43 protein-coding genes (2 of these 43 cut by a window edge) are annotated in these 57,671 nt (G+C 55.9%); 22 read left to right on the top strand and 21 right to left on the bottom strand.

All coding sequences use genetic code 11. The features are described from left to right. The 4 genes from H6F57_RS02050 to H6F57_RS02035 form a co-directional block, all read right to left on the bottom strand. Positions 1-3,550, bottom strand: the 5' portion of a protein-coding gene (locus H6F57_RS02050; RefSeq protein WP_190626582.1) for a caspase family protein. The gene continues 182 nt to the left of window position 1, outside the view; 3,550 of the gene's 3,732 nt are visible here — the first part of the coding sequence; it begins with the start codon at positions 3,548-3,550; its stop codon lies beyond the left edge, outside the window. Positions 3,551-3,604: 54 nt separating this feature from the next. Continuing rightward, complete coding sequence (locus tag H6F57_RS02045; RefSeq protein WP_190794967.1) at positions 3,605-9,139, bottom strand: caspase family protein; 5,535 nt, start codon at positions 9,137-9,139, stop codon at positions 3,605-3,607. A 147-nt stretch (positions 9,140-9,286) separates the two neighbouring features. After that, positions 9,287-10,315: a hypothetical protein gene (locus H6F57_RS02040; RefSeq protein ID WP_190630614.1), complete on the bottom strand. Its 1,029-nt coding sequence runs from the start codon at positions 10,313-10,315 to the stop codon at positions 9,287-9,289. Between the two features lie 122 nt (positions 10,316-10,437). Continuing rightward, the gene (locus H6F57_RS02035; RefSeq protein WP_190630611.1) at positions 10,438-12,516 is read right to left on the bottom strand and encodes a peptidoglycan-binding protein; all 2,079 of its coding nucleotides are present in this window, start codon (positions 12,514-12,516) and stop codon (positions 10,438-10,440) included. Positions 12,517-13,221: 705 nt separating this feature from the next. Here H6F57_RS02035 and H6F57_RS28235 point away from each other — a divergent pair. Then, positions 13,222-13,374: a helix-turn-helix transcriptional regulator gene (locus H6F57_RS28235; RefSeq protein WP_242025006.1), complete on the top strand. Its 153-nt coding sequence runs from the start codon at positions 13,222-13,224 to the stop codon at positions 13,372-13,374. Between the two features lie 89 nt (positions 13,375-13,463). Next, positions 13,464-13,637, top strand: coding sequence for a zinc ribbon domain-containing protein (locus H6F57_RS28230; protein ID WP_242025011.1), 174 nt, complete (start codon positions 13,464-13,466; stop codon positions 13,635-13,637). 347 nt (positions 13,638-13,984) lie between these two features. Here the strand turns inward: H6F57_RS28230 and H6F57_RS02025 are convergent, their stop codons facing one another. Further along, on the bottom strand, positions 13,985-15,004 hold the full coding sequence (locus H6F57_RS02025) for an AI-2E family transporter (RefSeq protein ID WP_190630609.1): 1,020 nt from the start codon (positions 15,002-15,004) through the stop codon (positions 13,985-13,987). 444 nt (positions 15,005-15,448) lie between these two features. Here H6F57_RS02025 and H6F57_RS02020 point away from each other — a divergent pair, with 444 nt between their 5' ends. From H6F57_RS02020 to H6F57_RS02010, 3 genes are all read left to right on the top strand, one after another. Next, the gene (locus tag H6F57_RS02020) at positions 15,449-15,607 is read left to right on the top strand and encodes a YqaE/Pmp3 family membrane protein (protein ID WP_190630608.1); all 159 of its coding nucleotides are present in this window, start codon (positions 15,449-15,451) and stop codon (positions 15,605-15,607) included. A 485-nt stretch (positions 15,608-16,092) separates the two neighbouring features. After that, positions 16,093-16,917 (top strand): DUF1206 domain-containing protein, encoded by an 825-nt coding sequence (locus H6F57_RS02015; RefSeq protein WP_190630606.1) that lies wholly within the window; start codon positions 16,093-16,095, stop codon positions 16,915-16,917. Between the two features lie 88 nt (positions 16,918-17,005). Then, on the top strand, positions 17,006-17,728 hold the full coding sequence (locus H6F57_RS02010; RefSeq protein ID WP_199289935.1) for a phosphatase PAP2 family protein: 723 nt from the start codon (positions 17,006-17,008) through the stop codon (positions 17,726-17,728). A 21-nt stretch (positions 17,729-17,749) separates the two neighbouring features. On the opposite strand, the gene H6F57_RS27080 is transcribed toward H6F57_RS02010, so the two are convergent. From H6F57_RS27080 to H6F57_RS01990, 4 genes are all read right to left on the bottom strand, one after another. Further along, on the bottom strand, positions 17,750-23,956 hold the full coding sequence (locus H6F57_RS27080) for a PAS domain S-box protein (protein ID WP_199289934.1): 6,207 nt from the start codon (positions 23,954-23,956) through the stop codon (positions 17,750-17,752). Between the two features lie 668 nt (positions 23,957-24,624). Beyond that, on the bottom strand, positions 24,625-25,869 hold the full coding sequence (locus tag H6F57_RS02000) for a DUF445 family protein (RefSeq protein WP_190630604.1): 1,245 nt from the start codon (positions 25,867-25,869) through the stop codon (positions 24,625-24,627). Continuing rightward, positions 25,856-26,605 (bottom strand): bifunctional demethylmenaquinone methyltransferase/2-methoxy-6-polyprenyl-1,4-benzoquinol methylase UbiE, encoded by a 750-nt coding sequence (gene ubiE / locus H6F57_RS01995; protein ID WP_190630637.1) that lies wholly within the window; start codon positions 26,603-26,605, stop codon positions 25,856-25,858. The genes H6F57_RS02000 and ubiE overlap by 14 nt, the downstream gene beginning before the upstream one ends. A 240-nt stretch (positions 26,606-26,845) precedes the next feature. Beyond that, entirely contained in the window at positions 26,846-27,370 is a 525-nt protein-coding gene (locus H6F57_RS01990; protein WP_190630603.1) for a type IV pilin-like G/H family protein, read from the bottom strand. Positions 27,371-27,588: 218 nt separating this feature from the next. On the opposite strand from H6F57_RS01990, the gene H6F57_RS01985 reads away from it, so the two are divergent. Continuing rightward, positions 27,589-28,608, top strand: a complete 1,020-nt coding sequence (locus tag H6F57_RS01985; RefSeq protein ID WP_242025005.1) for an NAD(P)-dependent oxidoreductase — start codon at positions 27,589-27,591, stop codon at positions 28,606-28,608. 116 nt (positions 28,609-28,724) lie between these two features. Here H6F57_RS01985 and sppA read toward each other — a convergent pair whose 3' ends face one another. The 5 genes from sppA to H6F57_RS01960 all read right to left on the bottom strand — a co-directional run bounded on the left by sppA (position 28,725) and on the right by H6F57_RS01960 (position 33,826). Beyond that, positions 28,725-30,560, bottom strand: coding sequence for a signal peptide peptidase SppA (gene sppA / locus H6F57_RS01980; RefSeq protein WP_190630598.1), 1,836 nt, complete (start codon positions 30,558-30,560; stop codon positions 28,725-28,727). A gap of 31 nt (positions 30,561-30,591) precedes the next feature. Next, the gene (locus tag H6F57_RS01975; protein ID WP_190630595.1) at positions 30,592-30,789 is read right to left on the bottom strand and encodes a twin-arginine translocase TatA/TatE family subunit; all 198 of its coding nucleotides are present in this window, start codon (positions 30,787-30,789) and stop codon (positions 30,592-30,594) included. Positions 30,790-30,890: 101 nt separating this feature from the next. Further along, positions 30,891-32,093 (bottom strand): aspartate aminotransferase, encoded by a 1,203-nt coding sequence (locus tag H6F57_RS01970; protein WP_190630592.1) that lies wholly within the window; start codon positions 32,091-32,093, stop codon positions 30,891-30,893. Continuing rightward, a complete protein-coding gene (locus H6F57_RS01965; RefSeq protein WP_190630590.1) occupies positions 32,090-33,277 on the bottom strand; it encodes an iron-containing alcohol dehydrogenase family protein in 1,188 nt (395 codons plus the stop codon). Before H6F57_RS01965 ends, H6F57_RS01970 begins: the two co-directional genes overlap by 4 nt. A 36-nt stretch (positions 33,278-33,313) precedes the next feature. Beyond that, positions 33,314-33,826 carry a Ycf51 family protein gene (locus H6F57_RS01960; protein ID WP_190630588.1) on the bottom strand — a complete coding sequence of 171 codons (513 nt, stop codon included), beginning with the start codon at positions 33,824-33,826 and terminating at the stop codon, positions 33,314-33,316. Between the two features lie 193 nt (positions 33,827-34,019). On the opposite strand from H6F57_RS01960, the gene H6F57_RS01955 reads away from it, so the two are divergent. The 6 genes from H6F57_RS01955 to H6F57_RS01930 all read left to right on the top strand — a co-directional run bounded on the left by H6F57_RS01955 (position 34,020) and on the right by H6F57_RS01930 (position 41,454). Then, positions 34,020-34,184, top strand: a complete 165-nt coding sequence (locus H6F57_RS01955) for a hypothetical protein (RefSeq protein ID WP_190630586.1) — start codon at positions 34,020-34,022, stop codon at positions 34,182-34,184. A gap of 68 nt (positions 34,185-34,252) precedes the next feature. After that, positions 34,253-34,834 carry a hypothetical protein gene (locus H6F57_RS01950; protein WP_199289933.1) on the top strand — a complete coding sequence of 194 codons (582 nt, stop codon included), beginning with the start codon at positions 34,253-34,255 and terminating at the stop codon, positions 34,832-34,834. A gap of 630 nt (positions 34,835-35,464) precedes the next feature. Further along, a complete protein-coding gene (gene hetR / locus H6F57_RS01945; RefSeq protein ID WP_190630583.1) occupies positions 35,465-36,394 on the top strand; it encodes a heterocyst differentiation control protein in 930 nt (309 codons plus the stop codon). A 221-nt stretch (positions 36,395-36,615) separates the two neighbouring features. After that, entirely contained in the window at positions 36,616-38,160 is a 1,545-nt protein-coding gene (gene crtD / locus H6F57_RS01940) for a C-3',4' desaturase CrtD (protein WP_190630580.1), read from the top strand. Between the two features lie 260 nt (positions 38,161-38,420). Further along, a complete protein-coding gene (locus tag H6F57_RS01935; protein WP_199289932.1) occupies positions 38,421-39,683 on the top strand; it encodes a hypothetical protein in 1,263 nt (420 codons plus the stop codon). 184 nt (positions 39,684-39,867) lie between these two features. Next, positions 39,868-41,454: a glycosyltransferase family 39 protein gene (locus tag H6F57_RS01930; RefSeq protein ID WP_190630578.1), complete on the top strand. Its 1,587-nt coding sequence runs from the start codon at positions 39,868-39,870 to the stop codon at positions 41,452-41,454. A 4-nt stretch (positions 41,455-41,458) separates the two neighbouring features. Here the strand turns inward: H6F57_RS01930 and H6F57_RS01925 are convergent, their stop codons facing one another. Further along, entirely contained in the window at positions 41,459-42,499 is a 1,041-nt protein-coding gene (locus tag H6F57_RS01925) for an LD-carboxypeptidase (RefSeq protein ID WP_190630576.1), read from the bottom strand. A 56-nt stretch (positions 42,500-42,555) separates the two neighbouring features. On the opposite strand from H6F57_RS01925, the gene H6F57_RS01920 reads away from it, so the two are divergent. Both H6F57_RS01920 and H6F57_RS01915 read left to right on the top strand, forming a co-directional pair. Further along, positions 42,556-43,167 (top strand): methyltransferase domain-containing protein, encoded by a 612-nt coding sequence (locus H6F57_RS01920; protein WP_190630574.1) that lies wholly within the window; start codon positions 42,556-42,558, stop codon positions 43,165-43,167. A gap of 154 nt (positions 43,168-43,321) precedes the next feature. Next, on the top strand, positions 43,322-43,990 hold the full coding sequence (locus H6F57_RS01915; RefSeq protein WP_190630572.1) for a HEAT repeat domain-containing protein: 669 nt from the start codon (positions 43,322-43,324) through the stop codon (positions 43,988-43,990). Between the two features lie 291 nt (positions 43,991-44,281). Here the strand turns inward: H6F57_RS01915 and H6F57_RS01910 are convergent, their stop codons facing one another. After that, the gene (locus tag H6F57_RS01910; protein ID WP_190630570.1) at positions 44,282-44,587 is read right to left on the bottom strand and encodes a hypothetical protein; all 306 of its coding nucleotides are present in this window, start codon (positions 44,585-44,587) and stop codon (positions 44,282-44,284) included. 361 nt (positions 44,588-44,948) lie between these two features. On the opposite strand from H6F57_RS01910, the gene H6F57_RS01905 reads away from it, so the two are divergent. The 5 genes from H6F57_RS01905 to H6F57_RS01885 all read left to right on the top strand — a co-directional run bounded on the left by H6F57_RS01905 (position 44,949) and on the right by H6F57_RS01885 (position 50,535). Next, entirely contained in the window at positions 44,949-47,141 is a 2,193-nt protein-coding gene (locus tag H6F57_RS01905) for an argonaute PAZ domain-containing protein (RefSeq protein ID WP_190630568.1), read from the top strand. A gap of 114 nt (positions 47,142-47,255) precedes the next feature. Beyond that, positions 47,256-47,486: a DUF433 domain-containing protein gene (locus tag H6F57_RS01900; RefSeq protein WP_190630567.1), complete on the top strand. Its 231-nt coding sequence runs from the start codon at positions 47,256-47,258 to the stop codon at positions 47,484-47,486. A 219-nt stretch (positions 47,487-47,705) separates the two neighbouring features. Next, entirely contained in the window at positions 47,706-49,358 is a 1,653-nt protein-coding gene (locus H6F57_RS01895) for a SpoIID/LytB domain-containing protein (protein ID WP_190630564.1), read from the top strand. Positions 49,359-49,565: 207 nt separating this feature from the next. After that, positions 49,566-50,168: a hypothetical protein gene (locus H6F57_RS01890; protein WP_190630562.1), complete on the top strand. Its 603-nt coding sequence runs from the start codon at positions 49,566-49,568 to the stop codon at positions 50,166-50,168. A gap of 28 nt (positions 50,169-50,196) precedes the next feature. Beyond that, the gene (locus tag H6F57_RS01885) at positions 50,197-50,535 is read left to right on the top strand and encodes a hypothetical protein (protein WP_190630560.1); all 339 of its coding nucleotides are present in this window, start codon (positions 50,197-50,199) and stop codon (positions 50,533-50,535) included. Between the two features lie 19 nt (positions 50,536-50,554). On the opposite strand, the gene H6F57_RS01880 is transcribed toward H6F57_RS01885, so the two are convergent. From H6F57_RS01880 to H6F57_RS27880, 4 genes are all read right to left on the bottom strand, one after another. Further along, entirely contained in the window at positions 50,555-52,102 is a 1,548-nt protein-coding gene (locus H6F57_RS01880) for an NAD(P)/FAD-dependent oxidoreductase (RefSeq protein ID WP_190630558.1), read from the bottom strand. A 5-nt stretch (positions 52,103-52,107) separates the two neighbouring features. Further along, positions 52,108-52,611, bottom strand: coding sequence for a hypothetical protein (locus H6F57_RS01875; RefSeq protein WP_190630556.1), 504 nt, complete (start codon positions 52,609-52,611; stop codon positions 52,108-52,110). Positions 52,612-52,699: 88 nt separating this feature from the next. Further along, positions 52,700-53,251 carry a hypothetical protein gene (locus H6F57_RS01870; RefSeq protein WP_190630555.1) on the bottom strand — a complete coding sequence of 184 codons (552 nt, stop codon included), beginning with the start codon at positions 53,249-53,251 and terminating at the stop codon, positions 52,700-52,702. 85 nt (positions 53,252-53,336) lie between these two features. Beyond that, entirely contained in the window at positions 53,337-53,462 is a 126-nt protein-coding gene (locus H6F57_RS27880; RefSeq protein ID WP_277873715.1) for a hypothetical protein, read from the bottom strand. A gap of 195 nt (positions 53,463-53,657) precedes the next feature. Between H6F57_RS27880 and prfC the strand changes: the two genes are divergently transcribed. Continuing rightward, positions 53,658-55,304, top strand: coding sequence for a peptide chain release factor 3 (prfC, locus tag H6F57_RS01865; RefSeq protein ID WP_190630553.1), 1,647 nt, complete (start codon positions 53,658-53,660; stop codon positions 55,302-55,304). Positions 55,305-55,377: 73 nt separating this feature from the next. Here prfC and H6F57_RS01860 read toward each other — a convergent pair whose 3' ends face one another. Continuing rightward, positions 55,378-56,061: a Mo-dependent nitrogenase C-terminal domain-containing protein gene (locus tag H6F57_RS01860; protein ID WP_190630551.1), complete on the bottom strand. Its 684-nt coding sequence runs from the start codon at positions 56,059-56,061 to the stop codon at positions 55,378-55,380. Between the two features lie 340 nt (positions 56,062-56,401). Here H6F57_RS01860 and H6F57_RS01855 point away from each other — a divergent pair, with 340 nt between their 5' ends. Next, on the top strand, positions 56,402-56,881 hold the full coding sequence (locus H6F57_RS01855; protein ID WP_190630548.1) for a hypothetical protein: 480 nt from the start codon (positions 56,402-56,404) through the stop codon (positions 56,879-56,881). A 300-nt stretch (positions 56,882-57,181) separates the two neighbouring features. Beyond that, positions 57,182-57,671 carry the 5' portion of a hypothetical protein gene (locus tag H6F57_RS01850; protein ID WP_190630546.1) on the top strand. The gene runs 152 nt beyond the window's last position, so 490 of the gene's 642 nt are visible here — the first part of the coding sequence; it begins with the start codon at positions 57,182-57,184; its stop codon lies off the right edge, out of view.

The raw sequence follows: 57,671 nt of genomic DNA, 5'->3' as shown, positions 1-57,671 counted from the left end.
GCGGCAGTTCCAGGATCGTGGCCTCTGGCCCTGGCTCTGGGGTCAAGGCCGTTAACACTAGCTGAGAGGCAACCATGTTAGGCTTAGTGGCACCGGACAGGATGCCCTGAATACTGCTCCCCAGCGTCTTCACCCCAGCGGGGTCGGTAAAGTACACCAGGTGGTCGCAGTCTACCTCTACCATCACCGGGGCCGGATGGCGTCCGGCAGGAATGGCTTTAATGCTTTCCACTGTCACGGCCAGGTCGTTGGGCACGCCATAGAAGGGCAGCTTCATAAGGGACTTTAGCCGCGCCACCAGTTTGCCCTTAAGGGTGTCTGGAGAGCCGGTAATTAGCGAGGTATTGCCCGCAATCACCGTGTAGGGAATGCCGGGGTCATCGCTGGTCGCCAGCTCTTGCAGAAACTCTGAGCCCGGATTCATTTCGTCGAGGGTCACGTCAATGTCCTCGATCTTCTCCAGCAGTGCCCCCACTGCCCGCAAGGGGAAGGCCACCGTCGACAGCCCGTTGATGACAAAGGCGGTCATGGCTGTCAGGCCTGCCTGCACCTGGGGCCAGGGAGAACCGGCGCTGGGGGTGCCCAGCAAAATCAGGTGTTGCACCACCTCGTTGCCGCCCTCTTGCTCAATGAACCAGCGGGACACCAGGCCCCCCATAGAGTGGGCGATGATGTGCAGGGTCTTGCCGTGGCTCGGTCCCAGCCCCGCTTCCCGCAGGCGCTTTTTCAGCTCTCGTGCGTGGGTACCGATGGGGGTGTTGAGGCTTTCGTAGTCGAAGGCCAGCACCAGGTCGTAGCAGTCTTTGAGAGGTTTGGCTTCTTCTCTTAGAGCAGCAACGGCGGTTTCGATACTGGGCACCATGCTTTGGGTGTCGCCAATGATGCCGTGGATGTAGAGGGCGATGCGGTTAGCCTGGGCCACCCGCTGGGCGACGATCGCCGGATCGACAATATAGGTAACCTCGCCCTTGCTGACTTCTGCGATCGCCAGCAAGGGATAGTCAAAAGTCACCCCAAGTTTTTGGCTCAGCTCTGGCCCCAGCTTATTCGTCACCACCTTTTGGAAGAAAATGCGAATCGCCCCGCCCAAGCTGCGTTGGCCCTCGCTGATGGGTTCGGGCAGGTGGTCAATAGTGATCTCGGTCTGGTTACCCTGGGCTATACCTCGCCCCAGGGGCAGGTAGAATTCGCCATCGTAGGCCACGGGCAGCACGTAAGCCCCGGCTTCCAGCGGCACATCAGCCACTACCCTAAGAGGATTTTCGGGAGTGACGGCTTCGGGATTTTTTACGTCCCGCAGTTCCAACGCGCTTAGCCCTGGGTCGGTGGCGCGGCTGGCGGTGAACTGAAAGGGCTGGGTTTGGTCGCGCAGCAGCGGCGGCAGAATGTGGTTGCCCAGATCTCGGGTCGATTGGGTGACGGTGGTAAGCCGCGCCTGGGCCTGAAAATTCGCCGGATTTTGAATCGTAATCCCGACCATGAGCTGGGCCCGGGATGCAGTGGCAGAGAGAGTCACCGAATCTCTAGGGTGAACGGTGGTGAGGGTGATCTGGCTAGTCATCCAGTCTTCAGTGACTTCATCCTCAGGGGCAGCGCCCAGGTCACGGGTTTGAACCCGCTTCATTAGGCGGTTTAGCATGCCCTGGGGTGGCAGCGATCGCGTCACATCTTCCCGATAGGTATCCCTTAGCCCCCCCTGATACAGGGTCAGCTTGCCCTGCTCTAGCAGCCGCCCATCAAAGGCGGAGGTGCTGACAATTAGCTTCAATACGTCTTTAAATTCGGTAATGCCCTGTTCCCACAGCTCCTTGGGCACCGAGGCGTAGACCAGCTTGCCGCCTAGGGCGTAGGCTTCTTCGCCGGGGTTGAGCCACAGGCCGCCGGCTTCAAACAGGGCGGCGCTGATGGCAAACCGCTCGGTCAGGTCGAGCACAGTGCAGTAGAGCCGCTGGTCGCTGGTGTTTTTGAGCCTGAGCTGAAACCCAGGAGCCTTGTGGTCGGCACTGTAGGTCAGGCGCAGTTCGTTACCGCTGTGGGTCTGGTCGAGCTGCACCACATCCATTTGCACCGCATTGGGAGCAATCCGGCTGGTGGGCGAGCTTTGCAACTCTAGGGTAGTTGTCCAGCGAGCCAGGTGCTCTAGCAGGGCCACGGTTTCGAGGGCGCTGGTGGCGCTGTAGCCCAGGGTAGGCTCTAGCAAAATGCGATCGTCGGCGGGGCGCTTGATGGCGTATTGATTGTCTTTGACCAACACCTGAAAGACCGCTGCCGTTGGGTCGTCGACTGCACGAATGTAGAGGGAGGGTTGCTGGGTCTTGTCTCCAGCGCGGGCGATCGCATCGTGCAATAGCCTCACCCCTGCCTCATCACCCACTAAATGCACCCCCATGGGTGGCAGCGGCAGGGCTTTGATCACCGCTTTGAAGGTCATATTGTGCTGAAGGTCGGTCACACCCGTCACCTCTACCCGGCTGAGGGCGGGCATGACAACGGTGACGGTAGCGGTACCCACCAGGTTGCCCTGCTGGAGCACCTCAGCGGTACTGTCAAAAGGGAACAGGGCTAGGACGGTCGTTTCTCCAGCGGTGGGCTGGGCGATGCCGTGGATGGTGCCGCCATCGATCACCCAGCCGTGGTCGCGGTGGTAGCTGACGGTGAAGTGGGGCCGCCGGGGCTGAATGGCACCCCCCAGGAAAGGTTGATCGAGATCGTCGGGAATGCTGGCCTCTAGCTGTGGGGCCTGGGCGGTGACCCGGCTCTGCACCAGAGTTGAACAGTTCTTAAAGACGTCTCGATAGGTGAGCACTCCGCTGGCTTTGTGCAGGGTCTCTAGCAAAAAGTAAGAAAACGCTCCCCGGTGCTCGCCGTCGCTGGAATATTCCTTGGCTTCTTCAATGTCTTGGCAGGCGGCGAGCAGCACATGGCGACCCTGGGGAATTTGCCAGCCGCTGTTAGATAGGCTGAGGCTACGGGTGGTCGGTTGATCGGGCAACTCTGCAGGCGCGACAATGAAGCTGCTCAAGGGACGCAGGCGTTTGTCGATGGGGGCGCGGCGCACGGCTTCGGTGGCTTGCAGGTCGCCCCGAGTGCCAGAGCCAGAGTGGCAGCAGTCGAGAATGACGATGATGTGAGGGTTTTTGGCGGCAACTTCGGCGATCAATTTGGCGAGTTCTTTGTCGGCTAAGTCCCAACTGCCTTCGGTGCGGCTGTCGTAGCAGACGAGGGTTTCATCGAGGCGATCGGGTTCTAGGTGCCAAAATTCTTCGGGGGCGTTTTCTTGGGAACCGTGGCCTGCATAGAAGAAGAGGGCGACATCATTGGGGCCAGCTTGGCCGAGGTGGTCGTGGAAACCGTCGATCACGGCCTGGCGGGTGGCTTGCTCGTTGAGAAGGACTTTTAGGTGCAGTTGGCCCGCATCTTGGCCTACTCGCCCTTCGAGGTAGGTTTGCATGGCTTTGGCGTCGTTGGTGCAGCCTTGCAAGGGGGGGACGGAGGAGGTGCGATCGTATTGGTTAATGCCGACAAGGAGGGCGTAGGTTTGGTGATTCATAGTAGTTCTCGGGACTAAAAGGTTTAAAGGCAATTGCTTTTAATGGAGTGCAAATCAAGTTTGCTTTCTGATGTTGGGCAAGGAAAGTTTGGCTACGGCTTGTGATAACTGCTCTGGAACGCCTGAAAAGCTAGTGGTCATCTGTTTATTGTCAGATTCAGAGACAGCTGGTTCTGGACAAAGCTCTTCTTTTTCTTCGGGATGTGCGTTGATATAAAACTGCAACCAATCACAGCTTTTCTCCATTAGATAGCTGAATTCCAAAGGCCATAGCTTCACATCCCCGTCAGCTCCCCCTGATGCCAAATACTGGCCGTCGGGGCTGAACGTGAGCTGCCAAACTCCCCCTTCATGCTGGTTGTCGGGTAGAGCGACCGCTGTGCCATCAGTTCGCCACAGTTTTACGACCCCTTCATCGCCTCCTGATGCTAAATACTGGCTGTCGGGGCTGAACGTGAGCTGCCTAACTGCCCCCTCATGCTGGTTGTTGGGTAGAGTGACCACCGTGCCATCAGTTCGCCACAGTTTTACGACCCCTTCATCGCCTCCTGATGCTAAATACTGGCCGTCGGGGCTGAACGTGAGCTGCCTAACTCCCCCCTCGTGCTGGTTGTCGGGTAGAGCGACCGCTGTGCCATCAGTTCGCCACAGCTTCACATCCCCGTCAGCTCCCCCTGATGCCAAATACTGGCCGTCGGGGCTGAACGCGAGCTGCCTAACTGCCCCTTCATGCTGGTTGTCGGGTAGAGCGACCACTGTGCCATCAGTTCGCCACAGCTTCACGACCCCGTCAGAATCTCCCCCCGATGCCAAATACTGGCCGTCGGGGCTGAACATGAGTTGCCCAACTCCCCCATGCTGGTTGTCGGGTAGAGCGACCACTGTGCCATCAGTTCGCCACAGCTTCACATCCCCGTCAGCTCCCCCTGATGCCAAATACTGGCCGTCGGGGCTGAACGTGAGCTGCCAAACTTCCCCCTCGTGCTGGTTGTCGGGTAGAGCGACCGCTGTGCCATCAGTTCGCCACAGCTTCACATCCCCGTCAGCTCCCCCTGATGCCAAATACTGGCCGTCGGGGCTGAACGTGAGCTGCCAAACTCCCCCCTCATGCTGGTTGTCGGGTAGAGCGACCGCTGTGCCATCAGTTCGCCACAGCTTCACATCCCCGTCAGCTCCCCCTGATGCTAGATACTGGCCGTCGGGGCTGAACGTGAGCTGCCAAACTTCCCCCTCGTGCTGGTTGTTGGGTAGAGCGACCGCTGTGCCATCAGTTCGCCACAGCTTCACATCCCCGTCAGCTCCCCTTGATGCCAAATACTGGCCGTCGGGGCTGAACGTGAGCTGTCCAACTCCCGACTCATGCTGATTGTCGGGTAGAGCGACCGCTGTGCCATCAGTTCGCCACAGCTTCACATCCCCGTCAGATCCCCCTGATGCTAGATACTGGCCGTCGGGGCTGAACGTGAGCTGTCCAACTCCCGACTCATGCTGGTTGTCGGGTAGAGCGACCGCTGTGCCATCGGTTCGCCACAGCTTCACGACCCCGTCAGAATCTCCCCCTGATGCCAAATACTGGCCGTCGGGGCTGAACGTGAGCTGCCAAACTCCCCCCTCATGCTGGTTGTTGGGTAGAGCGACCGCTGTGCCATCGGTTCGCCACAGCTTCACGACCCCGTCAGAGTTCCCTGATGTCAAATACTGTCCGTCAGGGCTAAACGTGAGCTGCCCAACTCCCCCATGCTGGTTGTCGGGTAGGGCGACCGCTGTGCCATCGGTTCGCCACAGTTTCACGCCCCCGTCAGAGTATCCCCCTGATGCCAAATACTGGCCGTCGGGGCTGAACGTGAGCTGCCCAACTTCCTCCTCATGCTGGTTGTCGGGTAGAGCGACCACTGTGCTGTCGGTTCGCCACAGCTTCACATCTCCGTCAGCTCCCCCTGATGCTAGATACTGGCCGTCGGGGCTGAACGTGAGCTGCCAAACTCCCCCTTCATGCTGGTTGTCGGGTAGAGCGACCACTGTGCCATCAGTTCGCCACAGCTTCACATCCCCGTCAGCTCCCCCTGATGCTAAATACTGGCCGTCGGGGCTGAACGTGAGTTGCCTAACTTCCCCCTCGTGCTGGTTGTCGGGTAGAGCGACCACTGTGCTATCGGTTCGCCACAGCTTTACATCCCCGTCAGCTCCCCCTGATGCCAAATACTGGCCGTCGGGGCTAAACGTGAGCTGCCTAACTTCCCCCTCGTGCTGATTGTCGGGTAGAGCGACCGCTGTGCCATCAGTTCGCCACAGCTTCACATCCCCGTCAGCTCCCCCTGATGCCAAATACTGGCCGTCGGGGCTGAACGTGAGCTGCCAAACTCCCCCTTCATGCTGGTTGTCGGGTAGAGCAACCGCTGTGCCATCGGTTCGCCACAGCTTCACATCCCCGTCAGAATCTCCCCCTGATGCCAAATACTGGCCGTCGGGGCTGAACGTGAGTTGCCCAACTCCCCCTTCATCCTGGTTGTCGGGTAGAGCGACCACTGTGCCATCAGTTCGCCACAGCTTCACATCCCCGTCATATCCCCCTGATGCTAAATACTGGCCATTAGGGCTGAACTTAAAATCCCGAATGTTTTGGAAAATAGAAATTTCTTTGACTCGTGTCCCAGAAGCGTAAAGTTGAGCCCATATTTGAACAATCAACTCATGATCTTTTTCAAAATAAGAGTTTTGTTGTATTAAATTCCCTGCTTTAGTGGCTTCTAATAGAGCCTCAAAAGGTTTATCAGATGCCAAATACGTCGAAGCCGCTTGGTTTAAAGTCTGCACTGTTTGTCGTTGGGCCTTCCTAGACTCCTTAACAGCCTGAGCACCTTGATAAACTGCTATCCCCGCCACTGAAATGATCACAGCTAAAACACCAGTTGTTCCCAATACCCACCGCTGAAATAATTTATCCTTGCGGTCAATGCTTTTTTTGACAAAGCCATTCTCTTGCTGATTTAGCCAGTTGCTTTCGTGCCCCTGTTGTCTTTGCACCTGTCTTAACTGTGCCAAACGAGGATCCCTCGTCCAAAGATATTCATACTCTCTCCTCTGACCGCGATTAGATAACCATTGCTCTGAGGCTTCCGTTACATGACGCTGCAAGGTTGGATCAAACTTGAGCTGTTTGACTATTTCTGATTTCTTCCTGTTTTTACGAACCTGCTTCAGAAAAACGTCGCTTAAAAGACGTTCTCTAATGCTTGGTTCCCGTTGAACCTCAACCTCTTCCTTCAGCCACTCCGCAATCTTCTCCCATCCCCGCACCAAAACATCATGGGCTGGCTCCACATATTCCCCGTCTGCCGATCGCCCCGCCATCACCAGTCGCTGCTCAATCAGCAGATTCAAAATTGCCTCAACCCGCTCATTCTCCCTCGCTTCTGAGTAAACCAACTCCGTTCTCGGCACCCGCCGCCGCGCCAGTTCTCCACCCTCAAACACCACCATCCGCAGCATAATGTTGCGCAACGTGCGTTGCCCCACCTCATCCAGCGCATCAAATTCCGCATTGGCCCGGTGGCGCAAAGCCCCGCTCACCTTACCAAGCTGCTCATAGTCCTTTTGCTTCAGAGCACGGTCGGGCTTGTCTTCCCGCCACCGCTCCGCACATTTCAGATATAGCTCACTCAGCACAAACGACAGCAGCGGCAACGCCCCCGGCATCTGCACCACCTCGTTAATTAACTCATCCACCAAGCTGGCGGGGTCAAAGTGCAGCACCGCCTCATTGGCTGGCCCTTCAATCGCCTGCCGCAGGTCATCCTGCGTCATGGGCGGCACCACCAGGCGATACTTTTCAGTCCAACCTGTTTGCCACGGCTGGCTAAACAACTGCATCACCAACGGTTCAAAATCCATCCGCACCGTCAGCACCGCATGGAGTCGCTGCGGAAAAGCAGCCAGGGCACTTTCTAGATGGTGAACAAACCGCTGACGAACCTCCTCATCCCGCACTTGGGTAATCAGCTCTTCAGCCTGGTCGACCACCAGCAATAGGTGGCTCTGCGGGTTCTGGCCTAACCAATCGCTCAACAGCGTCTTGAGCAGTGTGTCATCCTGTTTCAGCTGTTGGGTCAGGTGTTGCACATAAGCTTGGGTTGCACTAATCAGGGCATTGAGCTTGGCCTGGTCAGCCTCTCCAACTCTGGTCGAGCCCTCGGATGAGTGTCGGGTCAGCCAGTTTTCCAGGGTTTTGGCCCACTCCAGTGCCAACGTCATCTGGGCTTTGGGTCGTTGCTCTAGAGAGTTCCAAGCTTTGAGAAACGACTTCGACAGGTCAGCCTGCCGCGCCTGGACCACCGTTTGAAACGCCGTCAACGCAGTTAACGCCTCTGCGTGGAGGGCTACCGTCTCTGCCAACTCCTGCGCAAAGGGCAACATCATCTGAGCCAGCGCCGATAGCGGGTCGTTGCCCGGTCGCAAAGTTGGTAGTGTCACCCACGACTCGGTTACCCAGACCTCAGTATCTTTAAACTCCCGCCGCCGCTCAAAAAAAGATGCCCGCTTGAGAAAAGGCACCAACCCCGCCTTCACTAGGCTCGATTTTCCGGTGCCCGAAGCCCCTACCACCACTGTCAGCGAATTCGTTTTGATGTGGTCGGTATATAGGCGCTTAATCAGCTTGTCTCGGCCAAAAAATAGGTTGCCGTGGCGTTCTTCGTAGGCTTGCAGACCACGATAGGGGTTGTTATCAGGGTTGAGGGTAGGTGCCGGCTCTAATTTTTCGGCGTCGAAATCGCTAGCGAGAAAGAAAAATTCGCCGCGATCGTGCTTTGGCAACGGCCATAGTCCCGGTGTCTGCCGTTCTTTAGATTTCGTCTCTACAGAATCTCGTAGATAAAGGTACAACTCCGTTGCGGTAATCACCTGGTCGCTAATTAGGTCGGCCTTACCCGCTAGGGCCTCAAACAATGCCATCGCAAAGGGGGAATGATCGCGATCGCCCTGAGTCGTTCCTCGGTTATCGCGCAAAATATCCAGAGCCTTTTGGTCGTAGGAAGCCGAGGTCAGTACCTGCCAAGCAGGCTCGCTTTGAAACCGCAGAAACCGTTCGCGATACATGCGCTCTGGCACCACCAAATCCCGCGTGCTAGCCCAGCGAAACGCCCCCGCAAAGCAACAGTCTAAAATCAGCAAAAAGTGTCGACAGGGCAATTTTTCTAGAGCTTTGTACATTTTCTGCATCGGCAAAAAAGTGCTCTCATCCTCCGGTCTCGCATCCTGAGGAATCAAATAGCCCATTGGCCCTTCCGTCTCTGGTGACCCTGTTTTAGACGCGTTAAGACTGGCCTGCTTGGCAATGCCGTGCCCCGCAAAATAGATCAGCAAACAGTCTTGGTCAGTAACGGTCTGAGGCAATTTTTCCTTAAACAGCTGCCTCAACCCCGTTAGGGTAGCCACCTCATCCAGGAGCTCAACCACCTGGTAGCCATGGTCGTTTTTCAACGTCGCTGCCAGCACCTGGGCATCTTGCACCGCCGTTTGCAGAGGGGCAATACCGTGATGGTATTGATTAATGCCAATGACAATGGCTAGTTTGCGATCAAAATTTTTCATATCACAGCCCTTTGTGCCCAGGCGCTAAATGGACCTTAGTTAGTCGATGCGTCTTGATGGAGCAGGTAGCTTACGATTAGCAATATTTTTGCCATCTGCGCAAATTGAATGGCTGCACCACAGCTCACTTCTGGTGTGCATACTGACTTACTTCAGCGCGTTGAGGATATCTCTTAACCGTTTGCTCAATTCAACGAACGTTTCCATCTGCTGGTTACTCAGTGGACTACCCAATTCCTTCATTTCCTTAAGATCAATGAAATTTCCCAAATCTTGAAACTTCAGAGCATCACCAACAATATCCTTCAAAACCTCTCTCTGCTCAACCCGGACACCTTGAGGATCCGTAATTTGCGCATGATTGAGAATAGCGGCCACCTGCTGATTCTTCCGCAGCTCTTGGCTATCTCCAGAGCTAATCAGTACTGGCACAACTTTGATGACTACATAGTCATCCTGTATGGGCAACTCTCTGTCAGCCACTGCGAAGTACTCTAGATGCAGCCCTCTTAGCCGATACTTCACTGCTTCAGTAGGTTGATTAAAAAGGATGTAGGCTCCACAGCGTAACTTCGCTTCTCCATCAGGAAAGAGCCCATAGAAATCTACCTGGCTATTGAATACAACCTGGTTTTGTTGTTGCAAGGCTGCAAGTTTAGCCAGTCCAAGCACGGCATTGCTGACAGGCCCAGCAAAGGGAATCAAGGTGGGAAAGACTGCTCCAAACTGCTTGTTCATTTGGCTAAGTTCGGCAAGAACCGCTGTCTCATCATTTAGGCCTTTATCAACCTCTATGATAGATACTTCAATCCAGACTCGGTTTTTGAGAGAATGATTCTCCTTACAAAACACATGCTCAAACTCTAAATTATCCTTCACTTTCCCTGCTGGCACATCCATTCCGAAAAAGTTAATAGCCTCTGTCGCAGGTTCATTGCCGTATCTAACCTGCGACTTAACTAAGAGATCATTTCCACTCTTTTCGCCGTCATAGTTCTTATTAACTAAGAACGTTTCTAACGTGATAGTAAAAGCCCCACCAGCTTCAACCAACTTATCTGTGGGTGCTAGCGGTGAAAATGCTCTTTGAAGTCTTGCCCCTTCAGCATTATCCAGCTCAGCAAGTGGAACAAACCAACAGGTGTCTTTACTAATGTCCCTTGATCGGCCTTCCATAGTGCTCTCTTTTTTAGTGTGGCAATGGACAATGAACTACATTGCGTTTGAAATAGAAAAAATGTAGAAAACTGTCTGTGAGCCCGGCTACCGAGTTTGCAGCCAGGCTCATGCTGCTAAATCTAGATTCCCAGCTTTTCTAAAGTTTTGGGGCCAACAACACCGTCAGCCACCAAACCATATTTTTGCTGAAACTCTTCAACCGCTCGTTTAGTGCCAGGGCCAAAGACAGCATCGACTGTCACGGCAATGCCATCGGCTTTCAGCGCTGCCTGCACTTTGCGCACCCATTCCCCTTGCATATTGGGAGTCGTGAGCTGGAGCGTCGGGCAAGTTGTAGCAACATTGCCTTTCAGCAGCGCTAGCCCAGTGGTGAAAGCTTGGGTGAAGGCGTCAAGGCCGTGATGACCTCCGTTAACAAATCGGCGTGCTTTTGCATAATCTTTACGGGCAAGCGCAACGCGAGTAGGGGATTCCTTGCTCTTCAAAAAGAGTGCCAAGAGGTCAGCTGCAATTTGAGGATCATTGGCTAGATCGGGTTCATTTAGGAGGCGATCGCCTAATCCTAGTTCAGCACTGAATTTCCCGTAATTGTGCTTGCCTGTAAGTTGTACAAAGCCTCGACCTTTGTACTTGTCTCCGTCGCCAACAGCGTTATTTCCCAAATCCTCGAGCCTGAAATCATACTTGCCAAAGGGACGACCACCATCCTCAGTATTCCATTTAGACTGATACTCACTAATAGGTACGAAACTGCCCGTTTCTGCCCGGATAGTGCCTAAGGCCATCAGCACCATATCGCGATCGCCCAAACCAACCTTTTCTAATGCCCGTAACACTGGTGGTAAATACGTCTCAATATTGGCTCGTGGAGTACCCTGAAAAATTTGAGCCACCAGGTCAACGGCGAACAGCCCCGTATCCACCGTTCTAGGAGAAGCCTTGTAGGCATAACCTAGAGCCGACAACGTTTGTGGCCCAGCTACCCCGTCAGCAGTCAACCCAGCCTGACGTTGAAAGGCCTCGACAGCAGCTTTAGTTTTGGGGCCAAAGTCACCATCGCACTCTCCGGCATAGCAACCTTTGCTGGCCAGTAACGTTTGCATTTCTGCTACTTCCAGGCCCACCTGGCCCTCTTTGAGCGTGGTACTGATCGCCTCTGCTTGCGCGGGTACTTCTGGTTTAGAGGCAAGGGGTGGGGTTATTTCAAGCACATCTGAGGTTACAGGCTTATTAGTCTCAGTCGCACCCTGTTGACCTAGAACCTGAGCCAGAGTTTGCGAACCAGCTACGCCATCGGGTGTAAGCCCAAGCTTTTCTTGTACTCGTTTTAGGGCAGCCTCAGTACCTGGCCCAAAGTCACCATCAGAGGTGATGTCTTCTCCGTGTTCAATCAGAGCCCGCTGCAATTTTTGAACATCAGAACCTTGCATAGAAGGTCGTGAGAGTTTTAGAGTCCTGGGATTAGCATCCCAAGGTGCGATCGCAAAGCCACGCACCGGAGATTTGTTAAGTCGGCTCTGAGTTTGGTCACCCCACTGGCCATCCTCTGAAATTTTGTCTCCAGGGTTATTCTTATTCCAAAGCTGTTGAAAGGCTTTGACAGCTGTAGTCCGAATATCCACGACTCTGCCACCCACATAATCAAAGTGCCAGGGATCACTTGGCATTCTAGCCCCTAACCATTTCCAGCCATAGCGTTCTAGGTATGGACACCACGCTTGGTGGTCATGAACATCTAAGGCGATACCACTCTGGTGATTACTTTTTCCTGGCTTTGCTACATCCGTTAGCCCACATCCCCCACCACCATTTCTACGGTTATAGAGAAAGAGCTGCTGAGCAATAGTGCGGTATCCCGAGCTAATCTTCATCGGTTGCCCTCGATCAGCGATCGCCTTGCGTAAAGACTCTTTAGCATCAGGCTGGAGAAAGGGGAAGGCTGCCTGATCTAGCTGTACGTTCAGATCATCAAAGCTCACCATAATGTTGGGTGAGAGCAAATTCATTTGGTAGATCAGCTGCTGAGATAGCCCATTTGCGATCGCAGTCGAACATCCAGCTGCACTAGCCAGTGGAACCGGCGTCAAAGAGCGAGTTGAAACAATTTCTGCTGTGGCTTCAACCTGGTTAATCTCCGCTTCAGACTCAAATTCAAAGTCCTGCAACAGAGTTTCTGGATCAACAGTTAAGTCTTCCATGATCGCCTCGAATAAATTGACAAGTCGATTAGTTCCTAACCAAAATGGCTAAGATATTGAATGTATATACTTTGCAACCCACATCGAACTCCTTGAAAAAACAAGAAGCTACTTTTGAAGGCAGCGTGAACTTAAAATCTAGAGCCAAATGATAATCGCTCCAGATTTTAGTTTGAGTCAGTTCAGAATCTCTAGGTTTATGGAGCCCAATAGATGACGTAGAGTACTTGGAAACCAAACACAGAAGGGAACACAAGACTTAGCAGGTGCAGAAAACCTAGAATATCATAGCTTCCACTACTATATTCGCGCTAGAGGAACTACACGCAGGGCGGCTCTTCTGGGCTTGCGACTAAGAGTGTGTAGTGGGATACATTTTGTTCTCGCTAAAAGGTTGAGCCTCTTGCTATGCCTGACATAAGCCTCACTTACAGCCTTTCTTTCTCAGGTGCAGATGCTTGAATGCTTCTTACTTCAAAAAGTAAGTCACGGTAACTTTCGCAATATTCGTCTACAAACCTCACAGTAGCCTGGCCATTCGGGGCGCTGTCATCACGTCTGCCTAGCTCTTAGCCCTTACACCCTAAATTACCTACCGCTAGAGTTCTTGAAGAGCGTTATATCTATACTTCAGTGCACCCTTTGGGTTAAAACTTAGCCCCAAGCCCTGAAGAAACCCTTGCGGTCTATGTGCAGCGGGAGCGGATGAGCCTGGGTCTAAGCCAAAAAGCGTTAGCGGAGAAGGCCGGAATCCATCCTCAAAGTGTAGGCAAGATTGAGCGCGGTCAAACCACACGGCTAAAGCAGAAGCTAAAAGCGGTCTGGTCCATGCTCTGGGTATTTCAGTGGACTATTTGAATGCGATCTGTCAGGGAAGGACTGTGGAAGAAATCTCAGCCCTCAAGTTCTGCTCCCAGTGTTGGGTGTCCGGAACATCACCCGATCCGATGTGGACGACTCCACATTCAAAGCACTGCTTCGCTTGTGGAAGCAAGCTGCAAGATCGCTGCTCAGGTTGCCACGAACCTATCGCCTCTCTCAAGTTCAGGTTCTGTCCCTACTGCGGTAAATCCTATAGAGGGAGTCAAAGTCGATTAACTTTCATTGAGATTAAAATGTAAGACTCCCTCAATACATGACGCTTATTCTGTTAAAGCTGGCTAGATAGTAGCATCTAAAATACGACAGTTAATTTGTTAGTTTTCAGGAAGGCGACATATATCCTGTTAATCTTGCTAACGAGAATAGGATGCGCAGCAATCGCTAAAACCCTTTCCCATCAATGGGTTTAGCGGTTTTTGATTGTATGACAAGAATTTGTTAAGACGACGAATACTCTGTTACTCGACATATTGAGATACCTGCAAGAGGCTTTTGGCTGCTGCTAGGCAATCCTAGGATAAAGAGTAGTTCACGATTCTAAAAATCATTGATTGCTGTGGTTGCTTGTTAACTATAGGCAATTGGGTTAATGCTGATCTAGAAAGCCTCTCACCCAAAATTCGTCCAGCCATTTCTGAATAATCAAGGTTAGAGGTAGGGCCAATAGCAGCCCCAAAAAGCCGAAGAATGCGGCAAAAACCACTTGAGATAACAGCGTTACGGCTGGCAGCAGAGAAACCTGCTTTTTCATGACCAGCGGAGTCAAAATATTACTCTCAATCTGCTGAATCACGATGTAGAGCACAACTACTGCGATCGCTTTCCAGGGTCCTTCGAGTAGCGCGATCGCAGCGGGTGGAATCACGCTGATGAAAGGACCAAGGTTGGGGATGAATGCAAGTAGCCCGGCCAGTAACCCATTGGCGAAGGCTAGGGGGATGCCTAGAATCCAAAGGCCGATCATACTCATTAGAGCGATGATTGTCATGTTGAAGAGGATGCCGATGAACCAGCCTGCGATCGCCTCTTCACAGCCATCTAGCACGCGACTAATCTGCTGTTTTCGGGATGATGGAAAGACTTTGAGAAAAAGTCTCCGATAGGCCATTGGGTTCAATAGCACCATAATGATAACGACCGACACCAAAAGCAGGTTGAATACAACAGTTAAGGTGTTAGAAAACCACACCAAAAAACGGCCAAATAGGATCTCCAGATTTAATGATTGAAGCTGACCTAAGATGGCTTCAAGGCTTCGAAGGTCCTCAATAGCAAAACCTGGCACAATGTTGCCTAAAGCCATGATCCAAGATTGCGATCGGTCAACAACTTGGCCTGCAAGACCCATCAAATCTTGGAGCTGAGCGATAAAGGGGGGAACGATGATGATCCCGAATAAGCCTATAAGTAGTAGAACAGCGCTGGTTAAGATAAGAACGGCTATTCTGCGATCGGGAATTCGTTTTTGCAGAAGTCTGACTGCGCGGTTGAGCACTACGGCAAAGGTGATCGCTGTCAATGCCAGCAGCAGTACGTTACGAATCTGCCAAAAAATATAGAGACAGATTCCTAACAGTACTAAGCTTAACCACTGGCTAAAAATCACTTAAGGATTCCTTACAATAAAAACTCAGTTAAGGTTATTTAGAAAGACTTAAATTTTCATGAATCGCGCAACTCTATTGTTCCGATATAGGAGCATTAAAAAATATATTGATTGTCAAGATGCTATGCCTAGTTTCGCTAGTGATGCACAAACGAATAATCGATCTGGTTGCAAGTTTAGTGTCTGGTAATTATTCTTGCCAAAAGCTTTGTTTGTGCGTAGAAATATGACTTTGTTCTAACGAACCAAAACCCCAAATTAAATCCGAAACCTACCTTTCTATATAAAATTTATGGTTCTTGAGGCTGAATAGTCATCTTCCTCAAGAATTATATTGACCCAGCTATGCCTTTATATAGACAGAGGTAACAACCAAAGGCAGATGCCATACTTATGCAAACGCTCTTTAATTGAAGACAGATAAAGATTAGGCTAAGAGAATCTATGGATATTGTGAGGCTTATAGCGGCCATTTTTCTGCCACCCCTTGGAGTTTTTCTTCAGGAAGGGATTGGCACTCAGTTTTGGATCAACATTTTGCTTACGCTTTTAGGGTATATTCCCGGTATTATCCATGCCGTCTGGATTATTGTGAAGCGGTAAGCCTTTTCCGTAGGCTTTTTATACTGCGGCTGAACCTTGCTTTTGCGAAAGCAAGGTCTTTTTTTGACTACATTTTCTTAAGTAGTACCTTTGATTATTCACTTCTGATGGCTTAGGCGCTGGGCGAAACTAAGCTCTGGCTTGAACTTTGAAGCCTTATCTGCAATATTGCTTAACTCGGCTTGCTTTTTTACTTCAAAAAATTGCTGGTCGTCAGTCTTTGGTTGTAACCGATGGGCTGATATCTTGTTGACATTGGAAAAAATGATGTTAGAGCTAATGGGTTAATCTGCTCCGGCAATGTCAAAAGATAGACGCATCACCGCTGCGAACTCTAACGTGGGAATGATGGTTCAGGCTGATTTATCTATTACCTTCAGTAGAGTACATTTAAGCTAATAACAAAGGTTTTTCAGAATCTGTAAAGAAGTACTTCTCTTGGCAGTGTTATTTAGAGCCAGAAAGCTAACCGTATAGGTATGCCAATGAATATTCAAGAATTGACCCCTCAAGGACAACAGCCTGAAAAGTGGATCGAACGCTTAGCGCGATTTGGTTACGCTGCCAAGGGAATTGTTTACATGATTATTGGGTTGCTGGCTGTTATGGCTGCCTTTGACTGGGGTGGGAGAATCACGGGCACCGAGGGCGCTTTTCAGGCGATCGCATCTCAACCCTTTGGCAAGTTCATGCTTTTTTTAGTAGCCCTGGGATTGCTAGGGTATGTCCTCTGGCAGTTTGTGCAGGCGATCAAAGATCCAGAGCACCAAGACAGTGGGGCAGCGGCCATTGGCAGACGCTTGGCCTATGCGGTTAGCGGACTAATTTACAGTGGTTTGGCCTTTTCTGCGCTAAAGCTAGTCTTTGGCAGTTCGTCGGGTGGCGGCGGGGGTGGCAGTGAACAGCAAACAGCCACGTTGCTCTCTCAACCCTTTGGTCGGTGGTTGGTAGCTGCCGTTGGCGTAGCCAGTGTGGCCTACGGGTTTTATTCGTTTTATCGGGCTTACTCTACCGAGTTTCGCCGCAAGCTGAAGCTATCTGAAATGAGCGCCAGCACCGAGAAGTGGATCACGCGCATTGGCCGATTTGGCTATGCTGCTAAGGGAATTGTCGCTGTTATTATCGGCTATTTCTTTATTCAGGCAGCCCGGGCGGCCGATGCCAGTCAGGCTGGCACCACTGAAAGCGCTCTACAGGCCATTCAGCAACAGCCCCATGGAGCTTGGCTGATGGGGATTGTTGCCCTTGGCCTGGTTGCCTACGGCATTCATCTTGAGGTTCAGGCTCGCTATCGCCGCATTTCTCCTTAGCAACTCGCTGCATCTAGATATATCGCTGACGAGTAGAGGTGCTACTATACACCCCTTCTAGTTGTGGCTACGGGTAGTTGAACGCGGCATGGCACGTTGGGTAACAGCTCAAACGTTTAGACAGGGTTGGTATCGGTTTTGGCAAGACTGTCGCAAAGTGCCCCAAGCGGTGTGGCGGCGGTGGGCTGGTACGTTGGCTATTGGTCTGGGGCTGTGTGCATTAGTCACTTTAACACTCACCGTTTGGGCTAAGGGGCAGGTTGACCAGGGTTTACAGGCTTGGGATGCGCGACTGTTGCCGGTGCTGGCTGAGGGACTGCCGCTGAGTTTTTCGCGATCGATTACCTGGGAATCGCCGGGTAATTTGCTCGGCATGTTGCCCATTGTGGGTGTATTTGTGGGGGTGATGGTGGCGCGATCGCGCCCTCTGCTGGCCGCCACCATGATGGCCGCCTACGGGCTGCAATTTACGCTGGTGTGGATTGGCTGGGGTTACTGGAACCGAGAGCGGCCCGATTTGGTGGCTGGCGGAGTTGCGGCCTCGGGTCTGCATTCGTTTCCGTCGGGGCATGCGGTGGTAGTGATTACGGTTTATGGGCTGCTGGCCTACCTGTGGTGCCGAGCCTCGCGCAGCTGGTTTGAAAGGCTGCTGATCATCCTCGGTGCAGTGTTTTGGATTGGCATGATTGCTAGCTCACGCCTGGTGTTGGGTGCCCACTGGCCCAGCGACGTGATTGTGGGGGGCATCGTGGGTGTGCTGTGGCTGACGACGGTGATTGTGGCCCTCAAACGGGTGGAAGACGCAATTTAGCGTTGGCAGGCAACCAGGGCATTAGGCCTGGAGTAATTCGGCGATCGCCCGCAGCAGGGTCGCAGGTTCTACCGGTTTAGAAATGTGCCGCTGAAACCCAGCGGTGAGGGACTGCTCTTGGTCAGTTTCTCGGACGTAGGCGGTTAGGGCGATCGCTGGCACCTGTCCGCCCTGGTCGGCTGGCAGCGCTCTAATCTGCTGCATCAGCATGTAGCCATCCATGTCTGGCATGCCGATATCGCTGACTAAAACCTGGGGTTGAGCCTGCCTGAGGGCGGCTAAGCCTTCCTGGGCCGAGGCGGCGGCGACGACGCAGGCCCCGGCCTGTTCTAGCAAAAAGGTAATGAAGGTACGCGTGTCTACATCATCATCCACCACTAAGATTTGGGTGCCCGGCAGGCTCAGCGAGGGCTGCTCGAAGGGGTGATCTGGCTGAGTTTGGGGCTGGTGGGCTAGGGTCGGTAGCCTGACCGTGAAGGTCGCCCCCATGTTTTCGCCAGGGCTAGCCGCTTGAATGGTGCCGCCGTGCAGCTCGACCAGGTGGCGCACGATCGCCAGACCCAGACCCAGCCCGCCAAACTGGCGGGTCGTAGCGCTATCGGCCTGGCGAAAGTAGTCAAAAATCAGCGGTAAAAACTCAGGCACAATGCCCTTGCCGGTGTCTTTGACGATGATTTGGGCCTGGTTAGCGTCTCCCCGGATCAGGCGCACCTCAATCTGCCCGGCGGCGGGGGTAAACTTAACGGCGTTAGATAGTAGATTCCACACCACCTGCTGGAGCCGGGTGGTATCGCCTGAGACCAGGCCCACGTTAGTCTCCAGGTGGGCCTCGATATGAATTGATTTGGCGTCTGCCGCCAGGCGTACGGTTTCGATGGCGGCCCGGACTGTGGTGGCCAAATTGACCGGGCTAGCCGAGATCTGGAGCTTGCCCCGCAGCATGCGAGACACGTCGAGCAGGTCATCGATCAGCTCGGCTTGTAGCTTGGCGTTGCGCTCAATCACCGAGAGCGCCTGTTGGGTTTTGGTTTCGTTTAGGGTGCCGTTTTTGAGCAGGGTGGCCCAGCCGAGAATGGGGTTGAGGGGCGACCGCAGCTCGTGGGAGACCACTGCCAGAAACTCATCTTTAGTGCGGCTGGCGGCTTCGGCGGCAGCGCGGGCGGCCTGCTCCTGCTGGAGGAGCTGACTGCGCTGCTGCTCTAGCTGTTTTTGGTCTTCGATGTCGGTGGCAGTGCCAAACCACTTGAGAATTTGCCCCTGGTTCGTCTTGAGCGGCACCGCCTGGTGCAGGTGCCAGCGATAGACGCCATCGGCTCGGCGCATGCGGCCTTCGGCCTGGTAGTTGGTGCCCTGTTGCTCGGCGATCGCCCAGTTTTGGCTGAGCAGGGCAAGGTCTTCGGCATGCACAACGGCCTGCCAGCCTGCGGTTTCGAGCTGCTCTAGGGTGAGCCCGGTGTAGTCACACCAGCGCTGGTTGGCGTCGATCAGCACCCCTTCAGCGTTAGCCGTCCACACCAGCTGCGGAATCGACTCGACCAGGTAGCGGTAGCGCGCTTCGCTTTGAATCAGGGCTTCTTCGGCCTGACGGCGATCGCTGAGATCGTTGATCAGCGCCACAAACCCTTCTACGACACCCTGGTCGTTGACGCGGGGCACGTAGGTGGCGCTCACGTAGCGGAGGCTGCCGTCCTTAAACGGGATCGACCGCTCAAAGGTCACCTGCTGTCCAGCCAGCACCTGCTCTATGTAGGGGCGCACGTTTTCGTAGGCGGCGTCTCCTACCACCTCGCGAATTTGCTTGCCGTAGAGGTCGGTAGCAGACTGGTTAAACCAGTCTTCGTAGCCCTGGTTGTTAAAGCGATAGCGCTGGTCGGCATCAATAAAGGCAATCAGCGCTGGCACGGTGTTGGTGACCAGCCGCAGCTCGGTTTCGCGCTGCCGCAGACTTTCTTCTGCTTGTTTGCGATCGCTGATATCGAGCACAGAGCCAATGTAGCCCTTGAACTGGCCATCTGCCCCAAACCAGGGGCTGGCCGTATCGATCGCCCAGCGATAGGTGCCGTCTTTGGCTCGCAGGCGATATTCCAGCTGAAAGCCTGCTTGGCGATCATTAGCACTTAAAAACGTTTGGTTAGATGTCGCTTGGTCGTCTGGGTGAACCACTTTTAGCCAACCCAGTCCTAGCCCGATTTCCTCGGTTTGCCCGGTAAAGTCACACCAGCTTTGGCTGAGGTAGGTGCAGTAGCCGGTCGAGTCTGTTACCCAAACCATGACGGGTGCGTTGTCGGCCATGCTGCGAAAGCGTTCCTCACTCTCGCGCAGATTCGATTCCATTTGCTTGCGATCGGTGATGTCAAGGGCAGCGGCATACATCACCTGTTCGTCAGGGTAAAACTGGGCATTCCAACAAAACCAGTGGTAGGAGCCGTCTTTGTGCCGATAGCGGTTTTCAAAAGCCTGGGTTTTGTTGCCCGAGAACACAGAGCCAGCTTCCTGCGCAGACTTTGAAATGTCGTCGGGGTGGACAAAATCAGACCAAGGGCGAAATAGCATTTCGGTGGTCGTCCAACCCAAAATTCGCTCGAAAGTTGGGCTTACCCATTGAAAATAGCCATTAGTGCTGATAATGATCAGTAGATCTGAACTCGCGGCGAGAAATCGTTCCCGCTCTCGCTCCAACATTCTGCGATCGCTGATGTCGGTAAACAAAATGGCAAATCGATGGCTCTGGGGTGCGCCAATCACAAAGGTGCTGACGTTAAACCAGCGACCGAGCGCTTTGGCTTCATGCTCAAACTGCTGGGGTTCGCCGGTTTGCACCACACGGCCGGCGATCTCGACCCAACTATCTTCCAGGCCGGGAACCAGCTCGCGCGCCGTTTTGCCCACCGGCTGGGTCAGCCCGGTCAGGGTTTCAAAGGCTGGGTTGACCTCTAGGAAGCGATAGTCGGTCGGGGTGCCGCTGTCGTCAAACAGCAGCTCGCAGACGCAAAAGCCCTGCTCCATCGACTCAAACAGTGTGCGATAGCGGTACTCACTGTCGCGCAGGGCTAGGGTGGCGCGATCGCGCTCAACGGCAATGCGGGCCACCTGGGTGCCAAAGTCGGCCAGCTGATATTCCCAAGGGGTGGGTTGTCGAGCCTGGTCAAAACAGAGCATCAGTGACCCCACGGGCAGCCCCTCCAGGTCGAGCAGTGGAGTCAAGTGGCAGGCCCGAATGTCGTGGGCCAGGCACAGGTCGCGCCAGGCCGGCGGCCAGCGATCGTCGGTAGCTACGTTGGTGCAGGTGACCGGCTCCCCGTCGTAAACCGCTGCTGCACAGGTGCCAATGCGGAGGTCGTCGATGGGCATGCCTTCAACTGCGGCCCTAAAAGACGGCGAAAAGTCTGGGGTAATTGCCTCAACAAACTGCTGCTGCTGAGCATCGCTGAGCAGCACACCAGCCCGAATCAGAGGATTGAGCTGCGACACAGTGAGGCAGACGGCGGTCAGGCAAGCCTCCAGAGGGTGCCCCGAGGCAACCAGCTCTAGCAAGCGTTTTTGCTCCGCTAGCAGCAGCTCGGTCTGCTTGCGTTCGGTAATGTCGAGGGCGGTGCCCATTAGCTCAACCGCTTGCCGCGACTCGCCCTCCCCCGCAAAAAGAACCTGTCCACTGGCCATAATCCAGCGTTCGGTGCCGTCGTCCCACACAATGCGGTAATCAATCTCGTAACTGCCCGCCGATGATGGGTCTAGGGCTGCACTGACAGCGCTAATCACTCGATCGCGATCGTTGAGGTGAATTCGCTCCCTGACTTGGAGGATCGGCAGCGACGTGGCTGACTCACCCCAAATTTCCTGCATGCGCTCGTCTAAATCGACCAGATCGGTGCGTAGGTCGTAGCGCCAGGTGCCCAACTGCGCCACCCGAATGGCCAGCCGCGATCGCTCCTCGCTCCGTTGCAGGGTGGTTTTAGCGGCTTGCCGCAACTGCGCCAGTTTGAGCGTTGCCTCAACTTTGGCCAACAGCTCTCGGGCCGAAAACGGCTTAATCAAATAGTCATCGGCCCCCGCGGTCAGGCCCTCAATGCGAGACTCTTCCCCCGCGCGGGCCGACAGCAAAATGATCGGCAGCTCCTGGGTCTGGACATCGCTCCGCAGCTGTCGTAGCAGCTCGAAGCCGTCGATCTCGGGCATCATCACATCCGTCAGCACCAGGTCGGGGCGCTGCTGACGAATGGCGGCGATCGCGGCTCGGCCATCCCTGGCCGTCTCAACGGTGTAACGCGGGCTCAGCAGCCGCTTAACGTAGTCGAGCATGTCGGCGTTGTCGTCCGCCAGAAGAATGCGGGCGGGGGCGGGGGAGTTGGGGAGGGCGGGGGAGTTAGGAGATAGTTCATTCGGCTCGGTGGGGTGCCAGCGCAGGGCTTCTTCTAGGTAGGGGGTGGCTCCGGTTGCGGTGGAAAGGCGGGTGCGGGGGCTGTTGATGCGTTCGGCTTCGCCGCGTCGTAGACGTTCGCTGGGCAAATGCTCAAACCCGGCTGGCATGGTGATGGTAAAGCAGGTGCCCTGGTCGACCTGGCTGGTGACCTCAATGGTGCCACCGTGCAGACCCACCAGCTCTTGCACCAGCGACAGCCCGATGCCCGAGCCCTCGTGGGTGCGGCCTCTAGCCCCCTGCACGCGGTGAAAGCGCTCAAAAATATGGGGCAGCTCCTCGGGTGGAATGCCCGTCCCCGTGTCTCGCACCTCTAGCTGAATCTGGTCTGGGTCACCGTGCAGGGCCACCGCAATTTCGCCCTCAAAGGTAAACTTCAAAGCGTTAGAGAGCAGGTTCAGCACAATCTTCTCCCACATGTCGCGGTCCACGTAGGCGGGCGCCGCCAGGGGAGGGCAGTCTACACTCAGCCGCAGCCCGGCCTGCTCTACCGCCGACTGAAAAACCCCCGCCAAATCCGTTGTCAGCAGGGCCAGGTCGGTGGGTTCATAGCTGGCCTCAATTCGCCCCGCCTCAATGCGAGAGAAATCAAGCAGGGTGTTGACCAGCTTTTGCAGGCGCAGCGCGTTGCGGTAGACCAGCTCTAACCGCTGCCGCTGGGTGGCATCGTGGGTATCTTGCAGGGCTTCTTCCACTGGCCCCAGCATCAGGGTCAGCGGCGTGCGAAATTCATGGCTCACATTCGAGAAAAAGACGGTCTTGGCGCGATCGAGTTCGGCCAGCTTCTCGGCCCGCCGTCGATCTGCTTCGTGGGAGCGGGCATTTGCGATCGCCGCCGCAATTTGTCCTGCCATCTGCTCAAAAAAATCGCGATAGACCGCGTCTACCCGGCGGCGGGGGTTGGCCACTGTCACCAGCACCCCCACGGCTTGGGCCTGCCCCGGCACCAGGAGGGGCAAGACCATGGCCTCCTGGGGAGGCTCCGGCCAGGGGCTGCCCGGCAGGTGGCCAAAGCGGCTGACTAGACCATCAATGGTGCGAGAGTGGCCGGTCTGTGCAACTGAGGCGATCGGCCAGCCCCCAGGGTTATCCTCAACCGTTAGGTCAACTGAGTCAGGGATTGTGGGCAACCCCAAGATAGACTCAGGGCGGCAGCAGAGGCAGGCCCTTTTGCCATCGGCGTTGACAATATAGAGCAGCGCCAGCGGAACGTCTGCCAGGCCAGATTTCATCGCCTCAGCCATCAGGGCACAGGCATCGTCAACGGTCTTGGCGCTGCCGGTGCGAGAGGCTAGCTCGCGCAGTAGCTGGGCGCGGCGATCGTTCAACACCCGATAGGTGGTCTCACTAACCACGTTGAGAATGCCGTCAATTTTGCCGCCCTCTCCCTGAATGGGGTTGAACGTATAGTCAAAAAAGCATTCTTCGTCGTAGCCAAACCGATGCATTACTAACAGCGTGTCGCTGTAAAAGACGCCCTCGCCCGTGGCAAACACCTTGGCAAAATCTGGGCTGATATCGCCCCAAATCTCGGGCCAGACTTCGTCGGCTGGGCGACCTAGCGACCAGGGGTGCTTATCTCCCACGATCGGTCGCCAAGCGTCGTTGTAGAGCAAGCAGCAGTCTGGCCCCCAATAAATTGCCATGGGAAAGCGAGAGTTCAAGCAAATGCTCAGGCTCGATCGCAGACTCTGCGGCCACTGCTCAACTGGGCCAAACGGTGTTTTTGACCAGTCGTAGGAGCGCATCAGGGCTCCCATCTCACCACCGCCCCCAAACAGATGATCAGCCGCCTGCTGATGCTGAACCATTGACAGCTCTCTCCTATCCATACCCAAATGAGCCAGGGGCAACTAGTCGTCTGCCAAGCCAAAGATGACTAGTGGGTGGGGGGTTCAAGGCTTCAGGTTCTCGACCTGCCTCAAACCAAACACCTCCAAACCCTAAACCACTAGAGCTGGTCACAATCAGCTTGGTCAAGTATTAGGAGCTTCAGCCTCGCATCGGCTGGGCGATGGAAGCGATCGAGGCATTTTCCAGCTCTCGGTTTCCGCCAGCTGCTGGTCCTAAATTACCTGTAAGTAATGGTTTGAGTATTGACTTTTAAAAAAAGGGTGTTTTAAAGGAAAGATTGACTAGCTGAACGCAAGTCTCTCAAGCAAGCCTAAAAGAGGGGCTATAGTTCCCTCAGAGGGTTTATTCATTCTCGTTTTAAGGTTAACAGCAAGAATCTGTCTGAAGATAGATAAACGTCAAGCAACCCAAAGCAACCCAGTTTTCACCGACGCACAGCTCTACCGTTGCCGAGGGAGCAATGCTCTAACCGCCAGTCCTAGCTTAAGCGGTTTTGAGGTAGAGCAGGTGCATGGGCTAGAAAAGCCCAAAATGTCAAAATTTGAGCGCATTGGGCATTTTGGGCTCTTTTGTGGCTATAGCAAACACCCAGGGATTGCTCTACCTATGGGCTTAACCGCGATCGCTAAACGCCACCGGAGCGCTGAAAATAGAAAAACCCAGATTGCAGTAGTCCGATCGCAAATCCTAGAATGCCGCCCAGGTTGACAATCGCCTGAAGCTCGCTGCGCACAATGCCCTGAATCGCCAGCTCCAGCTCCTTGGCCGAGGTGCCCCGCACCCGGTCAATGATCACCTGGTCAATGTTCAGAATCGGAATAATTTGCGCCACCAGCGATTCTAGGTCGCGCTCCAGGTAGCGTTCTAAAATCAGCGCCAGCTCTTCACTCACCGGATCTAACGACTTGGTGATCACCTCAGAATTTTGCAGACGGTTGAGCAGCTGGGTGGCCAACGTTTCCCAGTTGACCGAGTTGCCTAGGTTTTTGACGAACGCTGGCCCCAGGGTGCGGATGTAGCCCTGCAATGACTCGCGCAGGTTACGGCGCACCTGGCGCACCGTCGATACGGGCAGATTTTGCAGCGACACCCGCTGAAGTGACTCTTTCAAGCGCTTTTTGAGCTGAAGGGCCACCACCAGCTCGGCAATGCGGGCGTTGCTCACCTCCCGCTCGTCAAGGCAAAAGGCCCGCAGGCGACTCAGGGCGTTGCGTACGCCAAACAGGTTGGCTACCACCCAGTAGGTGCCGCTGGTGCGCTCCCGAAAGATGGTATCGATCACTTGAATATTGCGATCGGTGAGAAAGTCGACGGTTAGCTGGCGCAGCTTGTCAGGGGGGAACACACCGCTGAGCAGCCAGGTGGCAATCTGGTCAGATTGGTCAGCCGTGAGCTTAAAGTCGAGCAGCACCTGGTCAAACAGCTGGTTGAGCTGAGGTTCTAAAAAGTCTTCGCGCCGCGCCCAAACGCGAATCAGGCGGGGCAGCGATTTGCCAAACAGGTCTTGCAAAATCGCCCCGGCAATTTTGGCGGTGCGGTCTTGGGCGCGGCTCTGCACCTGGTCGAGGGCGAGCTGCAACAGCCACTTGATGGCCGCCTGGGTGCGATCGGTTTGCAGCAGCCGCCGGGCCAGATTTTGTAACTCATGGGGGGTGAGTAGCGACCCCATAATGGTGTCAGAGATGCGCTGGGCCAGTCGCTCCTGGTTGCTAGGGATCAGCCCTGGGGTAAAGGGCAGCTGCCGCTTGCCCAAGTAGATGGGGCGGTAGGGGCGAAACAGCATCTTAATGGCGATGTCATTGGTGAAATAGCCAATGATGCCGCCCACGATGGGCGGCGCCAGCAATAGCCACAGCTCAGACCCGGTCATGACGACTCACCACCAGCACCCCCATCAGCCCCCCGGCAATGGGGTAGTGAACGGCCTGCTCAAACCCGGCCTGGCGGGCCAGTTTCACCTGCTCTCGCCCGGTTGGGAAGCGATCGACGCTGGGGCCAATATAGGCGTATTCGTCGGTTAGCCCCATTTGCTCAGCGGTGGGTACCACCAGCGCCTCTAGGTACCAGCGCTGAAACTGCTCGGCCACCCAGCCCTGGGGTCGATGAAAGTCGAGGATGGCAGCGCTGGCACCGGGCTTGAGCACCCGCCGCAGCTCGGCTAGCCCCTGGGGAATATCAGTGAGGTTGCGCAGGCCATAGCCCATGGTGACGGCATCAAAGGTGTTGGCCTCAAAGGGCAGGGCCAGAGCGTCGCCCTGCACCCAGTGCAGCGGAGCAGGCAGGTGGGCACGGCGCGAGCGCTCCTCAGCCACCGCCAGCAGCTCCGCCGAAAAATCGACGCCATAGACTGTGCCCGCCGCCCCTACCTGGTGGGCCAGCAATAGCGCCAGATCGCCGCTGCCGCAGCAGACATCTAACACCTGCTGCCCCGGAGCAGCCCCACTCCAGCGCACGGCCATGCGCTTCCACACCCGGTGCAGCCCAAAGCTGAGGCGTTCGTTGAGACTGTCGTATACCGGGGCAATGCGATCGAACAGGCTCTGAATATCCGCAGCAGTCGGGGGGGCGGCAGGTGGGGCGGTTGAGGGTGGCTGGGCAAATCCCACGGTGAGTGCAGTAGAAGAAGAGTAACCTTTACTGTAGCGCTGCCCCCGGCCCTCAGCCACGATAGTTTGTAGTGTTTGTTACATCTGCGATCGCAATTGGGTCAGCCGTGGAAAGTTAGGGGTGCAAGGTTGAGGGTGCAAGGTTGAAAATTTAGGGCGCGAGCTTCTGCCCCACCGATCGAACTTGTCTGCCTACAGCTCATACCCCATGGCTTGCCACCCCCGTCCCTCAGCGCAGCGCTATAGCGTATTGCAGTTGGCGATCTGCACCTGCCCTTCCACCGTGATCGGCGTTGGGGCTGGGACATCTGCAGTAGCGCCCTGGCAGATAACCGTGCCCAGTCTAGCCAAGCCGCTGGGGTCAACGGTGGCAAAGACGACCCCAGCATAGCCTCGTAGCGCCGGGTTGGTAGGCATGGCCTGGGTGCTGGTAATCTCGAAACCGCTCACCCCGGCGGTCATCGTATAGGTGTAGTCGAGGGGAGCATTCTCATTGGTAAAGCCCAGCTCGGTAGTAGAAATAGCAAAGCGAGAATTTTCCACAAAAAATGCTTGCTGGGCTCGGTTGACCATGCCAACATATTTCAGCGCCCTGGCCTGTTTAGAGTGGGTCGCTTGATTGAGAAAGCTGGGCAGGGCTACAGTTGCCAAGACCCCGAGGATCACAACCACAACCATCAGCTCAATTAGGGTAAAACCCCGCTCCCTCTGGGCAAAGACAGAGGATAGGCGACGGGCAAACCTGTAGCCACTAAGGTCAACCATAGCAACGAAAAATAGAGTAGAAAACGCCATACCGTCTACGCAATTTTTCGGAGAAAACCGGGAAACTTTGCTGGGTTTTATCTAACCTTTAAAGCGGCTGTGGGCCACTGCAATAAGGAACCTAAAGGCAGAAATTAGGCTTTGGTAAGCCCTTCAGCCTTGAACAAACGCTTAGCTCTACCAAAACCGTTTAAACTGTCTGACTATAGCTGTTGAATTTGAGCGATTTGGACACCCTTTTCTCTACCGGCCCAAGCCCTGCCCGCCTACGTGTGTTTATGACGGGGGCCAGCGGTTGCATTGGCCACTACATTTTGGAGCTGCTGCTGGAGAGCGATCGCTACGAACTATTTTTGCTGCTACGCTACCCCGAGAAGCTACAGCTACCGGTGCAAGGCAACCCTAGGGTGCACATTCTCCAGGGTGGCCTCGAAAATATGGAGCCCTTTGCCGATCTGCTGCCCACCATCGACATCGCCATCTTGACCGCTGCGGCCTGGGGCGGCGACCCCGCCTACGTAGAAGCGATCAACGTTGAGGCCAACCTGGGGTTACTGGCCCGCCTCGATCGCGATCGCTGCCAGCAGGTGATCTATTTTTCCACTGCCAGCATTTTGAGCCAGCGCAGCGAACCCCTGCCCGAAGCCGGGGAAATTGGCACCGACTACATTCGCACCAAGTACGAATGCCACCACCGCCTGGGCGAGCTGCCGGTTTACGACAAAATTACGACGGTGTTTCCTACCCTAGTGTTTGGCGGCGATAAAGAAAAGCCCTACTCCTTTATTTCGGCCGGGCTCCAGGATGTCACCCGCTGGATCGGCCTGGCGCGCTTTTTTCGGGCCGATGCGGGGTTTCACTTCGCCCATGCCCAGGATATCGGCACAGTGGTGAACTATCTCGTCGAGCACCCCTCGACCGAGGGCTACCGCGAGTACGTGCTGGGCAACCCACCGCTGACGGTGAACCAGGCCGTCGAGCAAATTTGCGACTACTTTGGCCAGCGCATTTGGTTTCGCATTCCCCTGTCGATGTGGCTGACCGATGTGCTAATTAAGCTGTTTCGAGTGCAGATGGCTCCCTGGGACTATTTTTGCTTGCACTACCGCCACTTCGTCTACGCCGGAGCCGTCAGCCCCGCTAGCTTTGGCATGGAGCCCTACTGCTCGACCTTGGCGGATCTGATGCGGGTGCACGGTCTGCCTGGGGTGAAGCGGCGGAAGAAGATTAGAGGGTGAGCAGGGTAGGGGAGATAAGGAGGATGAGGAAGGTTGGAGAGTTAGTAAACTGAGTTCTCTTTTCCCTCATCGTCCTCACCCTGCCATCCCCTCATCGTCCTCATCTCTCTACAGCGCTACTTCACCACAAACCGATTGGGCATCAGCAGATAAATGCCACGGGGGTCGTTGAGGGTGCGCAGGATTTGGGTGTCGTCAACGAACTGAAGCACTTGAGTTGTCAGCGGGTCGTAGGTTTGGGCCTGGGTAACTTCGGTGCTGAAAAAGCCGCGCAAAAATCGCTGCAACTCGCTGGGTTCAGGATATTCTTGCAGACGCCAGTCGTCACCTAGCTCGGCTAGGTCGGCGGCGGTAGCGATCGCATCATTGACCCCCCCTAACTCGTCCACTAGGCCAAGGTCAAGGGCAGTCTGACCCGACCACACTCGTCCTTGGGCCAGTTCGGCCACCGCCGGCCGCGTCAGGTCGCGCCCCTCGGCCACTCGGTCGAGAAAGCTGTCGTAGATGGTGTCGACGGAGCGCTGCAAAATCGCCAGTTCGGCTGCGGTTTTGGGCCGGGTACTAGAGAAAATATCGGCCAGCTCCGAGGTTTTGACCCCGTCCCAGTTGACTCCCACTTTGGTGCCCAGCTCTTCGAGGTTGAGAAAGATGCCGTACACCCCGATGGAACCTGTGATCGTCGTGGGCTGGGCCAAAATGGCGTCAGCCTGGGAGGCAATCCAGTAGCCGCCGGAGGCCGCCACGTTGCCCATGGACACCACTACGGGCTTACCCGCCTTGCGCAACAACTGAACTTCGCGCAGAATGACCTCCGAGGCGGTGGCGCTGCCGCCGGGGCTGTTGACCCGCAGCACCACCGCCTTGACCTCGTCGTCCTGGCGCAGCTGACGCAGCTGCCGGGCCAGGGTATTGCCCTCAATGGTGCCGGTCTGACTAAAGTCGCCGTCGCCGCCGTCGATGATGGGGCCTTCGGCATAGACCAATGCCACCTGGTTGTCAGAGCGGCGGCTGGTGAGGGGGTCATCAACGGTGGCGGCATAGCCCGCCAGGCTAATCTGGCGAAAGTCGAGGTCGCTGTCTTCTACCTCCTCATTCTCTTCGCCGGTCAGCTCCCGCAGGGCGGTGATCACTTCGTCTTCGTAGGCGATCGCATCGGCAAGCTTCTGAGTTTCAGCCTCGGCCCCAAACAAAAACCCCTTGGTATTGGCGATGGTTTGCAGCTGCTGGGACGACAGATCGCGCGGCGCGGCGGCGGCGGTCAGCAGGTTTTGCCACACATCCGCCAGCAGGCGCTGGGTTTGCTCCCGCTCCTCGGGGCTCATGGTGTCGCGAATCAGCGGCTCCACCGCCGACTTGTAGCGGCCCACGCGGGTCACCTGCACTCCCACCCCTAGTTTCTCCAGGGCATCGGCTTGGTACATCGTCTCGGCGTAGAGGCCGTTCATCTCAATCTCGCCGAAAGGATTGAGGTACACCGTGTCGGCCAGGGAAGCCACGGCGTATTCCCGCTCGCTCCAGGAGATGTCGTAGGCCAAGATTGGCTTGCCTGCCGCTTGAAAAGCTGCGATCGCCGGCTGCATTTCGGTCTGACTGGCCAACCCGGTACCCAGAGCGGTGCTGCCCTTCAGGTAAAGGGCGGTGATGCGATCGTCGGTGGCTGCCTCTTCGAGGGCCAGCACTGCCTGGCGCAGGGTCAGTTCGCTTGGTGACTGGGTGCCAAACACTAGGGCGCTAGGGACAATCGCCTCCGGCGAGTCAGGAATCACCGTAGAGAGGTCGTAGACTAGCACCGTGTCTTTCTCGACGGTAGGGGCATCGCCTTCTTTGCCCAGACCGGCCACGATCACGCCCACCAGCCCCACTGCCCCCAGGGTAAGTAAAGAGCCCAGCAGCAAACAAAACAAGATCGACCCGGTCAGGCTCGCCAGGGTGTACTTCAAAAATTGCCGCATGGGGGTAACACTAAGGGGTTAAAAAGGCAAATTATCGATATACGTCAGCGTCTTCAGCGTCTTCGTAGGTGTCGATGGCCGCGTCATCGGGGGCCTGACTCACCTCTTCTTTAAAGCTGCGCAGGGTCTTGCCCAGGGCGCTGCCCAGTTCAGGAATTTTCTTAGGGCCGAAGATCAGCACGGCCACTCCGATGACGAGAACGACTTCAGTCCAGCCGAGGTTAAACATGGCGCTAGGAAGGTTGGATGTTTGTCTAACTATACAGCCTGGGGCCAGAGGCCGGGCTAGGAACCAAACCAAAGGCGACTAGCACCCTGGCTTTTCGACGCCTACACCGTCGCTGTTTCAGGGGCAAAGTGGAAGCCCGCCTGGCGAATGCGATCCATGGCGACGGCGAGGCGATCGCATTCGGCAATCAGGCTGACGCGGATGTAGCCTTCGCCGCCGGGGCCGAAGGCGTTGCCAGGGGTGACCACCACCCCTGTTTCTTGCAACACCGAGAGGGCAAAGTCCGTCGAGGTGCTGTCGGGGGGGCAGGGCACCCACAGGTACATCGTGGCCTGGGGTTTTTCCACCGTCCAGCCGAGGGAGGCAAACTCGTCAATTAAAAAGTCGCGCCGCGATGAGTAGCGCTGCTGCACCTCTTCCAAGTAGTGGTCGGGCAGCGACAGGGCCGTTTCTGCCGCCCGCTGCAGGGCCGCAAAAATGCCGTAGTCGAGGTTGGTCTTGAGGGTGCGCAGGCCCTGAATAATGTGGGAATTGCCCACCACGAAGCCCACCCGCCAGCCGGCCATGTTGTAGGTTTTCGACAGGGTGTGAAACTCAACCCCGACCTCCTTGCCGCCAGGAATCTCCAGCAGGCTGGTGGGCTGGTAGCCATCAAAGGCCAGCTCGGCGTAGCAGAGATCATGCACCAGCAAAATCTGGTAGCGGTGGGCAAACTCCACCGCGGCCTCAAAGAACTCACGGGGAGCAGTGGCGGCGGTGGGGTTATTGGGGTAGTTAAAGAACAGCGCCTTGGCTCGCTGGGCCACCTCCACTGGAATGGCGTCGAAGTCGATCAGCCAGTTGTTGGCAGCGGTAAGGTGCAGGTTGTAGATCTCGGCTCCGGCGATCGCCGGCCCGCGAAAGTGGGCTGGGTAGGCTGGAGTCGGCACCAGCACCAGATCGCCGGGGTTAATAAACGCCATGGCCAGGTGGGTAATGCCCTCTTTCGAGCCCAGCAGGGGCAGGGCTTCGGCGGTGGGGTCAAGGGCCACTCCGTAGCGGCGACCATACCAGTCGGTAATGGCGGTACGAAAGCTGGCAGTGCCCTCAAAGGGCGGATAGCCGTGGGTAGCAGGATCGCCGATCGCAGCGCGGGCGGCCTCCACCACCGGAGCCGGGGTGGGGCCGTCGGGGTTACCCATGCCCAAGTCGATTAAATCAAGTCCTTGCTCGCGGGCGCGGGCCTTGAGTTCATCCAGGCGGGCAAACACGTAGGGGGGCAATGCACTGAGGCGGTGAGCGGTGGGCATCCAGTCGAGGGTCATGGCTGCACCTCCGGGGCAACACTAGAGGACGAACGGGCAGGGGCAGAGGCGCGGGGCTTTTCGCGCAGTTCAGGACACAGGGGCGACACCATGGCCGCCATCACTGCTTCGGGGGTGACGGTAAAAGGCAGGTGGTGAATGTCAGACCCCTCGCGACAGGCAAACTCGGCCACCTGCTGAATCTGGCTTAGGGTAATGTCTCCCAGGCCCAGGTCAGTCAGGGTTTGGGGCAATCCTGCCGCCTGATAAAAGGGCAATAGCTGCTGCCGAGCAGCGCGAGCCAGGGCGGCGTTGCCCCCCATCTCTTCAAGGCGCAGCTGCACCAAAATGCCGTAGGCCACCTTCTCGCCGTGGAGAATGCCGTGGCTAGCGGGTAGCTGAGTCAGACCGTTGTGTACAGCGTGGGCCGCCACGGTACGGCACTGGGCACCGCCAATGCCCCCCACAACCCCAGCCAGCAGCACTGTGGCATCCACCACCTCCTGCCAGTCGGGGCCGCCCCACTGGCCCAGGGCCGCCGGAGTCTTTTGCAGCAGAATGTCGCGCAGCACCCGCGCCTGCTGCACCGCCGCCACCATCAGGGTTTGCTGGCTTGTGCCGCTGCTGATCGCCGCTTCATACCACTTGGCTAAGCCATCGCCGATGCCCGCCACCAGGGTGCGCCGGGGTGCGGTGCGAATCAGGGCATAGTCTAGAATTAGCAGATTAGGACAGGTGTCTAGGGCGACGTCGTAGCGAAAGGCCCCCTGGTCAGAGTAGACATTCGACAGCGCTGTCCAAGCCGCGCAAGTAGCCCCGGAGGTGGGTACCGTCACCACCGGCTGATTAATCTGGTGAGCCAGCAGCTTAGCGGCATCGAGCGCTTTGCCACCGCCCATGCCAATCACCACATCGGCCTGGTGCTCCGTCGCGGCAGAGTGCAGATGGTCTAAGGCCGCTTCGCTACAGTTGTGGCCGTAGGCTACCGTCTGAGTCGCTAGACCTGCTTCGCTTAGGGCCTCGACCAGGGGAGTAGCCAGCTTTAGACTGTGGCTGCCGCCGACAATTAGAGGACGCTGACCCAGTCGGGCAATTTGTGCAGCGATCCCTCCGGAAATCGCCGCTTCCTGGGCCGTCAAAATGCCATCTCCCCGAACAACCTGGGCCGGGGAGATGGCAAGGATGGGTAGTTGAGCGGTGGTCATAGGCGGGGAGATGGATGAGTAGGTGGATAGGTAGGCTTAGCTTTGGGTCGGGAGTTTAGCCCATGAATCGCGGTTGAGCTGCACCTGAAACGGTTCCTCTGAGCCCTTAGGATTGGGCTGAATTTGGCCTAGATAGAGCAGCCGAGAGATGCCATCGGGGTCATGGACAACCGTGCGGGCACGAATGGTCGCGACCTGCCCTGGCAGGCCTAGACGGTAGGGCTTAAACAGATTGCTAGCAGCTTGGTGCAGGGTGGCATCTAGCGTCTCAGGGGTGATAGCTGGCGGTACCGTGATCACAATCTGGCTGGCCCCAGAGTCGTAGACCGTGATGTAGGGGATAGAACCGGGCACGGCGATGCGGCTAAAGGGCTCAAAGCTCAGGCCTAGAAGACCAACGGTGAGCACAGCGGCAAACCCCGTGGCTCCCACCAAGCGAAAACGTAGACCCCACTTGAGTACGAAGGCCAGCGCTGTTATCGCGGCCAGAACTAGGGTGCCAATGCCAGCCCACTGGGTGGCAGTTAAAAATTCGGCGGGGCTGAGCATGGTGCGATCGCATCCTATAAACTGAGACGGCCAAAGTATTCACCAGAGTATCCAAGATATCGCAGAAGCCCTGGCCCAATCGGGAAGAGCATTCCACAGCGGTGATGCTGCCCAGACCCACAGCCTTGGTATCTAGCAATACCCTCTAATACTCGATCCTATCAGCAGTTTTCCAGTCTTTGCGGAGTGGGGTATGGAACTGGGAGCGATCGCGATGGCTGAATGGGCGGTGGCGCAGCCTCTCCGGAGGAGAATCGCGATCGCCATCACCGCTGCTCCAACGAGGCTTATTAGAGCCGCAACCTCTCTCCCTAGACAGTCCTATATTCCGCTGCACCTCACCATCAAAACTCAATAAATTAGGTTGTAAACCTAACCAAGACAGGGTAAAACTTGAAGCCGTAGCAATAAACAACGGCGGCAGCGATGACACAGGTAGCAGCAACGGGCATCGATAAATGGCGACGGGGCATCAGCCGGGCAGTGCTGGTGCTACCGCTGCTGCTGGTCGGCTGTGGGTCATCTAAGGTCGCCCAGTGCAACCAGCTCGCCGAAGTGGTCAACCAAACCCAGGGCTTTATGCAGGAGTTTGAAGCCGAGATTCAAACCTTTAGCGAGAGCGCTGCCCAAGTCAAAAACCTAGACGACATCAAGCTAGCCGCCAGCCAGTACACCACAGCCGTCGACAAAGTGGTCACCAACCTCGACGGGCTGGTGGGCGATCTCCAGTCCACCACCCTGAGGGACGAAGACCTCAGCAAGTTTAGGGACGACTATGTAGGGGTTGTGCAGGGCTTCAGCACCGCTCTCACCGACGCCCGAGAAGCCATGGATCTCGTAGTGCAGGTCGAGTCAGAGGCCGAGCTGCCTGCCAAAATCGAAGAATCTCAGCAGCAGACCATGACAGCAGTCTCTTCTATTGAGACCCTCTCCCAAACCGAATCGCAGCTCATCACCGAGGTCAACGGCTACTGCGGTGCCGCCCAGCCCGCCGACACTGGGTCGTAGCATCAGTTTGCGAAGCTTTTGTCTGCGGCCTTCTAGAAACGAGAACCGATTTGCAACCCGTAGCTATCCTGATGCCCCACCCCAGCGTCGAGTTGCCTAGAGCTGGGGACTATTTCCCAGGCTTTGGCCTCAGCGATCGTCTAGATGTACCTGGGTTTAAGTTCATGCCCAAGTTGGGCTGAATTCAGCCCAACTTCAATTTTCTGGCCGCAGACAATCAACTTCTAAGCATTTTGCTCTCTAATATGAAGCATTTTCTTCAACTAAACCTATACTTTGAATTCTGACTAAATCTCAAAGCATAGAAAGCCGCAAAAATTGTGAGCTTGGGCTATGTTAGGGGCATGATAGTGCTCTACAGCTAGGGGCTGCGACTGAGGCGCAGGCCTTGCTGCTTAGGCTAGTTAGGTCATCTCTTGCAAAGGCAGATGGGCAAATAATGCCTGATGCTTGGCGCTCAATGCTTACCTCATGCTTACTGTGAGATTCTAAATCAATGAGTAGGCAATTTTAAGCAGCTCAAACGCGATTATTTTGTCTTAAGTAGCCATCATCGTCACCTTAGTGTTAGCGGTAAGTTACTAAGGCTAAAAACTCTTTAATTTACCTAGTCTGAGTCATTTTTATCCTGTGACCCACCCGTCTCAAGTTCCGCCCGATTTGAAAGATGACTTGCTGCGAGCCGTAGACAGTAGCCCTGCAGACTGGATTTTGCTAAACCTCGCCCTTAGCACCATGAAAATGGGCGGGCACCGCTACGGAGCCTTTTTAGACGCCGCCACCACCGCCGCCAAACTGGCGATCTACAGCACTTTTGTCGAACAGGGCAACAATATTCGCAAAACGGGGTTTTTGTACCACGTTGAGCCCAAGCGGGTTAAAGCCATTGTCCAAGAGATTCAGGTTGCCCTGGCGGAAGGACAAAGCCTCAAGGTACTCAATTCAAAGGAGCCCTACTATCTCATCGCCCTGCCGTTTCTCTGGCAAGAGCACTTTCCCTGCAACCCTGGCGCGACCCGGGTGCGACTGCAGGGGTTGACCCCCGGCGAGCGCAAAAGCATCGAAGAGAGCCTGCCCTCCAGCGCTCCCCGTGCCCGGATTTTAGACCAGGTCGAATTTGCCGAGCTGATGGAGCTACTCCATCACATGTCGCAGGAGGAACTGCCCTCCAGCCAGCGCATGTCCTTCAGTGACGCCCTGATGTCGCACATTAAATTTCGACTGCTGCACTCTGGCACTGTGATTCAAATTGACTCTCCCCTAGTGGATATTCCGCTGTATGCCCTGGCTAGCGAGTCATACTCGCCCAAGGGGGAACAGGAGCGAGTCTTCGCCATGATCGACGATGTGGCGAGATTCTTCAGCTTGCTACAGGCCTGGGTGCGAGAAGATGAGGGCGTGCTGCGGGGGGTAGAGGTGTTTGATGTCGCCCCCCAAGATCGTACGGCTGCTCTAGAAGAACTCGACGCCATGCTGCGTGCCTGGGCCGACAAGTACCACCAGGACGGTGGTCTGCCCATGGTGCTGCAATTTGCCGCAGGCCGCCGCGAGTATGACTAGAGTGCTAGGTCGCAAGCTCGGTTGTAATCCAGTGTCAACGGTCGAGCGAGAAGGCGGCAAGGATGACCTGATCAGCCAGGGGTAAAGCCATCAAGCTGAACACCAAATCGGTTGACTTGCCAATCCCTTACGCGGTGAACGCCATCATTTGCCCTCAAAATTTGCCTAATCTCATTCTCAGGTTGAGTTAAGCTGAGAATATCGTAAAGAAATGTAACGCTATGGGCTATGCCTCTTCATCCCCTGGCCGCAGGGTAGTAGTGGTTGGCGCTGGCATTGGTGGACTAACCGCAGCGGCTCTGCTAGCTCGTCGAGGCTATGCGGTGCGAGTATTTGACCAGGCCCGTGTAGCCGGGGGCTGTGCCTCAACCTTTAAGCGGCGAGGCTTTACCTTTGATGTGGGGGCAACCCAGGTGGCAGGGCTAGAGCCGGAGGGCATTCACCACCAAATCTTCAGCGAGCTTGATCTGCCGCTGCCGGAGGCGACCCCCTGTGACCCAGCCTGTGCTGTATTTTTGCCCGGTGAAACCGAGCCCATTCAAGTATGGCGTGACCCCGTAGCCTGGCAAGCTGAGCGCCAGCGACAGTTTCCGGGCAGTGAGCCCTTCTGGCAGCTGATGCAGACTCTGTTTCAGCCCAGCTGGCGATTTCAATCTCGACAGCCGGTGTTGCCCCCCCGCAGCCCGTGGGATCTATGGCAGCTGACCCAAGCTCTGCGCCCCGATACTCTGACGACAGTGCCCTACACCTTTAGTACAGTGGGCCAGGTACTGAGGCAGATGGGGTTGGCGGGCGATTCGCGCAGCGATCCCTCTAGAAATCGCCGCCTCAAGACCTTCCTCGACCTCCAACTCAAGCTCTACTCCCAGGTGGGCGCCGATGAGACGGCGGTGCTCTACGCCGCTACCGCCCTCAGCATGTCCCAAGCGCCCCAAGGTTTGTGGCACTTAAAGGGCAGCATGCAAATGCTCAGCGACAGTCTAGAAAAAGCGCTGGTGCGCGACGGTGGCCTGCTTCAGCTCAACCACGGTGTCCACCAAATTCATGCCGCCCAAGGTCGAGTGAGCGGAGTAACAGTTGCAGACCAGAAAACTGGCAAAACCTGGGTAGAACCCGCTGACCACGTGGTCGCCAATGTAACAGTACAAAATTTGGTGCAGCTGTTAGGCGATCGCGTCCCCCGAGGCTATCAGCGGCGGGTTGAGGCACTCCCCGCAGGCAACGGTGCTTTTGTTTTATATCTTGGGGTAGATGCAGCGGCAATTCCCGATGGTTGTCCACCCCACCTGCAGTTTCTTTACAGCTACGACGGTCCTATTGCCGAAAATAACACCCTGTTTGTGTCAGTCAGCCGCCCCGGAGACGGGCGCGCTCCTGAGGGACGAGCCACCATTGTGGCCTCATCATTCACTGACCTTGCTCCGTGGTGGCAGGTCAGCGACTACGAAGCTATGAAGCAGGACTATATCAATGGCGCTCTGCACCGGCTAGGTAGCTATTTTGACCTGCGGGCCGAGCATCTGATTCACGTCGAGGCAGCTACCCCCCGCACCTTTGCCCACTTTACCGCCCGCGATCAGGGCGGCGTCGGCGGGCTAGGTATGCGGGTAAGCACCTTTGGCCCTTTTGGATTTGCTAACCGCACTCCAATGGCTGGGCTTTGGCTGGTGGGCGACTCTACTCATCCGGGTGAAGGGACGGCAGGGGTGAGCTACTCGGCCCAAACCGTAGTGAGGCAGATTGCGGCTTATTCAAAGACACCTTAAGAGCTAGCAGGGGACAAATCCTCAAGAAAACTTTAAAGAATGCATCCTGCCTAGCAGAGACAACTGTCCCTGTCCTGGGTATTATTGTCTAAACTATGCCCGTGATCTGGGCTGGTCTAGGTAAAACTCGCTACTTAGCCTGCCGGCAAACTTGCTGTGGCTAAATCACTCCTGTTCCTGGAAGTGCAGCTTATCCCCGCCACCGTCGGTTTTGATGGGGTGCCTTCGTCATCTACCGCTCTTCTAATCAGGTCAGCAGCATGAGTCCCTGGGATTCCTTAGATTCGTGGTCAAACTACTCTAGTCGGCCTCCCGCCAACTTAGAGGACTTGCTCTACCAGCACTGGCAGTACTGGCGTAAGCAGGAGGCCCCCCATGAGCTGATCGCGCGGTTTCGCAGCCTGTTTTTGGATGTAGCCAACTATCCCGACAGCTCGGTGGCCAGCGCCCTCCTGAGTCTCTCTGAGCAAGAGACTGCTAGCCGCGAGTTTAAGTATGTGCTCAACCGCTGCTGCTATACCCTAATCAACATCTGGTACACTCAGCCCCGCGATCATTGGGCCATTCCAGAGCTGGTGCGACTGTTTGAGGATCTGCCCCCCGCCAATAGCACTAACCCCAAGGCTCAAAAGGTCTACGGTCTAGTTAAAGAATTTCCTCAGACTGAACAGTACGCGTCGCTGGTGCGGCTTCAGCAGATTATGTCTTCTGCTCGGGAGGCCGACGTCTCTGCGACGGCGGTGGTTGAAGATCAGCCCCTGGCCCACCGCATTCGCCACTACCCTTTTCTCTACGACAACAGTCTGCTGACCAAAGACAGTGGCCAAGAGCAAAAGCAAAACATTAACGACCTGCGCCGCCGAGCCGAAACCGACCTGGGTATTCGCTTGGCCCGTTACCACGCCCAGCACCAGATTCCCAGCCGGGCTGGAAAGGTGGTCAATCCCACCTTGCTCGATGCTGATGGTTTAGAGCAGGCGCTGAGCTTTTATACCGGCAAAATTGATGGCCGCACCCACCGCGACCAAGCCCGCTGGTTTGCCACCTATAGCAAAACCGTGCGATCGTTCCGCGACTTTAAAGATGAGTTTGTCGACTATTTAATTGGCCCGATCGCAGCGGCAGAACCCAAGTACAGCGGCAACCACTTCACCCGCAACCTGCGCCAATACCTGCGCGAAACCCTGACGGAGTTTGACAACCAGCCGTTGAACAGCTTTATTTTGGTTGAGACCTGTCGCCGTCTGCTCAACTTTTTGGTGGTCGATAGCCCCCACCGGCCCGTATTTCGCAACTTTCGCCACCTCGTTAACGATGTGGGCCACGCCTTAACTATGGGGCTGCTGCTGCGGCTGGTGCTGTTTTGCTCGGCCGCCAAGCCTTGGCTAGAGCGCTGCTTGTCGGTGCTGTTTAATCTGCATGAGCGCCGCACCTGCAAGGAGGTGCCCTGGTTGGTCACTAGTCTGGAGCACGCCAACGTGGCGCTAATCACTAACTTTAGCGACGTGGGCTACCAGTTTTAGATCGCCTTTGGGATGAGTCAGGCCATGGCTTTCCCCTTAGGGTAGTGCCCGCTAGGGGAGGCTGCTCTGCCCAAACAGTCGTAGTCTAGGGGGACTGGCAGATTCCAGACTCCGTCGGTGGTGGGTAGGGCTTGAGCACAGTTTGAGCCTGGGATGGCCGAGGCCAAATTTAGGGAGGAGAGGATTGGCAAAGGGCTGGGTTGGAGTCAAGGGCGTGGCGATCGCAGCCATAGCAGTAGGGCTAGTACTGCGTTTCTCTAACTTAGACCGCAAGGTCTACTGGCACGATGAAGCCTATACCAGCCTGCGGGTGGCGGGCTACATGGGACCAGCTGTACAGGATGCTGTCTTAGATCGTCCTGATCTGACTCCTTCTGATCTGCTGCACTATCAGCAGATGCCGCCATCCCCCTCCCTAGTCGACTGCTGGGATGCCTTGGCCAACCACCCAGAGCACCCGCCGCTGTATTACCTGGCAGCCCACGGTTGGGGACGGATCTTTGGGGCTTCGGTGGGGGGCTATCGGGCGATCGCGGCGATTTTTGGGGCGATCGCCCTGGCAGCCATGTTTTGGCTGGGGCGGCAGCTGTTTCCGCTCAACCCACCCGTAGCCTGGCTGGCGACGGCCCTAATGGCGGTGTCGCCCGTACAGATCATCTATAGCCAGGAGGCCCGTGAGTATAGCCTCTGGGCGGTGGGGCTGCTGCTGACCCACGGTGCCCTGGTGCGGGCGCTGCGGCTCAACCAGCCGCTGGCCTGGTTGGCCTACGGTCTTGCTTTGGGGCTGAGCTGGTACGGGTCGCTGATGACTGGGTTGCTGGGGTTGAGCCACCTGGCTTTTATGGCGCTGACCCAGCGCCAGCGACGGCCCTGGCTGGGGTTTGTGCTGGCCCACGGTTTAGGCATTGGCCTGTTTGCGCCTTGGATTTGGACGATTGTGTGGTGGTGGGAGCGGTTGAAAGAGGTCACGGCCTGGACAGATGACCCTCAACCCTTAGACTCTTTGGCGAAACTGTGGGGGCTGCACTACAGCGCCGCCGTGGTTGATTTTAATCTGCCGCTTGACCATCCCTTTACAGTAGCTGGCCCGGCCCTGGTGCTGGGATTGGTGGCCGTCAGCCTGGTTCATATTGGGCGACATTATCCACGCTCAACGGCGGTGTTTTTGGGCTGCGGGCTGCTGGTACCGCCTCTGGTCCTGATTGGCGGCGACATTGTGCGTACCGGTCAGATTTCCACCAACACCCGCTACTTTTTCCCGTCGTTGCTGCTGGTGCCGCTGGCGATCGCCCCCCTGATCAACGCTGGTCTCGCCGCCGCTTTGTCGCGGTCTAGGGCGCTGGGAGCGGCGCTACTGGCCCTATTGCTCACGCTGGGCATCGCCTCTGGGTTCACCAACACCCGCGCCCTTACCTGGTGGAATAAATCTCTGAGCTACCCCAACCTGGCGATCGCCAACTACCTCAACCAGGAGAGCGCTCCGGTGGTTATCTTTGGCCCCAGCGGCATCACCTTAGGAGAAGCGATTTCCCTCAGCCACTACCTCAACCCTGATACCACCCTGTGGTTGCTATCAGAGCAGGCTCTACCCACTGCCGCCGCGTTGCAAACCGTGGTTCAGGCTCAGCCTCAAACCAGCCTGTTTTTATTTGAGCCAGCGCCGCCACTGCTAGAAACTGTACCGTCGGGATGGCAGACAGCTCCAGCCACCGATGCCACCGAGTTCTCTCCCACGGACCTGGTGCGGCTCATTCCGCCTCAGGAATCTTGAGGGACTATCTCACGGCTGGAGCCTGCATTTGTAGACTACCAACAGTGGCATCCATCGTCACTGGCCCACCAATGGGCAAGGTCCACAGAGGTTCTACATGACCGATCCAAGCACCCGCGTAGGCGGGAATGCCCAGGGGTTTGATGTGGTCTTGCAGAATGTCATCCAGGGTAAGCGAGCCATAGCCCTCGCCAGGACCGCAGGCGATGCACTGGCCAAACACAAATCCCGCCAGACCGTCGAGCACCCCGGCCAACTTGAGCTGGGTCAGCATGCGATCGATGCTGTAGGGCGCTTCACCCACGTCTTCTAAAAACAAAATTGCCCCGGTGGTATCGGGCATATAGGGCGATCCCACAATGCCAGAAATGACCGAAAGATTGCCCCCCAGCAGCGGCCCGGTGGCGCGGCCCGGCGTAATGGTCTGAATGCGGCCCTGGTCGCGCATCAGGCGGTCTTGGTCAGACCCTAGTAGTGGGTTGGTGTAGGTGAGCGTTTCACCGTTGATCAGAATGCGGCGCAGCGGCTCCACCTGGTCGTCTCGCCAGGCGGTCAGGCCATGGGGGCCGTGGAAGGTGACCAGCCCCGTCTGGGCATAGAGACCTAGCAGCAGGGCCGAAATGTCGCTAAAGCCAATCACTACCTTGGGGTTGGCGCGAATCAGGTCGTAGTCGAGGTAGGGCAGAATGCGGGCGCTGCCCCAGTCGCCGCGAATGGGCAGCAGCGCTTTGACTGCCGGGTCGGCGAACAGGGCATTCACATCGGCGGCCCGCTCGGCATCGGTGCCCGCCAAATAACCGTAGCGCGCCAGGGCATGGGGAGCCACGCGAGGCACAAACCCCAGGGCTTTAACAGCGTCGATGACCAGATTGAGGCGATCGCGCTCAAAGGTCGCCCCCGCTGGGCTGACAATCCCCACCGTATCCCCCGCTCGCAAGCGCGGCGGCAGTAGGGTAGGACGCCCTTGGGCCTGCACCGCCCGCTGCCCCAGCGCCACCCCGGCCGCCGCCACCCCCAGCCCGCCCAATAGCTGTCGCCGCCGCATACGCGCTACCCTAAAATTCTTGCAACACCACTGCCGAGCATACACCGGAGCCTCCCGTGACTGCACAAACCCCGTCATCCCTTAGCTCTGCCGCCTGGGAACAGCGCTATCAAGAGGGCACCCCCCGCTGGGATCTGGGTCAGCCTGCCCCCGCCTTTCAATCGCTGCTGACCGCTGCGGATGCGCCTCAGCCTGGCCGCGCGATCGCCCTCGGTGCCGGGCGCGGCCACGATGCCATCTTCTTTGCCCAACAGGGGTTTGAGGTCACCGCCGTCGACTTTGCCCCTTCGCCTATTCAGTCGCTCAGAGAACAATCCCAGGCTCAGCAGCTTTCCCTAAACCTGCTGCAAAAGGACATCTTTGACCTGACCCCCGACCTGGCGGGTCAATTTGACTACGCGATCGAACACACCTGCTTTTGCGCGATCGATCCCTCCCTGCGTCCCGACTACGTGGCGTTGGTAGCCGATCTCCTGGTGCCAAAGGGTGAATTGCTGGCCGTATTCTTCACTCATCAACGCTCCGGCGGCCCTCCCTTTGGCACCGCTCCGGCAGAAGTGCGTCAGCTCTTCGAACCCTACTTTGACATCGTTACCTTAGAGCCGGTGGCTAACTCCGTCCCGTCGCGGCACGGGGAAGAGCACTTTGGACGTTTGCGGCGACGGTAACGCGGAGCGGATGGATTCAAAATGCAAAATTGAGAATTCTCAATTTTGCATTTTGCACTCTCCACTTCCCCACCCATCACCTTCCCCACCGCCTCACCCCCCACTCCATCCATCTCCCTATACTGAAGAAGACCGTTCACCCTGAACTTTTCCCATGGATTTAGAGCAGATTTCTGCCCAGCTTAAAAGCGAAGACTCGAAAGACCGCATGCTGGCTTTGGCTTCGCTACGGGATGTCCCCGCAGCCGATGCGGCACCGTTGATTCGGCAGGCGCTCCACGACAAAAACCTGCAAATTCGCTCGATGGCGGTGTTTGCCCTAGGCATTAAGCCCGATGAAGAGTCCTTTGACATTTTGATCAATCTGCTCACCTCTGACCCCGACTACGGCATTCGCGCTGACGCGGCTGGGGCGCTGGGATATTTAGAAGATCCCCGAGCATTTGAGACCCTGGTGCGGGCCTTTTATGAAGATACTGACTGGCTGGTGCGCTTTAGTGCGGCGGTGTCTCTCGGCAACCTCAAAGACCCTCGCGCTCACGATGTGCTGATGCAGGCGCTGCAAAGTGATGAGATTGTGATGCAGCAGGCGGCGATCGCCGCTGTTGGCGAGATTGGCGACCTTGAGGCGGTCGATGAGATTCTCAAGTTTGCCCAGTCTGAAGACTGGCTGGTGCGCCAGCGTTTAGCCGAGGCCCTGGGCTATCTGCCTACGCCAAAAACTGAGCCAGCCCTGCGCTACCTCGAAAAAGATTCTCAATTTCAGGTGGCCGAGTCGGCGAGAATTTCGCTCACCCGATTGCATAAGCGTAAGGACGGTTAGCGCGCATCAATACTGCTGGGTCAAATTGACATAACGCGGCGTGCAATTGGCAGTTTGACGCCTGAAACCATTAAACAGCTGTGCCACTTTGCTTTGCAGCGGCCTGTGTAAGCTAAACAGCTGTGCCACTTCGCTTTACATCGGCCTCTGCAAGCTATACAGCTGTGCCACTTTGCTTTACAGCGATCGCAGTTTGTTAAATGGGCTGCTCAATGTGTCAAGTCGCGGTGGGCTTGAGGATGGCGATCGCGGCCCCCGACGGCAATGGGTAGTCCGTCGGGGGCGGGTGCGTTACTCAATCAGCACGGTTTTGGTGGCGATCGCCATCCACATCTCGACTTTGCTCGATGCTGGCTCGGTGCCTGCTGGGGAGGTTGGGCCGGGGGTGCCGTTGGTGGGCGGCACAGGGATGGGGTCGCTCCAGTCGTTGGGGTCGGTGTAGCCGAGGGCATGGAGAATTTTGATGGTGCGGTCTATGGCTGCGAGGCTGCCGTAGAGCATGTGGCGCACCCGCTCTGGGCGAATTTGGGGGGTGCTGCGTGAAGACGGCGGAAGATTGGATGCGCCGCTGGCATCGGGTTCGAGATATTCAAACATCGGTTCTGTTTCCTTGTCGTGGGTATGGAAGAAACAGAACGCGAAAACCCCAGCCACCCGCAGTTGAAGTGCAAACTGTGGGGGCTAGGGTACGATGAGCCTAGCCTCGCAATCTGCGGCGTAGATTTGCGGGGTTAGCTGTCGGTTGGTGGTGTCAACACCTTCCGGCAGCGCTAAGATTTTCGAGTTCTGCGTAATCACCGCTCTGCTGAACGGCTTAACGAAAGAGAATACTGATACAACCGCTCCTCGTCAACCGTGGAGAAGATCTCAAAGGGTGAGTTAGACCATAAAAGCAGTTTGAAGGACTGTCTCTACTATAGGATTTCTGTTAAAACCAGTAAGTGAGGTTAATGTTTCTATGAAACTCGAATTTGAAGATACTGAAGTTGTGTTGAACCGTTTCCTTGTGAAACAATTGAGTGATTCTGAGCTTTTGATTTATGAATATAGCTGTAGCTTCAAAGAGAATCCTGATCAAGGCGACGAACAAAAAGCAATTTCTAGCATTTGCTATAAACTTGGGATCCCCGCGACCAGATTAGGCTCAAGGATTATAACTCAAGAAGCTATTAGCCTAGATCGCTTGCAAGGCGAGAACTGGGAATTGAGACTTATTTCCACTAGAAAATTAAACTGCGCTGACTCTTTAGATCTTAAGGGATTAGAAGGCCTAGAGAGAAGAAAGTTAGAAAAACAATTAAGGATGTGGAACTCGACAGCTATTGAGAGAGCTTCTGAAGGCGGATTAATTTGGTGGATAACAGGGGATGCAGGCAAAGAGAAGTATGGCAAGGGTTGGGAAGTGCATAAAGGGAGAAGAATAGATGTCGACATCGATTCTAAAGGCATTCTATATTTAGAGATAGATATACATCATCGCTTTTATACTCCGTGGAATCTTCACCAATGGCAAGATGAATATCCTGATATTTTGATTAGTTATGCTCGAAACACATACAAAGATAAGAGCAATAATTACATTAGCTGGCGATATGAGGGACTCTCTGATCAAACACCCGACGAGACCTTGATTGAAAGCTTGGGGATGACTTTAGCCAATTATCATCGTCAAAATGGGGCGACAGAGGAAGAAATACAGAATTCGCGTGTCGTGTATGTGAAAAGAGCAAATCAATGGAATGCTCAGGTGGTAACTCATTTATCTCAAAGGCTTTCACCTAGCCTAACAATGGAAATGTTGGCAACCATCGCAGAACAATCCAATCAGAAAGAGAAGAATAATATTCAAGAAGTTTTTAGCTATATCAAGAAGAATTTAGATATTAGGCTGAGAGAATGCGAAAAAACGGCTCAAACAATCTTTGAAAGAATCTATGGGATTTACTCTTTGCCGAAACCATTGATGGTAAATGGGTTTGTTCTTCCCACAGCAAAGCTATTTGCCTTGAAGGGAGAGGTAGATAAGGCTGCTAAAGTTCGTTACAAGGGTTGTGTTAAAGTCGGAGAGACTAACTTTGGTTGTCTTAATCTCTTTGACGAACAACATAGATATCCTTCAGAAGTTGAAAAATGCATAAAAGAAGTGGCTCAACAGAGTGATGCACAGATACAAATTGATTCCTACCGAGTGTTGAGTCAATTACCCGAAGGTGCCCTTGATCGACAGATGTTTTGGCAAACATGGTCAAATGAGGATATAAAAACTGTTCTAGTAGTTATGCCATGGTCACCTAACGAGCGTAAACAGCAAGTTAGAGTTGAAGCGTTGAAAGCTGGTATTGCTACTCAATTCATAGTGCCTAAGCCAAAAGCTGATGCTTATAAAGCTATAAATGTAGTGCTAGGTTTATTATGTAAAGCTGGTTGGCAACCTATACGTCTGGAACCAATAGATCATCCTGACGCCGCAGAATTGATTATCGGTTTTGATACTGGTACAAATCGAGAACTGTATTATGGAACGTCAGCTTTTGCTGTGCTGGCTGACGGGCAAAGCTTAGGTTGGGAGCTTCCTGATGTTCAGAGAGGAGAGCGTTTTTCTGGTCAAGGGGTTTGGCAAACAGTTTCTAAGCTTGTTGTTAAATTTCACAATATTTGCAACCGCTATCCTAAAAAAATACTGTTAATGAGAGATGGATTGATTCAATCAGGAGAATTTGACCAAACAATAACAGCATTGAAGGAGCAGGGAATTTCTGTAGATCTTGTAGGGGTACGCAAAAGCGGGGCAGGAAGAGTGGGGCAGGAAGTCATGCAAGATGGAAGAAAAGTTTATCGGGATGCTCAACTTGGCAGCACTGTATTCATGCCAAAAGAACGTTCTTTTATTATGGTAACAAGCCAAGCAGCTGCTGGAAATATTGGTAGTGTAAGGCCTCTAAGGGTGGTTCATGAGTATGGGGATTCTCCTCTTGAATTATTAGCTTTGCAAACTTATCATCTCACTCAATTGCATCCTGCCAGTGGTTTTCGTTCATGCCGACTGCCTTGGGTACTGCATCTAGCTGACAAAAGTAGTAAGGAGTTTCAGCGTATTGGTCAGATAAATATCCTTCAAAATATTGGTCGAGAAAAGTTGATTGCTGTCTAAGAGTGCCATAGGTTGGGTGGCACATCATCCGGACATTCCACTTCATTTCACCCAATCTGTGTCGGCTAACCTTTTCCTCCAATCAACGAATCAAGACAATTGATTGAGTAATTTATGGACTACCGAAACTACATCACCATCGAACCCAACAAGCGCGGCGGCAAACCTTGCGTACGCGGCTTACGCATCACCGTCTATGAAGTGCTTGAATACCTAGCTTCCCAGATGACCGAAGCCGAAATTCTCGATGACTTTCCCGACCTGACGAGAGAAGATCTAAAAGCCTGTATCGCCTACGCTGCCGACCGCGAGCGTCGGTTCATGACCGCTCCTCTATCGGCATGAAATTACTTTTTGGTGAAAACCTATAGCCCCAACTGCCAAATCGCTTGAGCGACCTTTTTCCAAACTCGCTTCACATTCGGGATGTAGGCATGAAAGCAACGATTGCCCATCGAGAATAAACCCAAATAAAGATTCCCACCCTCAAAGGTCTGAAGCCGCTAGAATTTCTCTGACCCGACTGCATAAACAGCGGGTAGCACACTACTTCGTTAGAGCACTATGGCTACGCTCTCCCTGCCCCGATTTCAGTTTCAACCCCTAGGCCATCAGCGATCGCGATGGTTGGGGGCTGTGGGCGGCATTGCGATCGCCCTCACCACCTCCATCGCAGCACCCGCCCCCGCTGCCCAAAACCCGGTAATTCAGGTGGGCATTGTGCAGCGCTTTGGCGAAAATCTGCAAGACCGCATCACCCTCGAAGCCCTGCCCGGTGAGCAGCTCACCCTCAGCTTTGACACCCAGGGCCAGCCCCAAACCGTCACCACCAGCCGGGTTGTGATCGGCCTTGCCCCCGAGCAACTGCCCGAGGCCACCCTGGGCGAGCGCGTCGTGCTCAGCAACCACCGCAGCTTTGAGACCGCCGAATACAGTGCCCAGCAGTGGCGCGATCGCGGCATTGAGCCCGAGATTGCTCAGCCCGATAGTTGGGAAGTGTGGGCCAACCGCGAAACCTACGACAGCCCCCTAGTGCGCCGCCTGCTGGTCAAAAACCTGCAAGCCCAGGGGTTTACCGAAGTCTTTCTCGACAGCGAAGTGGTTGGCCAAATTCCCCGCACCTACTTTGAGGCCAACGGCTATCGCTATGGCCGCGACACCCTCGACATTCGCGCTAGCGGCGGGCGGGTGCGGGTCACTCAGCCCGGCGAGCCGCCTGTCACCCGTGTCTACGGCGGCACATTGCGGGTGCAGCCCAACACCTACGGCACCTATACCCTGGTTAACAGCGTGCCGATCGAAACCTACCTGCGTGGGGTAGTGCCCCACGAGATCGGGGCCGGTGCCCCGGTGCCAGCCATTCAGGCCCAGGCGGTGCTGGCCCGCACCTATGCCCTGCGCAACCTGCGCCGCTTTGCGATCGACGACTACGAACTCTGTGCCGACACCCAGTGCCAGGTGTATCGGGGTTTGACGGGCACCGCCCCGGTGACTGACCAGGCCATCACCGCCACCCAGGGCCAGGTGCTCACCTACCAAAACGAGCTGGTGGATGCTCTGTATTCTTCTACCTCGGGCGGAGTGACTGCCGCCTTTAGCGACGTGTGGGAGGGGCCAGACCGGCCCTACCTGCGTCCCGTGGTCGATTCGGTCTACGGTCTGTGGAATATCAACCAGTACCCGCTTAACTCCGAGGAGGCAATCCGGCGATTTATTGCCATCGACAAAGGCTTTAACGAAGAAACCTGGCAACTGTTTCGCTGGCGCAACGAGGGCACTCTCAGCGAGATTACGGCAGATCTCAAGGGATATTTGGGGCGGCGGCAGCATCCGCTGGCGGGGTTTACCCAGGTGCGATCGCTGCGAGTCTCCGAGCGAGCCAACTCGGGCCGAGTTCAGACCATTGACATCGAAACCGACCTGGGCGTGGTGCAGCTCAAAAAAGACGAAATTGTGCGGGTGCTCAGGCCTCCCCGCAGCCTGCTCTTTTACCTGGAACCGATGTACACCGCCGGAGCCGATGGCGCTACGGGGCCACTCACCGGCTATCGCTTTGTCGGCGGTGGCTGGGGACACGCCGTGGGACTGAGCCAGGCGGGGTCCTATCGTCTGGGTAATCTGGGCTGGAGCTATCCGCGCATTCTTCAGTTCTATTACCCCGGTACGACGTTGCAGCCAATCGGCGAAAACCTGACCTTTTGGCGTGAGCCGAGTTGAGTAGGAATGAGTGATGGGATGGGGGTTGAAGTAGCGTGGGTCAGTCCCAAAGCTTCAGACCTTGCCACCCACCAATTCCCAAACCCACGTTCCCAGGAGCGAGAAAAAGAATCCCGATGGGGATTGGTGATGATTGCTTGCAGTCTAGAAGGTTTCGGGAATGCTGGGTTTGACCTTGTAGTCACAATCGGGTTCCTAAGCTACCAAATGTCTGCACTGTTGGATAAGCTGCTTCATTTTGCCGTGGGCATTGCTACCGGCGTTGTTTTTTGGTGGGTGCTAGAGCGCAACTACCGGAATGCAGCAGCAACGATCAACCCCATCTGCTTTCTAGTCATGGTGGTCTGGGGGGCCAGTGGCTTGTTTTTCTTTCGCAAGCTGGGGGTGCCGCTGCTCAGCGGTACCTTCTTTTATATGGCCTTTCCCGACTGGGATATTCCCATCTACAACGCCACTGGGCTGCGATTTCTCATCCACCGCAGCTGGCTGTTTCACTCGGTGATGATACCCGTGGGCGGGCTGGGCGGGTGGCTATGGTTTGCCTCGCGGCTCACCCTGGCGACCTGGCAAAAAACGGTGGCCAATCTGCTACGCGATGGGGCGATGGGGCTGTCGGTGGGCATCAGCGCCCATTTAATTTGGGATGCTCTGCTGTCCTCCACCCGCCGGGGGTTCTACCTCCACGGGTTTAGCGGGCCAGAGTCCTACGGATGGCTATTGCTCAACCTGGTGATTGGCCTTGGGGTGCCACTGGTCATAGCCTGGAGCCTAGGGCAGTCGGGAGACCGATCGCAGACTAGAGAATTTTGACATTTTAACTGTACTGACGAGGTTAACCATGCGGCTGCTAACGCCCTTACTTGGGTTCGCGCTAATGATTTTGGGGATTTACTTTTTGGGTACGAATATTTTCTTTACTACGTCAGCCTATCCCTGGTGGCGCGGTATTGCGGCTGATTTGTCAGTGCTGTCGCTAGCGGTTGGGGTATTTATGCTAGTGTGTTTGCCCTCTGGGGTGAAGTCAGTGGGCTGGGTGGCGATCGCATTTGGCATTATCTGTGTCTTTGCCAGCAGCCGCGCCATTCTCAACCCCACCAGCCTGTGGCAGTTTCTAGTATCGCTACTATGCATGGGCTATGGCTACCAAATGTTGACGACCCGCAGGCTACCGTTTTGAAAACAGTAGCTGGCATCCCTTAGCCCAAGACATCCCGCAGCATCTGGCGGTGCTGGCTGACCGAGGCCAGCGTGTTGGCGGTCATCAATCCACAGGCGGCTACCGCTGGTAGGCCGATGCCGGGAAAGGTAGAACCGCCCACACAGAGCAGCCCCTCAAGCGGGGTCTTTGGCCCTGGAAAAAGGCCATTCTCAACCGAGATAGCGGGGCCGTAGCTGCCCCGATGGCAGCGCAAAAAGCGTTCGTGGGTGAGGGGAGTGCCGACCAATTCCACGTCTACCCGCTGGCGCACATCGGGGATGATGCGCTCAAGGGCCTGCCAGAGGGGTTTTGCCCGTTCTGCCTTGAGCTGGGCATATTCAGCGCTGCGGCGATCGCACCCCTGCCACAGTTCATAGGGCTCAGTGGCGGGGGTGTAGACGTGGATGGTGTGCTTGCCCGGTGGAGCCAGCGACGGGTCGAGCACCGTGGGAATCGACATCACAATGAGATTCTGCGGTGCGTCAATGCCTCGTTCCCAATCCTCCACGGTGATGTAGTGGCAGGCTAGGTCGGGCGGCAGGCCTTCACCATCAATACCCAGGTGCAGGTGTAGAAAGCTAGGGCACTCGGGGGTAGCCTGGCGCTCTTCTACAAAAGCCTTGGGCAAGGCTCCATCGGGCACCAGCTTCAGCGTGCCCCAAATGGAGGCGTTGGAGATCACGGTACTGGCCCTGAGGGTTTCGCCCGACTTCAGGGTGACTCCAGCCGCGCGCCCCTGGTCTACCAAGATTTCCTCCACGTGCGTTCCTAGACGCAGGGTGCCGCCATACTTCTCTAGACCGCGCACCAAGGCATTGACCAGGGCGGCGCTGCCACCCATAGGATAGTCCAGCGTCACGCCCGGACGATACCACTCGGCAAACATAAAGGCCATTTCGGCGGTGCTGGTACCCTCGGCAGGTAGGCCCGACAGCAAAAAGCACAGCATATTCATCCAGTTGCGAATGAAGGGATCGCGGGTGGTGCGATCGAGCACGGTGCTGAAGGGTTTGCTGGATTGGGTAAGCGCTGGAGCATTTCGCAGCAGTTCCCAGGCGTAGGGGGCAACGGTTTGCACTGCGCTCAGATCCAACCTGATTGCGGCCGGGGGTAGGGCGGTGGCCGCTTTGCCCAGGGGAACCATCGCTTTTTGCAAGCGATGCCATTCTTTGACGGCAGTTTCACCTCGCAGATTGCGCAGCACGTCGGCGAACTGATCGTTGCCCACTGTGGTATCAAAGTCGCCTTCGGGCAGGCGCACACCCCAGGTGTTGTAGTTGGCCCAGGTGATGCTGTCGCCTTCGCCCACCGCATCGAGCGCGTGGCGCAGCGGGTTGGTGGAAGCCCGGTACGACATCCCTGAGTAGAGGGATGGCCCTGAGTCGAAGATGAACCCCTGACGCTCAAAGCCGTGGGCCGCGCCGCCCGCAATGGTGTGGCTTTCGCAGACGGTGACACTATAGCCGTAGCGAGCTAGCAGCGCGCCGCAGCACAGGCCACCAATGCCGCTGCCGATGACAACAACGTCGGCGTTGGGAGACGGCATAGCCCTTAGCCCCCTGTGTAGCCCTGGATATTCTCGGGACGAAACTTGCGCAGAATGGGGGTAGCCTGGCGCACTACCGCCTCAGAACCGCGCACTACTACCAAAAATTTGCCGTCGTCGAGTCGGTTGCGGTACGAGAGGGCATCGCCACTGCCGAGAATGCCCATGCCGCCGCCAATAAAGTAGGCTCCCATAGAGCCCCCGAATGCCCCGAGCAAACCGCCAATGATCTGGTTGCCCAACCGCCCGGTAAAGGCAAAGGTATCTAGTCCGGTAACAACGTTGAACAAGAACCCGGCGGCAAAACCAAAGGGCACCAGCCATACCATCATCAGGCGAATTTGCTTCCAGGCCTGGTCAGCGGGGTCGACGAGCCCGTACTCGTCGGCGGTTTTGAAGCCTTTGCCCAAGATGTCGAAGTTGTCTTTGGGCAGACTGGCTTCTTCAAGGGCGTTGTAGGCTTCTTCGGCTTTGATGCGATTGTCTAAAACGGCGACCAGGTAGTTCATGTGCAAAAGACAATGGGGCAAAGACAATTGGGCGTGGGCCCAATAGTTATTATGCCGCGTCGGCGTTCCTACCTTGGGGGGTGAGCGACTAAACCTGACCTCCGGGACAAACCGTAGACCATTGGTCTAAGTTGGCCCTGGCCTGGATGAACCCGGCAAGCTCGCCCCGGTAGGCAATCAGTCGAGCGCGATCGGCGGAGGTTGGCGGTATCAGCACCACCAGGCGATCGACCGAGGCGGCGGCGCAGGCCCAGTCGCTGGCTTCTACGGCCCTGGCTAGGGTTGCCTGGCGCTGCACGATTTCGGCCTGTTTGGCGGCCTCGGCCCGCTCTTGGGCGATGTAGGTCTGCATATTGCGTATGCCGGCAGTGGCGTAGCGATCGCCCGGTCGAAATGTCAAAGCCCGGCGAAAGTTGATCAATGCTGTGTGGTAGTCTTCTCGCTCGGCGGCGGAGTAGCCGGCCAGCATGGCGTAGCGGTAGGACTGCGATCGCGTCTGTTTCAGGCGGCTGTCTAAGCTGAATTCTGCCGCCGTCGGCGTTGGCGTCTTTGCCAGAGCAGGCCCTAGCCCGCCGCTGACCAGGGTCGCCCCGAGGGCTAAACCCACCGCAATTTTGCCCACAACTTCCATTGCTGCCATTCTTGTTGCTGCCTACGCTACACGACCGTTTAGGGTAGCGAATTTTTCGCCTGCCGCAGCACCAATCTACCCTAGGGCTTCAAGTTCAAAGCGGCGATCGCCGTCCTGGGCAATATTCACCCAGTCCCCGATCGCTGCCAAACAGGTCACCGCTCAGCACTAAGGGGGCGATCGATATCGCTATAAATTTTGGTGGAACTGATGTCGCCATCTTTCCATTAGGGGTCAAGGCAAAATAGGCGGAGGGTGGACACCACCGGCCAGTGTTTCGCTGTGCGATGCCGAGCGTTCGCTATGGATTTAAGGAACCTAGTTTCGGGCCTCTAGCTTACCCGCCCATCAAAACCCAGGTCAGCCCGTACAATTAAAAGACGTATCCATTCACTCGCACGAGTACCGCTAGTTCATGACTGACGCCGCCGTTTCTACTGCCGCCACCTCCGCCGATATTGCCGCAGCGGTAGAGCAACGGCGCAATTTTGCCATCATTTCTCACCCCGACGCCGGTAAAACGACGCTCACCGAAAAGCTGCTGCTTTACGGAGGCGCCATTCAAGAGGCTGGGGCGGTGAAGGCCAAGCGCGCCCAGCGCAGCGCCACTTCCGACTGGATGGAGCTGGAGCAGCAGCGGGGGATTTCGATCACCTCCACGGTGCTTCAGTTCGCCTACGGCGGCTACACCATCAACCTGCTGGATACCCCTGGTCACCAAGACTTTAGCGAAGACACCTACCGCACGCTGGCTGCCGCCGACAATGCGGTGATGCTCGAAGACGCTGCCAAGGGTCTAGAGCCGCAAACCCTGAAGCTGTTTGAAGTGTGCCGGATGCGATCGCTGCCCATCTTCACCTTCTTCAACAAGATGGATCGCCCCGCCCGTGAACCCCTAGAGCTGCTGGATGAAATTGAGCAGCGGCTGGGTCTGCAAACCTACGCGGTCAACTGGCCCATCGGCATGGGCGATCGCTTCAAGGGCGTGTTTGACCGTCGCCACCAGCAGATTCACCTGTTTGAACGCAGCATCCACGGCAAAAAAGCGGCCAAAAATACGGTGCTAGATATTGGCGATCCGCGCATTGAAGATTTGCTTGACCAAGACCTCTACTACCAGTTCAAAGAAGAACTGGAGGTGATCGAAGAAGTCGGGCCAGAGCTGGATCTCGATGCCGTCCATGCTGGGCAGCAGACCCCAGTATTCTTCGGCAGCGCCATGACTAACTTTGGCGTGCAGCTGTTTCTTGACGCCTTTCTCGACTACGCCCTCAAGCCCTCGGCCCACAGCAGCACCCTGGGCGAAATTTCCCCTACCAATGAAGACTTTTCAGGGTTTGTGTTTAAGCTCCAGGCCAACATGGACCCCAAACACCGCGACCGCATCGCCTTTGTGCGGGTGTGCTCCGGCAAATTTGAGAAAGATATGGTGGTGAGCCATGCGCGATCGGGTAAGTCAGTGCGGCTGTCGCACCCCCAAAAGCTGTTTGGTCAGGGTAGAGAATCTCTCGAAGAAGCCTACCCCGGCGACGTGATTGGTTTGAATAACCCCGGTGTCTTTGCGATCGGCGACACCATTTACCAGGGCAAGCGCCTTGAGTACGATGGCATCCCCTGCTTTTCGCCAGAGATCTTTGCCTATCTCAAGAACCCCAACCCCTCTAAGTACAAGCAATTCCAAAAGGGCGTGTCTGAGCTGCGCGAAGAAGGGGCGGTGCAGATCATGTTCTCCGCCGACGAGTCGAAGCGCGACCCGATTCTGGCGGCGGTGGGTCAGCTTCAGCTAGAGGTAGTGCAGTACCGCATGCAAAACGAGTACAACGTTGAAACCCGCATTGAGCCGTTGCCCTACGCCGTGGCCCGCTGGGTTGACGGCGGTTGGGAGGCTTTGGAAAAAGTCGGACGGCTGTTTAACACCGTCACCGTCAAAGACAGCTGGGATCGCCCGGTTCTCCTGTTCCGCAACGAGTGGAATTGTCAGCAGATTCAGTCTGACCACCCCGAACTCAACCTCAGTGCGATCGCCCCCGTAGTCTCCGGCAAAGAACCCGAAAGTCTCTAGATTTCAGTACCAACCGTCTGCTGCCCCTTCGACTGGGCTCAGGGGCCAGCAGACCAGTCGAGGGGGCAACTGTCTACAGCAGCGGCGTCACGTCTTCGCCGCAGTCGTCAGCTAGGTAAGACAAGGCGCGAAAGCGCAGCCCCACCAGCTGCTCGTACAGCGGGTTGATTTTGCACATGGGCGGAATGTGCACCAGCTTTTTGTTAAACAGCACCACATCGCGCTCAAAGGGGCACTGGGAGGGGATGAGTTTGCACACAAACCGGGCCAGGCGCGGGTCGTGTACCTCAAGCTGGTCGAGCCATTCGCGGGCGGGCTTGAGGGGGTCAATTTTGCCTACCGTTGGGGGGCGTAGCCCAGCGGCAACCTCGTCATTCTCAGGCTTAAGGCTATAGAGGGTCGATCGCACCGAGTTGAGTACGGTGTCTTGCAGGTTCAGTGCCTGGCACAGCGCCTGGAGCTGCAAGTCTTCTTCTACCGAATACACTCCATCAGCTAAGGCGACCATCACCGCCATGCGCAAAAAATTTTCGGCCATTTTGGGGTCAGAGCCGAGCACGCGGGCCACTTCAGCCGGGGTAACGGGTTCAAAGTGCTCAAAATCAAGCTCTGGGGCCAGTTCGTCTTCGGTAATGGTGGCAATCAGCGCCTTTTCGTCGTCGTCAAAGTTGCCGTCGGCCCAGGCCAGGGTGAGCAGCCCCCGGAGCCAGACCTTGATCTGCTCCTGGGTGTAGGGAGACTGAGTGACTGTGGGCATAAATCCTCCTCAAGCGTCAGTGCGATGGTTGTGGCGCAGCTTCTTCAGCAAGCGCAGGCGTAAGACTGCCCCTATGGAACCATTGCGGTATCAATAGCCACAAAAACCGGGTAAACAGGCTGTAGCGCTTTAATCTTAACGCTGCCAATTTAAGACTGCCTTGGCTAAGGCTGGATTTTCAGCCTTGCGCATTACAAGCCTGGCGGTTGGGGTGGGCCTGGCCGCCCAGACTGATCCTATAAGGGCAACTCTTATGGCTTCCTTATCGTTTTTGCTTAACCCTCGAAAGGGACTGAGTAGTTTAGTATCTATGCCAAGACCGTCCTCAACGAGGTAAACCATGAGCAATTACACAACCACAGAGCTGCAAACTCTGATCAAGGCCCCAATGATGACTGGGCTTTCAGTGGCCATGGTTGATATGGGCATTGTCTCTACAGCCATTGAAGCGGCGGCGATGTCAAAGCAGATTGCTGAAGCTGCCCAAAAATATCCCGCCAACTCCATCATTCAGGCGGCCTTCTCAGAAGAAACCATGAAGAGTGGTCAGATCAAGCTCGACAAGCCTGATATCAAGCCCGAGGATGTCAAATCGGGGGCCATGATCGACAGCGCGATCGCCGACATTAGCGCCGCCCTTACCCTCGTTGAAGGCAAAGCCTCTGCTGAGGAAGTCGCTGAGTACAAGCAGTTTATCTACGACTGTGGGGCCGCCGTCGCCGCAGCGGCTGGTGAAGGGCTGTTTGGCACTGGCAGCAACAAGGTTAGCCCCGCTGAAGCCGCCGCTTTGGCCAAGTTTAAAGCACCTCTGGGCCTTTAACATGAGGGGATGGGTGCGGTGAGTGAAGTGTCTAGTTTGCGGCAGCCCAGAACCGGGAACTGCCTCGAAGTGAATATCTGGCTAGAATCGCATTGGAGCCAGGGTGCCTGATTAGCACTAGGGGCCATGGTCGAATACGGGATTAATTATGCCAGCTAGACCAAACGCCTCAATTTTTTTGTTAAAAGATAATTTTTGCTTACGCCAGCTTTATGTTTTTGTGCCAGGGTCAACGATAATCCCCAAGTAGCCCTAGAGCGTTCTAGGGCCTTAACCCTTTGCCTGTTTAAGGAGAAAGTTATGAGTTTTACCCGCTGGTTGCGGCGGCTAGCGCCCCTGATGGTGTGCCTAGTGCTGCTGGTGAGTGCCTGTTCTTCGGCCCCATCTAAATACGACCAGGTGCAAGAAGACACCACTGGTTTTGGCTCTCCTGCAGCGGTCGATAAGAAAGCCGAAAAGGGCGGCACCTTCAACGCCTTTTTCCCAGACAATCAGAGCGGCTACAACGTTACTCCCTATCAAGAGAAAAAGGGTTTTGCTGAGTATAAGCTTGAGCAGGATGGCAAGACCGTGGCCATGCTCACCATCAGCGATACCACCAGCGTGCCTGGCTCAGCGGAGAAATATAGCACCGCCACCCAGTCGATCAGCGGCTTTCCGACCGTAGAGCAGGGCAGCACCGCCACTGGGGTACTGGTGAACGATCGCTACCAAGTCAAAGTGCTCTCGCGCGATCCTTCCTTTACCAAAGAGGATCGGGCGGCTTGGCTACAAAAATTTGACCTCAAGG

Origin of the sequence: Leptolyngbya sp. FACHB-60, from assembly GCF_014695775.1 — a bacterium.
GTDB lineage: Bacteria > Cyanobacteriota > Cyanobacteriia > Phormidesmidales > Phormidesmidaceae > Nodosilinea.
The sequence above is the reverse complement of the archived record's forward strand: the minus strand, read 5'-3'. Positions and strand labels throughout refer to the sequence as shown.

What these genes read in the sequence shown, in the direction of transcription:
- H6F57_RS02015 (WP_190630606.1), top strand. Translation starts at nt 16,093, where the DNA reads ATGAATATTCAAGAATTGACCCCTCAAGGACAACAGCCTGAAAAGTGG.
- H6F57_RS01925 (WP_190630576.1), bottom strand. Translation starts at nt 42,499, where the DNA reads ATGCGGCGGCGACAGCTATTGGGCGGGCTGGGGGTGGCGGCGGCCGGG.
- H6F57_RS27880 (WP_277873715.1), bottom strand. Translation starts at nt 53,462, where the DNA reads ATGGCGACATCAGTTCCACCAAAATTTATAGCGATATCGATCGCCCCC.
- H6F57_RS01860 (WP_190630551.1), bottom strand. Translation starts at nt 56,061, where the DNA reads ATGCCCACAGTCACTCAGTCTCCCTACACCCAGGAGCAGATCAAGGTC.
- H6F57_RS02035 (WP_190630611.1), bottom strand. Translation starts at nt 12,516, where the DNA reads ATGGAAGACTTAACTGTTGATCCAGAAACTCTGTTGCAGGACTTTGAA.
- H6F57_RS01960 (WP_190630588.1), bottom strand. Translation starts at nt 33,826, where the DNA reads ATGCTCAGCCCCGCCGAATTTTTAACTGCCACCCAGTGGGCTGGCATT.
- H6F57_RS01975 (WP_190630595.1), bottom strand. Translation starts at nt 30,789, where the DNA reads ATGTTTAACCTCGGCTGGACTGAAGTCGTTCTCGTCATCGGAGTGGCC.
- H6F57_RS01950 (WP_199289933.1), top strand. Translation starts at nt 34,253, where the DNA reads ATGACACAGGTAGCAGCAACGGGCATCGATAAATGGCGACGGGGCATC.
- H6F57_RS28230 (WP_242025011.1), top strand. Translation starts at nt 13,464, where the DNA reads ATGTGGACGACTCCACATTCAAAGCACTGCTTCGCTTGTGGAAGCAAG.
- H6F57_RS01900 (WP_190630567.1), top strand. Translation starts at nt 47,256, where the DNA reads ATGGACTACCGAAACTACATCACCATCGAACCCAACAAGCGCGGCGGC.
- H6F57_RS01855 (WP_190630548.1), top strand. Translation starts at nt 56,402, where the DNA reads ATGAGCAATTACACAACCACAGAGCTGCAAACTCTGATCAAGGCCCCA.
- H6F57_RS02040 (WP_190630614.1), bottom strand. Translation starts at nt 10,315, where the DNA reads ATGGAAGGCCGATCAAGGGACATTAGTAAAGACACCTGTTGGTTTGTT.
- H6F57_RS01935 (WP_199289932.1), top strand. Translation starts at nt 38,421, where the DNA reads ATGAGTCCCTGGGATTCCTTAGATTCGTGGTCAAACTACTCTAGTCGG.
- H6F57_RS01890 (WP_190630562.1), top strand. Translation starts at nt 49,566, where the DNA reads ATGTCTGCACTGTTGGATAAGCTGCTTCATTTTGCCGTGGGCATTGCT.
- H6F57_RS01905 (WP_190630568.1), top strand. Translation starts at nt 44,949, where the DNA reads ATGAAACTCGAATTTGAAGATACTGAAGTTGTGTTGAACCGTTTCCTT.
- H6F57_RS01875 (WP_190630556.1), bottom strand. Translation starts at nt 52,611, where the DNA reads ATGAACTACCTGGTCGCCGTTTTAGACAATCGCATCAAAGCCGAAGAA.
- H6F57_RS02020 (WP_190630608.1), top strand. Translation starts at nt 15,449, where the DNA reads ATGGATATTGTGAGGCTTATAGCGGCCATTTTTCTGCCACCCCTTGGA.
- H6F57_RS02045 (WP_190794967.1), bottom strand. Translation starts at nt 9,139, where the DNA reads ATGAAAAATTTTGATCGCAAACTAGCCATTGTCATTGGCATTAATCAA.
- H6F57_RS27080 (WP_199289934.1), bottom strand. Translation starts at nt 23,956, where the DNA reads ATGGTTCAGCATCAGCAGGCGGCTGATCATCTGTTTGGGGGCGGTGGT.
- sppA (WP_190630598.1), bottom strand. Translation starts at nt 30,560, where the DNA reads ATGCGGCAATTTTTGAAGTACACCCTGGCGAGCCTGACCGGGTCGATC.
- prfC (WP_190630553.1), top strand. Translation starts at nt 53,658, where the DNA reads ATGACTGACGCCGCCGTTTCTACTGCCGCCACCTCCGCCGATATTGCC.
- H6F57_RS01990 (WP_190630603.1), bottom strand. Translation starts at nt 27,370, where the DNA reads ATGGTTGACCTTAGTGGCTACAGGTTTGCCCGTCGCCTATCCTCTGTC.
- H6F57_RS02000 (WP_190630604.1), bottom strand. Translation starts at nt 25,869, where the DNA reads ATGACCGGGTCTGAGCTGTGGCTATTGCTGGCGCCGCCCATCGTGGGC.
- H6F57_RS28235 (WP_242025006.1), top strand. Translation starts at nt 13,222, where the DNA reads ATGAGCCTGGGTCTAAGCCAAAAAGCGTTAGCGGAGAAGGCCGGAATC.
- H6F57_RS01955 (WP_190630586.1), top strand. Translation starts at nt 34,020, where the DNA reads ATGGAACTGGGAGCGATCGCGATGGCTGAATGGGCGGTGGCGCAGCCT.
- crtD (WP_190630580.1), top strand. Translation starts at nt 36,616, where the DNA reads ATGGGCTATGCCTCTTCATCCCCTGGCCGCAGGGTAGTAGTGGTTGGC.
- H6F57_RS01910 (WP_190630570.1), bottom strand. Translation starts at nt 44,587, where the DNA reads ATGTTTGAATATCTCGAACCCGATGCCAGCGGCGCATCCAATCTTCCG.
- H6F57_RS01915 (WP_190630572.1), top strand. Translation starts at nt 43,322, where the DNA reads ATGGATTTAGAGCAGATTTCTGCCCAGCTTAAAAGCGAAGACTCGAAA.
- H6F57_RS01970 (WP_190630592.1), bottom strand. Translation starts at nt 32,093, where the DNA reads ATGACCCTCGACTGGATGCCCACCGCTCACCGCCTCAGTGCATTGCCC.
- H6F57_RS01895 (WP_190630564.1), top strand. Translation starts at nt 47,706, where the DNA reads ATGGCTACGCTCTCCCTGCCCCGATTTCAGTTTCAACCCCTAGGCCAT.
- H6F57_RS01880 (WP_190630558.1), bottom strand. Translation starts at nt 52,102, where the DNA reads ATGCCGTCTCCCAACGCCGACGTTGTTGTCATCGGCAGCGGCATTGGT.
- H6F57_RS01965 (WP_190630590.1), bottom strand. Translation starts at nt 33,277, where the DNA reads ATGACCACCGCTCAACTACCCATCCTTGCCATCTCCCCGGCCCAGGTT.
- H6F57_RS01870 (WP_190630555.1), bottom strand. Translation starts at nt 53,251, where the DNA reads ATGGCAGCAATGGAAGTTGTGGGCAAAATTGCGGTGGGTTTAGCCCTC.
- H6F57_RS01885 (WP_190630560.1), top strand. Translation starts at nt 50,197, where the DNA reads ATGCGGCTGCTAACGCCCTTACTTGGGTTCGCGCTAATGATTTTGGGG.
- H6F57_RS02010 (WP_199289935.1), top strand. Translation starts at nt 17,006, where the DNA reads ATGGCACGTTGGGTAACAGCTCAAACGTTTAGACAGGGTTGGTATCGG.